The organism is Scandinavium sp., assembly GCF_051650185.1.
Classification (GTDB): domain Bacteria; phylum Pseudomonadota; class Gammaproteobacteria; order Enterobacterales; family Enterobacteriaceae; genus Scandinavium.
Genome location: NZ_JBOFIN010000047.1, coordinates 1 through 57,522, shown reverse-complemented (window position 1 = coordinate 57,522; position 57,522 = coordinate 1). Strand labels below are relative to the sequence as shown.

Annotated in this window: 52 protein-coding genes (1 of these 52 only partly in view); 28 read left to right on the top strand and 24 right to left on the bottom strand. The window is 54.3% G+C overall.

The features are described from left to right. The 7 genes from ACRCWW_RS05835 to ACRCWW_RS05805 all read right to left on the bottom strand — a co-directional run. Positions 1–600 carry the 5' portion of a microcin C ABC transporter permease YejB gene (locus ACRCWW_RS05835; RefSeq protein ID WP_438681563.1) on the bottom strand. It extends 495 nt beyond the left edge of the window, so 600 of the gene's 1,095 nt are visible here — the first part of the coding sequence; its start codon is at positions 598–600; its stop codon lies beyond the left edge, outside the window. 9 nt (positions 601–609) lie between these two features. After that, on the bottom strand, positions 610–2,418 hold the full coding sequence (locus ACRCWW_RS05830; RefSeq protein WP_438681581.1) for an extracellular solute-binding protein: 1,809 nt from the start codon (positions 2,416–2,418) through the stop codon (positions 610–612). A gap of 69 nt (positions 2,419–2,487) precedes the next feature. After that, positions 2,488–4,050 carry a cyclic di-GMP phosphodiesterase gene (locus tag ACRCWW_RS05825; RefSeq protein WP_438681562.1) on the bottom strand — a complete coding sequence of 521 codons (1,563 nt, stop codon included), beginning with the start codon at positions 4,048–4,050 and terminating at the stop codon, positions 2,488–2,490. Between the two features lie 191 nt (positions 4,051–4,241). After that, positions 4,242–4,811 carry a bifunctional murein DD-endopeptidase/murein LD-carboxypeptidase gene (gene mepS, locus ACRCWW_RS05820; RefSeq protein ID WP_438681561.1) on the bottom strand — a complete coding sequence of 190 codons (570 nt, stop codon included), beginning with the start codon at positions 4,809–4,811 and terminating at the stop codon, positions 4,242–4,244. 427 nt (positions 4,812–5,238) lie between these two features. After that, positions 5,239–5,946, bottom strand: a complete 708-nt coding sequence (locus ACRCWW_RS05815; RefSeq protein ID WP_438681560.1) for a phosphatase PAP2 family protein — start codon at positions 5,944–5,946, stop codon at positions 5,239–5,241. A gap of 44 nt (positions 5,947–5,990) precedes the next feature. Then, positions 5,991–6,968, bottom strand: a complete 978-nt coding sequence (locus ACRCWW_RS05810) for a CobW family GTP-binding protein (RefSeq protein WP_438681559.1) — start codon at positions 6,966–6,968, stop codon at positions 5,991–5,993. A 132-nt stretch (positions 6,969–7,100) separates the two neighbouring features. Further along, positions 7,101–8,567: a mannitol dehydrogenase family protein gene (locus tag ACRCWW_RS05805; protein WP_438681558.1), complete on the bottom strand. Its 1,467-nt coding sequence runs from the start codon at positions 8,565–8,567 to the stop codon at positions 7,101–7,103. A 206-nt stretch (positions 8,568–8,773) separates the two neighbouring features. Between ACRCWW_RS05805 and uxuA the strand changes: the two genes are divergently transcribed. Next, positions 8,774–9,964, top strand: a complete 1,191-nt coding sequence (gene uxuA, locus ACRCWW_RS05800) for a mannonate dehydratase (RefSeq protein WP_438681557.1) — start codon at positions 8,774–8,776, stop codon at positions 9,962–9,964. A 60-nt stretch (positions 9,965–10,024) separates the two neighbouring features. Here the strand turns inward: uxuA and yeiP are convergent, their stop codons facing one another. Continuing rightward, on the bottom strand, positions 10,025–10,597 hold the full coding sequence (gene yeiP, locus ACRCWW_RS05795) for an elongation factor P-like protein YeiP (RefSeq protein ID WP_330982487.1): 573 nt from the start codon (positions 10,595–10,597) through the stop codon (positions 10,025–10,027). Between the two features lie 134 nt (positions 10,598–10,731). Here yeiP and ACRCWW_RS05790 point away from each other — a divergent pair, with 134 nt between their 5' ends. Continuing rightward, positions 10,732–10,986 carry a YkgJ family cysteine cluster protein gene (locus ACRCWW_RS05790; RefSeq protein ID WP_438681580.1) on the top strand — a complete coding sequence of 85 codons (255 nt, stop codon included), beginning with the start codon at positions 10,732–10,734 and terminating at the stop codon, positions 10,984–10,986. Here ACRCWW_RS05790 and setB read toward each other — a convergent pair. Beyond that, positions 10,983–12,164: a sugar efflux transporter SetB gene (gene setB / locus ACRCWW_RS05785; RefSeq protein WP_438681556.1), complete on the bottom strand. Its 1,182-nt coding sequence runs from the start codon at positions 12,162–12,164 to the stop codon at positions 10,983–10,985. The two genes, ACRCWW_RS05790 and setB, sit on opposite strands and share 4 nt — an antisense overlap. 368 nt (positions 12,165–12,532) lie before the next feature. Here setB and fruB point away from each other — a divergent pair, with 368 nt between their 5' ends. Genes fruB through fruA form a run of 3 tightly spaced genes read left to right on the top strand, consistent with a single transcriptional unit; the run spans position 12,533 to position 16,306 of the window. Next, positions 12,533–13,663 (top strand): fused PTS fructose transporter subunit IIA/HPr protein, encoded by a 1,131-nt coding sequence (fruB, locus tag ACRCWW_RS05780; RefSeq protein WP_438681555.1) that lies wholly within the window; start codon positions 12,533–12,535, stop codon positions 13,661–13,663. Continuing rightward, positions 13,663–14,601: a 1-phosphofructokinase gene (gene fruK, locus ACRCWW_RS05775; protein ID WP_438681554.1), complete on the top strand. Its 939-nt coding sequence runs from the start codon at positions 13,663–13,665 to the stop codon at positions 14,599–14,601. Before fruB ends, fruK begins: the two co-directional genes overlap by 1 nt. 16 nt (positions 14,602–14,617) lie before the next feature. Continuing rightward, positions 14,618–16,306 carry a PTS fructose transporter subunit IIBC gene (fruA, locus tag ACRCWW_RS05770; RefSeq protein WP_438681553.1) on the top strand — a complete coding sequence of 563 codons (1,689 nt, stop codon included), beginning with the start codon at positions 14,618–14,620 and terminating at the stop codon, positions 16,304–16,306. A gap of 115 nt (positions 16,307–16,421) precedes the next feature. Here the strand turns inward: fruA and nfo are convergent, their stop codons facing one another. Both nfo and ACRCWW_RS05760 read right to left on the bottom strand, forming a co-directional pair. Then, on the bottom strand, positions 16,422–17,279 hold the full coding sequence (gene nfo / locus ACRCWW_RS05765) for a deoxyribonuclease IV (RefSeq protein ID WP_438681552.1): 858 nt from the start codon (positions 17,277–17,279) through the stop codon (positions 16,422–16,424). An 83-nt stretch (positions 17,280–17,362) separates the two neighbouring features. Next, positions 17,363–18,412, bottom strand: coding sequence for a YeiH family protein (locus ACRCWW_RS05760; protein ID WP_438681551.1), 1,050 nt, complete (start codon positions 18,410–18,412; stop codon positions 17,363–17,365). Between the two features lie 160 nt (positions 18,413–18,572). Here ACRCWW_RS05760 and yieE point away from each other — a divergent pair, with 160 nt between their 5' ends. From yieE to cirA, 3 genes are all read left to right on the top strand, one after another. After that, positions 18,573–19,439, top strand: coding sequence for a DNA-binding transcriptional regulator YeiE (gene yieE / locus ACRCWW_RS05755; protein ID WP_438681550.1), 867 nt, complete (start codon positions 18,573–18,575; stop codon positions 19,437–19,439). A gap of 146 nt (positions 19,440–19,585) precedes the next feature. After that, complete coding sequence (lysP, locus tag ACRCWW_RS05750; protein WP_438681549.1) at positions 19,586–21,055, top strand: lysine-specific permease; 1,470 nt, start codon at positions 19,586–19,588, stop codon at positions 21,053–21,055. A 291-nt stretch (positions 21,056–21,346) separates the two neighbouring features. Continuing rightward, complete coding sequence (gene cirA / locus ACRCWW_RS05745; RefSeq protein ID WP_438681548.1) at positions 21,347–23,311, top strand: catecholate siderophore receptor CirA; 1,965 nt, start codon at positions 21,347–21,349, stop codon at positions 23,309–23,311. Positions 23,312–23,383: 72 nt separating this feature from the next. On the opposite strand, the gene fghA is transcribed toward cirA, so the two are convergent. Then, complete coding sequence (gene fghA / locus ACRCWW_RS05740) at positions 23,384–24,220, bottom strand: S-formylglutathione hydrolase (RefSeq protein WP_438681547.1); 837 nt, start codon at positions 24,218–24,220, stop codon at positions 23,384–23,386. A gap of 138 nt (positions 24,221–24,358) precedes the next feature. Here fghA and ACRCWW_RS05735 point away from each other — a divergent pair, with 138 nt between their 5' ends. The 7 genes from ACRCWW_RS05735 (at position 24,359) to mglC (ending at position 32,565) form a co-directional block, all read left to right on the top strand. Continuing rightward, positions 24,359–25,507, top strand: coding sequence for a YbfB/YjiJ family MFS transporter (locus ACRCWW_RS05735; RefSeq protein ID WP_438681546.1), 1,149 nt, complete (start codon positions 24,359–24,361; stop codon positions 25,505–25,507). A 103-nt stretch (positions 25,508–25,610) separates the two neighbouring features. Next, positions 25,611–26,276, top strand: coding sequence for a GTP cyclohydrolase I FolE (gene folE / locus ACRCWW_RS05730; RefSeq protein ID WP_330982459.1), 666 nt, complete (start codon positions 25,611–25,613; stop codon positions 26,274–26,276). Between the two features lie 20 nt (positions 26,277–26,296). Further along, positions 26,297–27,454 (top strand): DUF418 domain-containing protein YeiB, encoded by a 1,158-nt coding sequence (gene yeiB, locus ACRCWW_RS05725; protein WP_438681545.1) that lies wholly within the window; start codon positions 26,297–26,299, stop codon positions 27,452–27,454. Between the two features lie 155 nt (positions 27,455–27,609). Further along, complete coding sequence (gene galS / locus ACRCWW_RS05720; protein ID WP_438681544.1) at positions 27,610–28,635, top strand: HTH-type transcriptional regulator GalS; 1,026 nt, start codon at positions 27,610–27,612, stop codon at positions 28,633–28,635. A 284-nt stretch (positions 28,636–28,919) separates the two neighbouring features. Beyond that, positions 28,920–29,918, top strand: a complete 999-nt coding sequence (mglB, locus tag ACRCWW_RS05715) for a galactose/glucose ABC transporter substrate-binding protein MglB (RefSeq protein WP_330982456.1) — start codon at positions 28,920–28,922, stop codon at positions 29,916–29,918. Between the two features lie 100 nt (positions 29,919–30,018). Beyond that, complete coding sequence (gene mglA / locus ACRCWW_RS05710; RefSeq protein ID WP_438681543.1) at positions 30,019–31,539, top strand: galactose/methyl galactoside ABC transporter ATP-binding protein MglA; 1,521 nt, start codon at positions 30,019–30,021, stop codon at positions 31,537–31,539. A 15-nt stretch (positions 31,540–31,554) separates the two neighbouring features. After that, positions 31,555–32,565: a galactose/methyl galactoside ABC transporter permease MglC gene (gene mglC, locus ACRCWW_RS05705; protein WP_404657407.1), complete on the top strand. Its 1,011-nt coding sequence runs from the start codon at positions 31,555–31,557 to the stop codon at positions 32,563–32,565. Positions 32,566–32,616: 51 nt separating this feature from the next. On the opposite strand, the gene ACRCWW_RS05700 is transcribed toward mglC, so the two are convergent. The 6 genes from ACRCWW_RS05700 to ACRCWW_RS05675 all read right to left on the bottom strand — a co-directional run bounded on the left by ACRCWW_RS05700 (position 32,617) and on the right by ACRCWW_RS05675 (position 37,484). Then, positions 32,617–33,075, bottom strand: a complete 459-nt coding sequence (locus tag ACRCWW_RS05700) for a helix-turn-helix transcriptional regulator (protein WP_438681542.1) — start codon at positions 33,073–33,075, stop codon at positions 32,617–32,619. Then, positions 33,072–34,421, bottom strand: coding sequence for a type II toxin-antitoxin system HipA family toxin (locus ACRCWW_RS05695; RefSeq protein ID WP_438681541.1), 1,350 nt, complete (start codon positions 34,419–34,421; stop codon positions 33,072–33,074). The genes ACRCWW_RS05700 and ACRCWW_RS05695 overlap by 4 nt, the downstream gene beginning before the upstream one ends. 132 nt (positions 34,422–34,553) lie before the next feature. Beyond that, positions 34,554–35,261, bottom strand: coding sequence for an outer membrane permeability protein SanA (sanA, locus tag ACRCWW_RS05690; protein WP_438681540.1), 708 nt, complete (start codon positions 35,259–35,261; stop codon positions 34,554–34,556). 122 nt (positions 35,262–35,383) lie between these two features. Continuing rightward, complete coding sequence (cdd, locus tag ACRCWW_RS05685; protein ID WP_438681539.1) at positions 35,384–36,268, bottom strand: cytidine deaminase; 885 nt, start codon at positions 36,266–36,268, stop codon at positions 35,384–35,386. 125 nt (positions 36,269–36,393) lie between these two features. After that, positions 36,394–37,089 (bottom strand): CidB/LrgB family autolysis modulator, encoded by a 696-nt coding sequence (locus ACRCWW_RS05680; RefSeq protein ID WP_438681538.1) that lies wholly within the window; start codon positions 37,087–37,089, stop codon positions 36,394–36,396. Then, on the bottom strand, positions 37,086–37,484 hold the full coding sequence (locus tag ACRCWW_RS05675; protein ID WP_438681537.1) for a CidA/LrgA family protein: 399 nt from the start codon (positions 37,482–37,484) through the stop codon (positions 37,086–37,088). Before ACRCWW_RS05675 ends, ACRCWW_RS05680 begins: the two co-directional genes overlap by 4 nt. A gap of 221 nt (positions 37,485–37,705) precedes the next feature. On the opposite strand from ACRCWW_RS05675, the gene dusC reads away from it, so the two are divergent. After that, positions 37,706–38,653, top strand: coding sequence for a tRNA dihydrouridine(16) synthase DusC (gene dusC, locus ACRCWW_RS05670; RefSeq protein ID WP_438681536.1), 948 nt, complete (start codon positions 37,706–37,708; stop codon positions 38,651–38,653). On the opposite strand, the gene ACRCWW_RS05665 is transcribed toward dusC, so the two are convergent. After that, entirely contained in the window at positions 38,650–39,384 is a 735-nt protein-coding gene (locus ACRCWW_RS05665) for a methyltransferase domain-containing protein (protein ID WP_438681535.1), read from the bottom strand. The genes dusC and ACRCWW_RS05665 overlap by 4 nt on opposite strands. A gap of 229 nt (positions 39,385–39,613) precedes the next feature. Between ACRCWW_RS05665 and mdtQ the strand changes: the two genes are divergently transcribed. After that, complete coding sequence (gene mdtQ / locus ACRCWW_RS05660; protein ID WP_438681534.1) at positions 39,614–41,053, top strand: multidrug resistance outer membrane protein MdtQ; 1,440 nt, start codon at positions 39,614–39,616, stop codon at positions 41,051–41,053. 55 nt (positions 41,054–41,108) lie between these two features. After that, positions 41,109–41,879 carry an SDR family oxidoreductase gene (locus ACRCWW_RS05655; RefSeq protein WP_438681533.1) on the top strand — a complete coding sequence of 257 codons (771 nt, stop codon included), beginning with the start codon at positions 41,109–41,111 and terminating at the stop codon, positions 41,877–41,879. A gap of 15 nt (positions 41,880–41,894) precedes the next feature. On the opposite strand, the gene ACRCWW_RS05650 is transcribed toward ACRCWW_RS05655, so the two are convergent. Next, positions 41,895–42,461: a DedA family protein gene (locus ACRCWW_RS05650; protein WP_438681532.1), complete on the bottom strand. Its 567-nt coding sequence runs from the start codon at positions 42,459–42,461 to the stop codon at positions 41,895–41,897. A 172-nt stretch (positions 42,462–42,633) separates the two neighbouring features. On the opposite strand from ACRCWW_RS05650, the gene ACRCWW_RS05645 reads away from it, so the two are divergent. Both ACRCWW_RS05645 and pbpG read left to right on the top strand, forming a co-directional pair. Continuing rightward, a complete protein-coding gene (locus tag ACRCWW_RS05645; protein WP_438681531.1) occupies positions 42,634–43,221 on the top strand; it encodes a Yip1 family protein in 588 nt (195 codons plus the stop codon). A 166-nt stretch (positions 43,222–43,387) separates the two neighbouring features. Further along, positions 43,388–44,332: a D-alanyl-D-alanine endopeptidase gene (gene pbpG, locus ACRCWW_RS05640; RefSeq protein ID WP_438681530.1), complete on the top strand. Its 945-nt coding sequence runs from the start codon at positions 43,388–43,390 to the stop codon at positions 44,330–44,332. Between the two features lie 150 nt (positions 44,333–44,482). Here the strand turns inward: pbpG and ACRCWW_RS05635 are convergent, their stop codons facing one another. Together ACRCWW_RS05635 and dld are read right to left on the bottom strand one after the other, a co-directional pair. Further along, positions 44,483–45,037, bottom strand: coding sequence for a GNAT family N-acetyltransferase (locus tag ACRCWW_RS05635; RefSeq protein WP_438681529.1), 555 nt, complete (start codon positions 45,035–45,037; stop codon positions 44,483–44,485). A 97-nt stretch (positions 45,038–45,134) separates the two neighbouring features. Continuing rightward, positions 45,135–46,898, bottom strand: a complete 1,764-nt coding sequence (gene dld / locus ACRCWW_RS05630; protein WP_438681528.1) for a D-lactate dehydrogenase — start codon at positions 46,896–46,898, stop codon at positions 45,135–45,137. A gap of 198 nt (positions 46,899–47,096) precedes the next feature. Here dld and bglX point away from each other — a divergent pair, with 198 nt between their 5' ends. From bglX to ACRCWW_RS05605, 5 genes are all read left to right on the top strand, one after another. After that, positions 47,097–49,394, top strand: coding sequence for a beta-glucosidase BglX (gene bglX / locus ACRCWW_RS05625; RefSeq protein ID WP_438681527.1), 2,298 nt, complete (start codon positions 47,097–47,099; stop codon positions 49,392–49,394). Positions 49,395–49,610: 216 nt separating this feature from the next. Next, the gene (gene osmF / locus ACRCWW_RS05620; RefSeq protein WP_438681526.1) at positions 49,611–50,519 is read left to right on the top strand and encodes a glycine betaine ABC transporter substrate-binding protein OsmF; all 909 of its coding nucleotides are present in this window, start codon (positions 49,611–49,613) and stop codon (positions 50,517–50,519) included. Between the two features lie 4 nt (positions 50,520–50,523). Beyond that, the gene (locus ACRCWW_RS05615) at positions 50,524–51,681 is read left to right on the top strand and encodes an ABC transporter permease (RefSeq protein WP_438681525.1); all 1,158 of its coding nucleotides are present in this window, start codon (positions 50,524–50,526) and stop codon (positions 51,679–51,681) included. Beyond that, positions 51,674–52,621 (top strand): ABC transporter ATP-binding protein, encoded by a 948-nt coding sequence (locus ACRCWW_RS05610; RefSeq protein WP_438681524.1) that lies wholly within the window; start codon positions 51,674–51,676, stop codon positions 52,619–52,621. The genes ACRCWW_RS05615 and ACRCWW_RS05610 overlap by 8 nt, the downstream gene beginning before the upstream one ends. Then, a complete protein-coding gene (locus tag ACRCWW_RS05605) occupies positions 52,605–53,342 on the top strand; it encodes an ABC transporter permease (protein WP_438681523.1) in 738 nt (245 codons plus the stop codon). Before ACRCWW_RS05610 ends, ACRCWW_RS05605 begins: the two co-directional genes overlap by 17 nt. On the opposite strand, the gene ACRCWW_RS05600 is transcribed toward ACRCWW_RS05605, so the two are convergent. Beyond that, complete coding sequence (locus ACRCWW_RS05600; RefSeq protein ID WP_330982435.1) at positions 53,317–53,430, bottom strand: protein YohO; 114 nt, start codon at positions 53,428–53,430, stop codon at positions 53,317–53,319. The two genes, ACRCWW_RS05605 and ACRCWW_RS05600, sit on opposite strands and share 26 nt — an antisense overlap. 59 nt (positions 53,431–53,489) lie before the next feature. After that, a complete protein-coding gene (mlrA, locus tag ACRCWW_RS05595; protein WP_330982434.1) occupies positions 53,490–54,221 on the bottom strand; it encodes an HTH-type transcriptional regulator MlrA in 732 nt (243 codons plus the stop codon). A 211-nt stretch (positions 54,222–54,432) separates the two neighbouring features. Here mlrA and ACRCWW_RS05590 point away from each other — a divergent pair, with 211 nt between their 5' ends. Genes ACRCWW_RS05590 through ACRCWW_RS05580 form a run of 3 tightly spaced genes read left to right on the top strand, consistent with a single transcriptional unit; the run spans position 54,433 to position 57,352 of the window. Then, positions 54,433–56,121: a LytS/YhcK type 5TM receptor domain-containing protein gene (locus tag ACRCWW_RS05590; RefSeq protein ID WP_438681522.1), complete on the top strand. Its 1,689-nt coding sequence runs from the start codon at positions 54,433–54,435 to the stop codon at positions 56,119–56,121. After that, complete coding sequence (gene btsR, locus ACRCWW_RS05585) at positions 56,115–56,834, top strand: two-component system response regulator BtsR (RefSeq protein ID WP_438681521.1); 720 nt, start codon at positions 56,115–56,117, stop codon at positions 56,832–56,834. The genes ACRCWW_RS05590 and btsR overlap by 7 nt, the downstream gene beginning before the upstream one ends. Before the next feature lie 47 nt (positions 56,835–56,881). Further along, positions 56,882–57,352 carry a DUF1456 family protein gene (locus tag ACRCWW_RS05580; RefSeq protein WP_438681520.1) on the top strand — a complete coding sequence of 157 codons (471 nt, stop codon included), beginning with the start codon at positions 56,882–56,884 and terminating at the stop codon, positions 57,350–57,352. The last annotated feature ends 170 nt before the right edge of the window (positions 57,353–57,522 follow it).

Below are 57,522 nucleotides of genomic sequence, written 5' to 3'. Positions count from 1 at the left end.
GTCGTAATACGTGCCGCCAGCGAACAGGACAATCAGCACAATGGCGAACAGAAAGGCCGGAATGGCATAGCCCACGATGATAAACGCGCTGCTCCAGGTATCGAAGCGACTGCCGTTCTGCACGGCTTTGCGTATCCCCAGTGGAATCGACACCAGGTAGATTATCAGCGTGCTCCATAATCCCAGCGTTATCGACACGGGGAGGCTTTGCTTAATCAGGTGTAACACCGATGCGCTGCGAAACAGGCTGTCGCCAAAGTCTAAACGCACATAGTCCCACAGCATCCTGAAATAGCGTTCATGCATGGGTTTATCGAAGCCGTAGCGGTGAGTTAATTCGGCGATCACTTCGGGATCAAGACCGCGGCCGCCACGATACTGACTCTCACTGATATTGCCCACGCCGGTCCGGGCGTGTGTTGCGCCCATGCCTGAGGAACCACTGCCCGGCATCGCGCCCGGTTGACCAAACTCGATCGCCGCAATCGCCTGATCGACCGGGCCGCCAGGCGCAATCTGCACGATGAAAAAGTTAATGGTGATAATGGCCCACAGCGTCGGAATAACCAGCAGCAGTCGGCGAATCAGATAGGCCCCCATCTTCGCTCCTTAACGCCGGGCTTCCGGCAGTTTTGCCGCTTTGTTGACGTCATACCACCAGGTGTCAAAGCCCAGAGAGTAAACAGGACGCGTGGTGGGATGGGAGAATTTATCCCAGTACGCCAGACGGTCGGAGGCCATATACCACATCGGGATCTGATAGAAATTCCAGGTCAGCACGCGATCGAAGGCCCGGCCCAGCGGCAGCAGTTTCTGCTTGTTGCCTTCCCAGCGAATCATTTGCTGAATCAGGTTATCAATCACCGGGCTGCTGACGCCGGGGCCGTTGTAAGACGAGTTGATGTAGGCGGAAGACCAGTAGATTTGCAGATCGCTGCCGCTGGGCCACGGCATCGCGCGCCACAAACGCGGCATCATGTCGTAGTCGCGGGAACGCATCCGGTTGGTGGCCTGTGAAATGTCCACCTGGCGGATGTCCATCTTCACGCCCAGCCTCTCCAGGTTATGCTGGAAAGGCATGACCCACTGATTATTGCCCGCAGACGGGAGCAGCAGTTCAAATTGCAGCGGTTTGCCGGTGGCAGTGTTCACACGCTGTTGGCCTTTCAGCACCCATCCGGCATCGTTCAACAGCTTGTCTGCTTTCAGCAGATTTTCGCGGTCAAAGCCGTTGCCGTTCGATTTCGGTGGCTGATAAATGGAAGTAAACACTTCTGGTGGCAGATCTTTTTTCATCGGTGCCAGCAATACCAGTTCATCAGCATCCGGATAGCCTCGCGCCGCATACTCGGTATTCAGGAAGTAGCTGTTTGCCCGGCTATACGCGCCGTAGAACAGGGCTTTGTTCATCCATTCAAAATCAAAGGCCAGACCGATGGCTTCACGGACTTTACGATCCGCAAATACCGGACGCTGAATATTAAACGTCAGCCAGCGAGCATCCTGGGCGGAGTCGTTTTTTTCTTCCTCTTTGACGATGTAATGGTTGCTGAAGTTTTTACCGATATAGCGGGTTGCCCAGTTTTTGGGGCTGGTCTCGGTGCGGTAATCGAAGGCGCCAGCCTTGAAGGCTTCAAAGGCAACATTGTCATCAAGATAGTAATCATAGCGAATCGTGTCGAAGTTCCAGCGCCCGCGGTTTACCGGCAGCTCAGCGGCCCAGTAATCTTTCACTCGCGAATAAACCACGTATTGCCCCATGCGCCAGGCGGTGATTTTGTAAGGCCCGCTGGCTAAGGGGGGCGTTGAAAGCGGATCGCTGAGCTTATGATTTCGCCAGAATTTTTCCGGCATGACGGGCAGTGTAAAGAGGCTCAGCATATCCTCTTTGCTCGGTTTGGCGAGTTCGATACGCACGGTTAAAGGGGCGATAGCTTTTACCGTTGTGCCTTTGTAGACAATGCGGAATTGTGGAACACCTTCGGTCATGAATTTATGGAAGGTAAACGCCACATCCTGAGCGGTGATTGGGCTACCATCGTGAAAACGAGCGTGTGGATTGAGGGTGACTTCTGCCCAGGAAAAATCGTCGGCATAGCGGGCCATGTCGGCAATCAGCGGATAGTAGCTGCCGGGCTCATCATCAGAAGTGGTAAACAGCGCGTCATACAGCGCGTCGGTGCGTTCGGCGGCATTACCCCGCAGGGCAAAGCGGTTAAAGTTGTCGTAAGCCCCTAACGCGGAGAGCGTCACCGCACCACCTTTCGGTGCGGCAGGGTTCACATAGTCATAGTGGGTGAAGTTAAAGGCATACTTCGGTTCGCCAATCACGGCAAACGCGTAGCTCTCTTTAATGGTTTGCGCGTGCCCTGTCAGGGAAAACAGCGCCAGCAGCAACAGACCCATGCGCACAACAATCACCGATATCTCTTCCTTCTGCGGTCATTAACAGGCAAGTGACTCATCCTGTTGAATCATAAGTGACGCTCAGGCCGTTGTGAAATAATTCTCAGGTTTCGCATGGGCTTCCACCAGTTTTTCCAGCGTCAGCGGGCGGCTAATCCAGTATCCCTGCAGGAAGTTGACGCCATGCTGTCGCAGCCAGTTGGCCTGCTCCTGGGTTTCTACGCCTTCTGCCACCGTCACCAGACTCATCTTCTTCGCAAGCGTGAGTACGGCATCCAGCACCGGAGAGGTGACGGTCTCCGTACCGATGGCGTTGACGAAGCCACGGTCGATTTTCAGGTAGTCAAACGAGTAGCGCTCCAGATAAATAAGCGCGCTGTGGCCAGTGCCGAAATCATCAATCGCAATTTCATACCCTTCGTGATGCAGCCACTCAAAGAGTTTCATCGCCTGGCGCTGATTAAGCATATCGCGCTCGGTAATCTCTAACACCAGCTGGAAATAGTTGGCCGGTAACATCGCACTGAGATCGCGTAAATCCTGCTGGAAGCTCTCCTCCAGCAAATGCGCTGGCGCGATGTTAATGCCAAGTTTGGCCCCTGGCGGCAGGAGTTGTTGTAAGACAGGGGCGTCTTTGGCGATAAGATCAAACAGATGACGCGTTAGCGGGACGATGAGCTGCTGCGCTTCGGCAAAGTTGATAAATGCATCAGGCGGAATTTCGCCCGCGCTGGGGTGTTTCCATCTCATCAGCACTTCCACGCCGCGAATTTGCATGGTTTCTGCTTCCACGACGGGCTGGTATACCACATAGAACTGATTGCGCTTGATGGCCGACGTAATCTCTTTACCCGGACGCAAACGCACAGTCAGCACGTAGTAACAGAGCAAGCCACTCAGCAACCCGCACATCGCCCCCATCAGCAGTGAGAATTGCATATTCTCCGTCGCCCACGTATCGCCGTAGATGTAGATGGTGAGCGGTAATCCTTTGATTTTGGCGACTCGTACAGGTTTACCTTTGAGTGTTCGCTCAGAGATGGGCTGAGGGCTAAACGTCGATATCGCCGTGCCATTGGCGACCAGCGCGACGCCTGTAAACTGGTTCTGCCTGGAGGAGTAGAGGAGCCACGGCATCAGGCTGGCGTTGATCGAAGCAAAGATCCCGCGGTTTTCCATCAACGGACTACGGATCCACAGTGCGAAAGCCGGTTTTTGCGGCATCATCGGTGTCCCCGGCAGGATCTCCATATCGATTTTTTTATGGGTATCGACCTGTGGCACTAACTGTTTCATCGGTACATGCATTTCACCGGTTGCAGAGGAACAGGTGGCATTGTCATTTTCGACTAACAGAAACGCCCGCACGTTAAGGCTAAACGCGGCCCGTGAAGTGAGCTCAGAAGCGACATCCGCACAGCGGCTCAGGGTCAATGGCTGCAGTTTATCCATTGTTGTGAGCAATTCACCAAAGTAATCGTTCAGGTAGGATTGCAGATCATGGGTGATCGTGTCGAACTGAGTGGCGCGTTTGTGGTGAAAGAGAGCTAACTGAATGCTTCCCGAAAGCAGGGCGACCACCACCCCCAGCAACAGGCTGGAGAAGAGGATTTTTCGACCGACCGAGAAGTAGCGGGTGAACATAGAGGTATTTTATCCGTGGTATTTGAAACGGTAATTCAACGCCTTGGGACGCCATGCACCGTCTTTCCAGCATAGTCTATTTCGCCATCCTGGCAGGCACGGACGAAAGAAGAAAAAAAAAGCACTGCTTAGCAGTGCTTTCATTTTGACTCTTGCTGTCAGCCAAGGGAAAACCGGCAGCAAGAGAGACATCAGGAACGACTCAGGACACGTCGCGCTTCGTTATAGCGCTTGTTCCAGTAGGGCTCATTCATGCTGGAAATCGTCACACCACTGCTGGTGGAAGCATGAACAAACTGGTCATTACCGATATAGATACCGACATGACGACCCGTAGAACCTGCACGGAACAGGACTAAATCACCGGTACGCAGTTTGCTGCGTGAAATTGATTTGCCCATTTCCTGCTGCTCGTAAGTCGAGCGAGGCAGGTCCATACCAAACTGTTCACGGAAGGTGCGCTGTACAAAAGCGGAACAATCGATCCCGCGTTTGGTGTCACCACCTAGGCGATAACGAACGCCTTTCCAGCTTGCATATTGTTCCATCAGGCGCGACTTAACGTCGAGATTACGCACCATGGATTCAAATTCATCCTGAGAGGCTTGCAGTGATGAAGGATCTTCGACCCCCACAGCATGCGTCTCAGAATGCATATTCTTTGCGGTGTTCGTTGTACTACATGCAGAAAGCAGAACCGCGACTGCTACAGCGGGGATTGCCCGCAGGATGTATCTCAAAATTGGTTGAGATGTGACCATATTGTTTATTTTCCCTTGAAGTCCTTAACGATAAAAACCGTTATAAAAATGCCAAACGTGACGAGACTAAATACCTGCCGACAATGAGACAATTCCCGATTCCCGGAATTGTGCAGTACCGCACAAATTTATTCACTTCCTGAATAATTTATCTCTGAAAGGCAAAACGAGATTGAGAGTACCCTATCACTCCCAGACTGACTAGGCCTTTTCTTGGTTTTTTTATAAGAAATTGTGATAGCGATTACGGGGTTTCAGCTAAGCGGAAAAATGGCGACAAAACTGCTCGTAAAATAAGCAAGCACCTCATTTTTAAGCAGATAATGATGACAGGAAGATGAACCCCTAAATTAAATTCCACTCAGAAAAAACTCAGGGATCCAAAACGATCCCTGATGAGTGTGATTATTTTTTGTTGGAAATTTGTTTAATTTTTGTTTGGGACTGTCGGGAGATGACAATCAAAGAGGGCAATCGTCTTATCGCTGAGCGGGGTCAAAAGTATCCACGGCATCCCAATCAGTACCGCGGTTAGCGATCCGACGGCAATATCAGTAAACCAGTGAGCGCCAATCATCACGCGCGGGAATGCAAAAACCACAAAAATAATCAGGGCAACCAGTGCCGCTTTTTGGCCAAAATATCGCCACATAAAGGTCGCGAATATCAGCAGCATCATTCCGTGATCGCCCGGGAAACTGTCCTTCGACGCATCCTTAGTGGAAATATGCAGTAAATCACTGACCCGCTGAACATCAGGGAAAAAGAGTGAGGGGCTGGCGCGTTTTACCGGCATGAGATGCTGTGCCAACTGATTCACGATGACAGCTGAGAGCAACATCACCAGGCCAATAATCATGATTCTCCGACGCCCTGCTGACTGTTCTTTCAGCCAGAAGCTCAGCATCAAACCGCCCATGGCCAGCAACGAAAAACCGTCAAAGGCGCGGTTATTGGTGATGGCCAAAAACCAGACATAGGCCCGATTTTCTTCTGCCACACCGTGGTTGAAGAAATGAAAAATCGCGGAATCGACAGGGAACCAGAAGCCATGGTTTGGCATCAGATACCAGCTCAGAAAGAGCGCAAAACCGGCGACATTAAGCAGTAAAATAAGAGGAATTCGAGTTTTCATAGCACAATCTTTAAAGCAAAAAACAACGTCGGACCATACCGACGTTAACTTAAACGAAGCTTCAACAGGGCGGACTGCAGGCTGTTCCAGTCCGTTTCTGAATCGTTAATCAGTTCGATGCGGCTGTCTGGTGGCGCAACGGACTGGGTTTCAATCCGCAAATCCGCACCCTGACGGTTGATTCTGACTAACCCTTCCTGGATCCGTAGCACGCCTTTCACTCTGGAAACAGGCGCCAGACGGGCCCACTCCAGAATGCCGATGGTATCGAAGACGGTATCAGCATCAAAAATCCAGCCGCAGGCCTGATGGCCCTGACCGCTGTTGATACTGCGTCGCCAGCGCTGATGCTCGGGCAAAGATAACGCAGCCAGCCCTTTGTTGGAGGCGTGGCTGTGCGAATGGGCAGCGCTTTCCGGGAGCTGAGCCAGATTACGGCGCGGTAAATCGAGCAGTGAAGTGTCGATCTCACCCTGGGTTGTTTCAACAAACTGACGTTCGCCGCCGAAGTTGTCCCACCAGGTGCTGAAGGCTACTTTGCTTTCAGGCGTTGCCCGGTCACCTTTGTTGGCCACAATGATGTCTGCCGCGGCGAGCTGATCGCGGAAGTTTTCATTGTTCACCACCTTCTCATCCAGCAACTGGCGAGGGTCGAGCACGCAAAGCGTGGCACGCAATTCAATCCACGGTTCGTACACTGGTGCCGTCAGAATATCGAGGATCTGCTTTGGATGACCGAGCCCCGTCGGTTCAATCAACAGGCGATCGGGTTTGGCCTGACGCAGCAAGGTATTGAGCCCAACTTGCATAGGTAAACCGTTGACACAACACATGCAGCCGCCAGGGATCTCTTTGAGCAGTGCGCCGCTGTAGGCCAGCAAAGCGCCGTCGATCCCGACTTCACCGAACTCATTCACCAGCACTGCCCATTTTTCATCGGCAGGTTTGGTGGCCAGTAAATGGAGGATCGAGGTCGTTTTACCGCTGCCAAGAAAACCGGTAATCAGGTTGGTAAGGGTCACGTGGGCTCCAGATTGACTGACGGTGTCAGTGTTATACTGTAACAAGAACCCGTTATCATGGCGAAAAATGACGAAAAAGAGAAGGGAATGTGCGGACAGAAGGGGAATCTGTCCGCTAAAAAGCAGGAACTGTTAAATCTTAAGGGTATTCTTCACGCTCTCGCGAGCACCTTGCTGAACAAGCCGCTGCCAGGCTTGCTGAATTTCGTTCACGAAGAGGGCGTTCTGTGGCAAGTCCTGACCAAAAATTTCGCTCAGCGTGAGCAGGGCAGTGACACGTTCATCTTCGCTGCTGGTCGCGACAAGGGCTTTGATTTTATCCGCAAGCGGGTCGCGAACATCAATAGCTTGTCCGTTTTCATCGATGCCGCTGACGTAACGCATCCAGCCTGCTACACCCAGGGCAAGCAACGGCCACTGGCTTTCGCGTTCCAGATGGACGCGGATCCCTTCCAGCATGCGCTGCGGCAGTTTTTGGCTGCCGTCCATCGCTATTTGCCAGGTGCGGTGTTTCAACGCTGGATTCGTGAAGCGCGTGATGAGACTGTTGGCATAGGCCTGTAAGTCAACGCCTGTAATGCGCAGGGTTGGCGCTTGTTCCTTCATCATTAACTGTAAGGCGGCGGCGCGGAAATCCTCGTCTTGCATGCAGTCGCTGATGTGGTCATAGCCCGCCAGATAGCCAAGATAAGCGAGGAACGAATGACTGCCATTCAGCATTCGAAGTTTCATCTGTTCCCAGGGAAGAACGTCGCTCACCATCTGTGCGCCAGCCAGTTCCCACTCAGGGCGGCCTGCGACGAAGTTATCTTCAACCACCCATTGGATGAAGGGTTCGCTGCTGATGGCGCAGGGATCTTCAACGCCCAGCGTCGCCGTGATTTCAGCCAGCGATTCTTCCGTTGCGGCCGGAACGATTCTGTCGACCATGGTGCCCGGGAAACTGACGTGTTCTGCAATCCACTCGGCGAGTTCAGGTGAACGCTTCTGTGCCATACCGAGCACGGCATTTTTCACCACATGGCCGTTATCAGGAATATTATCGCAAGACAGGACCGTAAACGGAGCCAGTCCGCGTTCGCGGCGGCGATGCAACGCTTCCACCAGAATGCCTGGGGCAGAGTGGGGTTCAGAAGGATTTTCCAGATCGTGGACGATCCGCGGTTGCGTCACATCCAGACGGCCCGTCGCCGGATCGATGCAGTAGCCTTTTTCGGTGATCGTCAGGGAAACAATCGCCACCTGGGGCTCGCAAAACTTTTCGATGATCGCCGCCAGAGAGTCGAGCTTCGCATTGAGGCACTCATGCACGGCGCCAATCACAATGGGCTGATTGCCGTCCGCCCCTTTTTCCAGCACGGTATAAAGATGATGCTGAGCGCGTAGCTGGCTCATCAGCACATCGCCGCTGAACAGGCTGATTTCGCACAATCCCCAGTCGCCACCTTTCGCGTTAAGCACCCGGTCAGTCAGTAACGCCTGATGCGCGCGATGGAAAGCCCCAAACCCGAAGTGCACAATTCGCGAGCGGAGCTGCTGACGGTCATACTGAGGCAACTGTACGTTGTCAGGGAGCGTCGCGGTGGCAATCGTCTTCATTATATAAACACCTGCTTAACCATTAATTAACAACGAGCAGTGTAAAGTTATATGACAGCAAATTGAATTGGTGTGCCGTATTTATCCGGGGAATGTGAGCTGGATCAATCAATGTCAGGGCTAAAATTGACCCTGCCAAATAAACATGTATGGTAGTCGTCATCGAAGCAGTCAATATTGGTATGACAACTTAAGAGGGTGACACAATGGAACAAACCTGGCGTTGGTATGGACCGAATGATCCGGTTTCTCTTGATGATGTGCGCCAGGCCGGCGCCACCGGTGTTGTGACGGCACTGCACCATATTCCGAACGGTCAGGTTTGGCCGGTCGACGAGATTCAAGCTCGCAAGGCATTGCTGGCCGAAAAAGGGCTGACCTGGTCGGTAGTAGAAAGCATTCCGGTACACGAAGACATCAAAACCCAGTCTGGTGAGTGCAAAACCTGGATTGCGAACTATCAGCAGAGCATCCGTAATCTGGCAGCCTGTGGCATTGATACCGTGTGCTACAACTTCATGCCGATTCTGGACTGGACGCGTACTGACCTCGAATACACCCTGCCAGATGGCTCAAAAGCGCTGCGTTTCGATCAGATTGCCTTTGCAGCCTTTGAAATCCATATCCTCAAGCGTCCGGGTGCCGAAGCGGATTACAGCGCTGAAGAGCAAAAGCAGGCGCAGGATTACTTCCACAAAATGAGCGCGGCAGAAATTGAAAAGCTGACCCGCAACATCATTGCTGGCCTGCCTGGCGCGGAAGAGGGGTACACCCTGGATCAGTTCCGCAAGCGTCTGGCTGAATACGACCACATCAGCAAGGACAACCTGCGTGAAAACATGGCTGTCTTCCTTCGCGCAATTGTGCCAGTGGCTGAAGAAGTAGGTGTGCGCCTCGCGGTGCATCCGGACGATCCACCGCGTCCAATCCTGGGTCTGCCGCGTATCGTTTCTACCATTGAAGATATGCAGTGGCTGAAAGAGACCGTCGACAGCATCAACAACGGCTTCACCATGTGTACCGGTTCCTATGGCGTACGTGCGGATAACGACCTGGTGAAAATGATCGAGACCTTCGGCGATCGCATTCACTTCACCCACCTGCGCGCCACTTGCCGTGAAGAGAACCCGAAGACCTTCCACGAAGGTTCTCACCTGAACGGCGACGTGAATATGGTGGCGGTAGTCGATGCTATCCTGTCTGAAGAGTCTCGCCGTAAGAAAGCAGGCGATCTGCGTCCGATTCCTTTCCGTCCGGACCACGGCCATCAGATGCTGGACGATCTGAAGAAGAAAACCAACCCGGGTTATTCGGCGATTGGCCGCCTGAAAGGCATGGCGGAAGTTCGCGGCGTTGAGCTGACGCTGAAGATGACCAAATACCCTGAACTGCTGTAACAAGATTCAGGCAATAAAAAAGGACGGTGAAAACCGTCCTTTTTGCATTTGAGGGCGGGATTAATCCGCGCGACCCATATAACGTTTTTCTTCGATATGGATACGGATTTTCTCGCCAGCGCTGAGATATTCCGGAACCTGAACAACCAGACCAGTAGTCAGTGTCGCAGGTTTGTTGCGGGCACTTGCTGAAGCGCCTTTAATGCCTGGTGCCGTTTCCACGATTTCCAGGTCAACGGTCTGTGGCAGTTCGAGCGCCAGCAGTTGACCATCCCACAGCAGAACCTGCATGTCCGGCATACCGCCTTCAGGAATAAAGAGCAGCTCTTCTTCAATCTGATCTTTGGTGAAGGTGTACGGCGTGTAATCTTCTTTATCCATGAAAACGTATTCGTTTCCATCGATGTAAGAAAAGTCCACGAAACGGCGGTTGAGGCTCACGGTGTCGACAATGTCGTCGCCTTTGAAGCGTTCTTCCACTTTCAGGCCAGTACGCACATCGGCGAAGCGCATTTTGTACAGGGTCGCTGCACCACGGGCGCTCGGGGACTGGATATCGATGTCTTTCACAATCAGCAATTTGCCGTTGTAATTCAGCACCATACCTTTTTTGATTTCATTCGCTCTTGGCATTGCTTTAATCCTGTTTCAAAAGAGTCAAAAATATCGCGTCAAAGTACTCGTGCCGGGGCTTTCAGGCAAGTGGTATTCGCGGGAATTGTGAAAAGGTGATAAGGTGCGGCTCCCGCTAAATGAGAGACTCAACGATGGATTGCCGACCGGACTGTGGCGCCTGCTGTACCGCGCCTTCGATTTCCAGCCCGATCCCGGGAATGCCTGAGGGCAAGCCTGCTAACATGCCCTGTGTGCAGCTTGACGCTCAACAGCGCTGTCAGATTTTTGGCTCACCGCTGCGCCCGAAAGTGTGCGCCGGGCTGAAGCCTTCCTTTGAGATGTGCTCCACCAGCCGCGAATTAGCGATGACTTATCTTATTCATCTGGAAACGCTTACGGCACCTTAAACGTCTTTAATTTTCATCAGGCCAGCGGCGCTCAGCACGCACATCACCAGAGCAATCCAGAACACGGCATGATAGCTCCAGATTTCTGCCACAACGCCTGCCATTGAACCGGCGATTATCCAGCCCACGCGCGTGGTGTTGCTGTAAAGCGTGGTAGCTGAACCAGCCTGACCGGGCATCAAATCCTGAAAATAAAGCATGCCAATTCCGGCGAGAATTCCTATATAGATAGCGTTCAGCAGTTGCATTGCCAGCAGCAGAGCCGGGGAGTGGACGGTAAGCATGCCGGCATAAAACAGCACGCCAGCGACCACGGCGATACGCATCAGAAAACGCTTACCAAAGCGCTTCGCGTAGTAACCGGCTATCAGCATGGCAGGAATTTCGAGCCCCGCAGCGGTGCCCATCATCACGCCGACCAGCTTCTCCGGCAGATGCAATTCACTGATGATAAACAGCGGCATATTGATGATATACAGGCTGTTGGTGCCCCACATCAGGGTGCAGATACCGAACAGCAGCAACGCATCGCGGCGGTTAGTGCGAGGTGCTTCAATGTGTGTTCCGGCAACAGGACGCTCTTTCAGCATGCTCTGCAGGAACATCCAGACGATGACCGCACACACAATGTAGGCCGCTGCTGCGGACAAATACATTGCTGTAAAACCAAATCCCATTGCCAGCGCATAGGAGATCGGCGGGCCAATCACCCAGGCCAGAGAAACCTGAGCACGCAGAATGGAGCTGAACATCACGGCTTCGCGGCCCGTTTTATCCGCATGCTCACGCGCCAGCGCGAACATTTGTGGGTTTGATGTCGAGCCGAAGCTGCTCAGAAAGACGCCGATAAACAGCAGGATGAAATAGTTACGGTTCCAGGCGAACAGCACGCAGGCCAGCATGCCTAAGAAGCAGCAGAAGACGATAAGCTTTTTTCTGTCGCCCTGCCTGTCGGAACGCCCCGCCAGAAACTGGCTGACCAAAATGCCGATCACCGCACTGCCGGTAAAGAAGAACCCCACCATTGCCGGGCGGACGTGAACCTCTTCGGTCAGAAATAAGCTCAGCGTTGGCGTCTGCAACGCGCCGGCAATTCCGGTGAGGAAAGCGACGAGCAGGAAAGCGGAGGACGTCAGATCGAATCCCTTACGAGGGGCGGCAGCGGTTGTGTTCAGCATGTTGGGTTATCAGAGGATCAGCAAGACGCAGGAGTTTACGCTGACTGCCAGAAAATAAACAGGGAGCGCGTCAAGTTCGACACGAAAAATCAAAATGGCATTTCACTACGGGAGAGAGCTGAGCTGACGTGAGCTGAACGAAGCGCTGAAGTGTATTTTTAGCTTCAGCAAATGTGGCGAGAATGATAACAAAATGTGGAGTAGCTCTAAATTCTTACATCAGAAAAGCAACTTTGCTTGCAGATTAATCAATGCTGACACAGACTCCTTGAAACGTTTCAGCGTCGTTCTGAAGTCATTACGCCTCAGGGTGGCGCATTTTTTCTCACAGTGGCTGAAACGATTCAATTCGGCGAGAGAGGAGACCCATGTTCCAGTTATCAGCTCAGGATATTCATCCTGGCCAACAGGCCGGGAATAAAGAAGAGGCCATTCGCCAGATAGCGTCAGCGCTGGTGAATGCCGGCAATGTCGCCGGAGGTTATGTTGACGGAATGCTGGCTCGCGAGCAGCAAACCTCCACGTTTCTTGGCAACGGCATTGCCATTCCCCATGGCACCACCGACACCCGCGACCAGGTGCTGAAAACCGGCGTTCAGGTTTATCAGTTCCCGCAGGGCGTGAGCTGGGGCGAAGGCCAGACGGCATACGTCGCAATTGGTATCGCCGCGAGTTCTGATGAACACCTTGGTTTGCTGCGTCAGCTGACTCATGTACTGAGCGATGACAGCGTGGCCGAACAGCTGAAAAGCGCGACCACAGCGGAAGAGCTGCGTGCGCTGCTGATGGGCGAAAAACAGAGCGAAGCGCTGAAACTCGATAACGAGACGCTGTCGCTGGATGTCGCCGCGACGGATCTGGTGACGTTGCAGGCGCTGAACGCAGCGCGCCTGAAAGAAGCCGGTGCTGCTGATGCTGCCTTTGTGGCTCACGTTATTAATGATAAACCGCTGAACCTGGGTCAGGGCATCTGGTTGAACGACAGTGCTGAAGGCAACCTGAAAAGTGCGGTTGCGGTCAGCCGTGCCGCGGCACCTTTCGCCGTTGACGGCCAGCCCGCTGCACTGCTGGTTACAGTTGCCATGGCCGATGAACAGCCGACTTCGGTCCTTCATCGCCTGAGTGCGCTGCTTCTGGATAACAAAGCTGAACGTCTGCTGAATGCGGATGCCGCAACGCTGCTTGCGTTGCTGACCAGCGATGAAGCGCCAGCGGAAGATGTACTGAGCGCCGAGTTTGTGGTGCGTAACGAACACGGCCTGCATGCACGTCCGGGCACGATGCTGGTGAACACTATCAAGCAATTCAACAGCGACATTACCGTGACCAACCTCGACGGCAGCGGTAAACCTGCCAATGGTCGTAGCCTGATGAAAGTCGTCGCGCTTGGCGTGAAGAAAGGCCATCGTCTGCGTTTCACCGCTCAGGGCGAAGATGCACAGGTGGCACTGGATGCCATCGGTGAAGCCATCGCCGCCGGTCTTGGGGAGGGCGCATAATGAGCAGACGTGTTGCTACCATTACCTTAAACCCGGCCTACGATCTGGTTGGTTTCACGCCTGAAGTTGAACGGGGTGAAGTGAACCTGGTGCGTACCACCGGCCTGCACGCCGCAGGCAAAGGCATTAACGTCGCCAAAGTGCTCAAAGATTTGGGCATTGATGTCACCGTGGGTGGCTTCCTGGGGAAAGACAACCAGGACGGTTTTCAGCAGCTCTTCAGCGAGCTTGGCATTGCCAACCGTTTTCAGGTTGTCCAGGGCCGTACCCGTATTAACGTCAAGCTGACGGAAAAAGACGGTGAAGTGACTGATTTTAACTTCTCCGGTTTTGAAGTGACGCCAAATGACTGGGAGCGTTTCGTCAACGATTCCCTCACCTGGTTAGGGCAGTTCGACATGGTCTGCGTGAGCGGCAGTTTGCCGGCAGGCGTGAGCCCGGAAGCGTTCACTGACTGGATGACGCGTCTGCGCAGCCAGTGTCCTTGCATCATTTTCGACAGCAGCCGTGAAGCGCTGGTTGCTGGTCTGAAAGCGGCGCCGTGGCTGGTGAAGCCAAATCGTCGCGAGCTGGAAATCTGGGCAGGCCGTAAGCTGCCAGAGATGAAAGACGTGATTGAGGCCGCGCACGCTCTGCGTGAGCAAGGCATCGCCCATGTGGTGATTTCACTGGGGGCTGAAGGCGCACTGTGGGTCAACGCTTCCGGTGAGTGGATTGCCAAACCGCCGTCAGTGGAGGTCGTCAGCACCGTCGGTGCCGGTGATTCCATGGTCGGCGGTCTGATTTACGGCCTGCTGATGCGTGAATCCAGTGAACACACTTTACGTCTGGCAACCGCGGTGGCTGCACTTGCCGTGAGTCAGAGTAACGTAGGTATTACCGATCGTACCCAGTTGGCCGCGATGATGGCGCGCGTTGACTTACAACCCTTCAATTAACAGCAGGAGAGGCATAATGAAAACGCTGCTGATTATCGACTCCGGACTCGGACAGGCGCGCGCCTATATGGCGAAAACCCTGCTGGGGGCGGCGGCCCAAAAGGCCCATTTAGAGATTATCGACAACCCGAACGATGCTGAACTGGCTATCGTGCTGGGCTCTGCGCTGCCTGCTGACAGCGCGCTGAACGGCAAACAGGTTTACCTCGGCGATGTGAACCGCGCCGTGGCACATCCAGAACTGTTCCTGAGCGAGGCTAAATCCCACGCCGAACCGTATGCGACTCCTGCGGCGCTGGTTCCGGTTGCCAAAAGCGGGGCGAAGCGCATTGTTGCCGTTACCGCTTGCCCAACGGGCGTGGCTCATACTTTTATGGCGGCGGAAGCCATCGAAACCGAAGCGAAAAAACGCGGCTGGTGGGTGAAAGTAGAGACGCGTGGTTCTGTTGGTGCGGGCAACGCAATTACGCCAGAAGAAGTGGCTGAAGCCGATCTGGTGATCGTGGCGGCGGATATCGAAGTGGACCTGGCGAAATTCGCGGGTAAACCGATGTATCGCACCTCCACCGGGCTGGCTCTGAAGAAAACAGCTCAGGAACTGGATAAGGCAGTTATTGAAGCTCAGCCTTATCAGCCTTCCGGCAACGTTCAGTCGGCGAGCAAGGAGACCGGTAAGAAGGGCGGCGCATACAGCCACCTGCTGACCGGCGTTTCTTATATGCTGCCGATGGTCGTCGCAGGCGGTCTGTGTATCGCACTGTCCTTCGCGTTCGGGATTACGGCCTTTAAAGAAGAGGGCACGCTGGCGGCGGCGCTGATGCAAATCGGCGGCGGTTCCGCGTTCGCTCTGATGGTGCCAGTGCTGGCCGGTTATATCGCGTTCTCTATCGCGGATCGCCCAGGTCTGACGCCAGGTCTTATCGGCGGTATGCTTGCGGTGAGCACCGGATCGGGCTTTATCGGCGGGATCATCGCTGGTTTCCTCGCGGGTTATGTCGCGAAAATGATCAGCACCAAAGTGAAGCTGCCGCCAAGCATGGAAGCGCTGAAACCGATCCTGATCATTCCGCTGCTTTCCAGCCTGATTACGGGTCTGGCGATGATCTACCTGATCGGCAAACCGGTTGCGGGCATTCTCACTGGTCTGACTCACTGGCTGCAAACCATGGGCACGGCGAACGCGGTTCTGCTGGGCGCGATCCTCGGTGGCATGATGTGTACCGACATGGGCGGGCCGGTGAACAAGGCGGCGTATGCCTTCGGCGTGGGTCTGCTGAGTACTCAGACCTATGCACCGATGGCGGCGATTATGGCAGCCGGAATGGTGCCACCGCTGGCGCTGGGGCTGGCAACGATTGTTGCACGCAATAAGTTTGATAAAGCGCAGCGTGAAGGCGGTAAAGCGGCTCTGGTACTGGGATTATGCTTCATCACTGAAGGGGCGATTCCTTTTGCGGCCCGTGACCCAATGCGTGTTCTGCCATGCTGCATCGTCGGTGGTGCTGTGACGGGTGCAATCTCCATGGCAATCGGCGCAAAACTGATGGCACCGCACGGTGGTCTGTTCGTGTTGCTGATCCCTGGCGCTATCACGCCGGTGCTTGGTTACCTGATGGCGATTATCGCCGGTACGCTGGTAGCAGGTCTCTCTTATGCGGTGTTGAAACGTCCGGAAGTGGAAACGGCTGTGGCGAAAGCGGCATAATTCAGACGCGATAAAAAAGGGCCGATTTCGGCCCTTTTTTTATGCCTGATGGCGGCATTACCTTATCAGGCCTACATGAGCCTGTCGGCCCGTGCAAACGCAGTGCCGCCGGGCCTCAGGCAATGGCGGGTTCTGTTTGTTGCGCCTTCAGCCAGGCAATTTCTTCCGCCCAGATATCCGGATTGATGGTTTCCAGAATCAAGGGGATACCGTCGAAGCGGTTGTCCTGCATGATCCAGCGGAAGCAGTCGTGGCCGATGTTGCCTTCGCCCAGGCTGTGGTGACGGTCGACATGGCTGCCAAAAGTACTTTTGGCATCGTTCAGGTGCATCCCGCGCAGATAGTCAAAGCCCACGATGCGTTCGAAATCGGCAAAGGTTTTTTCACAAGCTTCTGCGGTGCGTAAGTCGTAACCCGCCGCAAAAGCGTGGCAGGTATCGATGCAGACCCCGACGCGAGATTTGTCTTCCACGCCGTCGATAATGGCCGCCAGATGCTCAAATTCGAAGCCCAGATTGCTTCCCTGACCCGCCGTGTTTTCGATAACGGCAACCACGCCTTCTGTCTGCGAAAGGGCGATGTTGATCGACTCCGCAATGCGCGCCAGGCATTCATCGACAGGGATTTGCATCAGGTGGCTACCCGGGTGGAAGTTCAGCAGGGAAAGCCCAAGCTGTTCGCAACGCTGCATCTCATCCAGAAACGCCTCGCGGGATTTTTCCAGCGCGTCGGCGACGGGATGCCCCAGGTTAATCAGGTAACTGTCGTGGGGCAGAATTTGTGCTGAGCTGAAGTGGTGTTTTTCGCAAGCCGCTTTGAACTCGTCAATCACGTCGCTGGTGAGCGGGGCGGCGCGCCACTGGCGCTGGTTCTTGGTGAACAGGGCAAACGCGGTGGCACCGATTTCTGCTGCACGGATAGCAGCATTTGCCACGCCGCCGGAAGCGCTGACATGGGCTCCGATGTATTTCATAAAAAACTCCTGTTAACCCCGCCGGGGGGAAATGCATCACAAAGGCTAATCATAGCGAGGATAACAGGAGAGTGGTACTGCGCTTATGCCATCAGGGCATGAACGGCTACGTTAATGATGCCGCCACCGACAATCAGCCACACGAATAGTACCAGCGCCATCAGCAGAGGTTTCGCACCTGCCTTTTTTAGCGCGCTGACGTGTGTAGTCAGGCCCAGTGCGGCCATGGCCATTGCCAGCAGAACGGTATCCAGTGTGACCAGCATATCGACGACTGCTTTTGGTAACAGGTGGAACGAGTTGAAAATGGCGACCACGATGAACAGGATGGCAAACCACGGGATGGTGATTTTGCTTTTCTCACCGTTTCCGGCTGGAGCCAGTTGCTTAACGCGAGCTGCCAGAATCAGCAGGAACGGAGCCAGCATCATCACACGCAGCATTTTGGCGATCACCGCGGCATTCTCTGCATCCGGGCTAACGGCATGTCCTGCAGCCACAACCTGCGCCACTTCATGCATGGTTGAACCCATATAAATGCCGTACGTTTCAGGACTGAACCAGTGCGCCAACAGAGGGTACATGGCAGGGTAGAGGAAAATCGCAATGGTGCCGAAAATCACTACTGTGGCAACCGCCACCGTCACTTTGCTGGATTCCGCTTTCACCACGGGCTCAGTGGCTAATACTGCCGCGGCACCGCAGATACTGCTGCCCGCGCCAATCAGCCAACTGGTGTGTTTATCCAGGCCAAACACTTTTTGCCCCAGGAATGTTGCCAGCATAAAGGTGCTGGTGAGCGTCAGCACATCGATGGCGATGCCGCTAAACCCCACATCCGCAATTTGCGAAAACGTCAGACGAAAGCCATAAAGAATGATGCCCAGTCGCAGCAAATGCTGTTTGGCAAACAGCACGCCGCCGTCGCAGCGCTGCCAGATTTTGGGGTAAACCGTGTTGCCGATAACCATCCCCAGCAGGATTGCCAGCGTCAGGGCACTAAAGCCCGCGCCAGAAATCGCCGGAAAACTGCCAGCCCATAACGCGACGCCGGTGATCAACGCGCTCAGCGCCAGCCCGGGAATGAAGTGCCACAGCGGGTGGCGATGCGTATTGAGAGTGAGTGCTGCCATAACCTTCTCCTTTATCTGGGCTAAGGTTACGTCGGGCTGGTTTAAAGGTAAAATTGATTATATATTTATAATTAATCTGAATAAGTGGTATATCCGTGATACTTCGAGCCGCAGGGGTTGGCTTATCGCTCGATTTATCCAGGTATCAATGAGGAATCCCATGCATATCACCCTACGCCAACTGGAAGTGTTCGCCGAAGTCCTGAAGAGTGGCTCGACCACGCAGGCCTCGCAGATGCTGGCGCTTTCGCAGTCGGCGGTCAGCGCGGCGCTCACCGATCTTGAAGGGCAGCTTGGCGTTCAACTGTTTGATCGCGTCGGTAAACGGCTGGTGGTCAACGAGCATGGGCGACTGCTTTACCCGCGTGCCCTGGCGACGCTGGAGCAGGCCACGGAAATCGAGCAGTTGTTCCGCGAAGACAACGGCGCGATTCGTGTGTTTGCCAGCAGCACCATTGGCAACTACATCCTGCCGGAAGTGATCGCTCGCTACCGTCGGGATTTTCCTGCTTTGCCACTGGAGCTGAGTGTAGGCAATAGCCAGGACGTGACTAACGCCGTCAGCGATTTCCGGGTCGATATCGGGCTGATTGAAGGGCCATGTCATTCGGCGGACATTATCGCCGAACCGTGGCTGGAAGATGAGCTGGTGGTGTTTGCTGCACCAGGTTCCTCTTTATTAGAAGGGGAGGTGACACTCGCTCGTCTGGCGGCAGCGCAGTGGATCTTGCGAGAGAAAGGTTCCGGTACCCGCGAACTGGTCGATTATCTGCTGCTTTCACATCTCCCCGAATTTCGTCTCGGTATGGAATTAGGCAATTCTGAAGCCATTAAACATGCCGTTCGTCATGGGCTGGGTATTAGCTGTCTCTCACGCAGAGTGATTGCCGAGCAGCTCGACAGCGGCACGCTGGTTGAAGTGCAGGTCCCGCTTCCACGCCTGACGCGTATGCTCTGGCGCATTCATCATCGGCAAAAACACCTCTCAAATGCCCTCAGGCGCTTTCTGCGTTACTGCGAGATCTGACGGCCTGGCGAAGCGGCAATATAAGGTCTTTACTTATAATCCGCGAGCCATCATGAAGCTCTCTTATAACTGCGCATTTCCACCGGATGGAACGGCGATCGTCTGCTAGAATTGCGCCTCATTTTTTGGATGGACAGCATTTTTATATGGTTTCCGAAACTAAAACCACAGAAGCGCCCGCGCTCCGTCGCGAACTCAAGGCGCGTCACCTGACGATGATCGCCATTGGCGGCTCAATCGGTACAGGGTTATTTGTTGCCTCCGGGGCAACCATTTCACAGGCGGGCCCTGGCGGCGCTCTGCTTTCTTATATGCTTATCGGTCTGATGGTTTATTTCCTGATGACAAGCCTCGGCGAACTGGCGGCCTTTATGCCGGTTTCTGGTTCGTTTGCGACTTACGGCCAGAACTATGTCGAAGAAGGCTTTGGCTTCGCGCTGGGCTGGAACTACTGGTACAACTGGGCTGTAACCATCGCCGTTGACCTCGTTGCCGCACAGCTGGTGATGAACTACTGGTTCCCGGACACGCCAGGCTGGATCTGGAGTGCGCTGTTCCTCGGCATCATGTTCCTGCTGAACTGGATCTCCGTTAAAGGCTTCGGCGAAGCGGAATACTGGTTCTCGCTGATCAAAGTGACCACCGTGATTATCTTTATCATCGTCGGCGTGATGATGATTATGGGTATCTTCAAAGGTGCACAGCCAGTTGGCTGGAGCAACTGGACAACCGGCGATGCGCCGTTTGCGGGTGGCTTTGCGGCGATGATTGGCGTGGCGATGATTGTCGGCTTCTCTTTCCAGGGCACTGAACTTATCGGTATCGCTGCGGGTGAATCCGAAGATCCGGAGAAGAACATTCCTCGCGCGGTGCGTCAGGTGTTCTGGCGTATCCTGCTGTTCTATGTGTTCGCTATCCTGATTATCAGCCTGATCATTCCTTACACCGATCCGAGCCTGCTGCGTAATGACGTGAAGGATATCTCCGTCAGCCCGTTCACGCTGGTCTTCCAGCACGCAGGTCTGCTGTCAGCGGCAGCGGTGATGAACGCCGTTATCCTGACTGCGGTGATCTCTGCGGGTAACTCCGGAATGTATGCGTCCACGCGTATGCTGTACACCCTGGCCTGCGACGGCAAAGCACCGCGTATTTTCGCTAAATTGTCTAAGGGCGGCGTGCCACGCAACGCGCTGTATGCCACCACGGTTATCGCCGCGCTGTGCTTCCTGACGTCCATGTTTGGTAACCAGACCGTTTACCTGTGGCTGCTTAACACGTCCGGTATGACAGGCTTCATCGCCTGGCTGGGGATTGCCATCAGCCACTATCGTTTCCGTCGCGGCTATGTGATGCAGGGCCACGATATTAACGATCTGCCGTATCGTTCTGGTTTCTTCCCTCTGGGGCCCATCTTCGCGTTCGTGCTATGTCTTATCATCACGCTCGGTCAGAACTATGAAGCTTTCCTGAAAGACACCATTGACTGGGGCGGCGTAGCGGCAACCTATATCGGTATTCCGCTGTTCCTCGCCATCTGGTTTGGCTACAAAATTGCGAAGGGCACTCATTTCGTGCGTTACAGCGAAATGCATTTCCCGGAACGCTTTAAGAAGTAGTTTTCAGAAGCTCTCTGCTCAAACCCTCCCATCGTGGAGGGTTTTTTCTTTGTGTTATCCGCTGTTTCGCCTGACACACATGGTCACAATTAAATTGATAATTGTTATCATTCTCTTTATCATCTATGCGCTTTCAGGATGAAGCCACTCCCCCGCATCTTGTCCAAGGACGCCTCCGGACCAGGGTGACCAGCCACATCTCTTTTGACTCAGGCACGTTGACGCACGTCGCATCAGGCGGGCGAAAGCCGGTGAGCTTTTTTTGTTGTTTTTACCTCATGGAGATAGGAAATGTTCAGGTTGAATCCCATCGTTCGGGGCGGGTTGTGCGCGTCCGTATTCACACTGGCAATGCCAGTCCTTGCCGCTAATGACGGCGAAACGCTGGTCGTGACCGCGGCGGCCACGGAGCAAAGCGTGAAAGATGCGCCTGCCAGCATCAGCGTGATTACGCAGCAGGATTTGCAGCGTCGCCCGGTACAGAATCTGAAAGATGTGCTCCAGGATGTCCCTGGCGTGCAGCTCACCAACGAAGGCGATAACCGCAAAGGCGTCAGTCTGCGTGGCCTCGACAGCAGCTATACTCTGATTCTGGTCGACGGCAAACGCGTCAACTCCCGCAATGCCGTTTTCCGGCATAACGACTTTGACCTGAACTGGATCCCGGTGGATGCCATCGAGCGAATCGAAGTGGTGCGCGGCCCGATGTCCTCGCTTTACGGCTCTGATGCGCTTGGCGGCGTGGTGAATATCATCACCAAAAAAATTGGCCAGAAATGGCATGGTTCCGTCACGGCGGATACCACCCTTCAGGAACACCGCGACCGTGGCGACACCTATAACGGCCAGTTCTTTACCAGTGGCCCACTGGTTGACGGCGTGCTGGGCATGAAAGCTTACGGCAATTTGTCGAAGCGCGAAAAAGACGAACAGCAAGCCTCCTCCACCTCTGCCACCGGCGAATCTCCGCGTATCGAAGGGTTTACCAGCCGCGATGCGAACGTCGAGTTTGCGTGGACGCCAAACGACAATCACGACTTCACTGCGGGTTACGGCTTCGACAGGCAGGACAGGGATTCTGACTCGCTCGACAAAAACCGTCTTGAGCGCCAGAACTACTCACTCAGCCACAATGGTCGCTGGGATGTCGGCAACAGCGAGCTGAAGTTCTACGGCGAAAAAGTGGATAACAAAAACCCGGAGCAGGCCGGGGTCATCACTTCTGAAAGCAACTCCATCGATGGCAAGTATGTCCTGCCGTTGAGCCCCATTAATCAGCTGCTGACGCTGGGCGGTGAATGGCGTCACGATAAGCTCGAAGATCCGGTGAATTTAAAAGGCAGCGGTAACACATCAGCCAGCCAGTACGCGCTGTTTATTGAAGACGAATGGCGAATTTTCGAGCCGCTGGCGCTGACCACCGGCGTGCGTATGGATGACCATGAAACCTACGGCGACCACTGGAGCCCGCGTGCCTATCTGGTCTATAACGCGACCGATACCGTCACGGTCAAAGGTGGCTGGGCAAACGCTTTTAAAGCCCCGTCTTTATTACAGCTTAGCCCGGACTGGACAACAGGCTCCTGTCGTGGCGCTTGTGAAATCGTCGGTAGCCCGGATCTGAAACCGGAAACCAGCGAAAGCTACGAGCTTGGCCTTTATTACGCAGGCGAAGAAGGCTGGCTGGAAGGCGTACAGGGGAGTATCACTACTTTCCAGAATAACCTTGATGATCGAATCAGCATCAGCCGTACCGCTAACGTCAATCAGGCGCAGGACTACCCGAACTACGTGGGCCTCAACGCGGATGGTGAGCCGATTTTCCGTTATTACAACGTCAATAAAGCACGCATTCGCGGGATTGAAACCGAGCTGAAAGTGCCGCTGGCGGAAGACTGGAAAGTGACGCTGAACTACACCTACAACGACGGGCGTGATCTGAGCAACGGCGGCAATAAGCCGCTGTCCGAACTGCCGTTCCATACCGCGAATGGCGTTGTGGACTGGCAGGCGACGCAGGACTGGTCGTTCTATGTGCAGGCCAACTATTCTGGTGAAAAACGCGCAATCGCCACCGGCGGCGCAACACCGGGCGGCTATGTTATCTGGAACGCGGGCGGTGGCTGGCAGGCGACGAAAAACGTCAAACTGCGCGCCGGGGTGATGAACCTGACGGATAAAGACCTGAGCCGCGACGACTACAGCTATAACGAAGACGGGCGTCGTTACTTTATGGCACTGGATTACCGTTTCTGAAACCTATGGTTTTACTCCCCTCGCCCCGTGGGAGAGGGGCTGGGGGAGAGGGCATCAGGCCGCACGAAAGTGTTACTTCATCAAATGCTGCGCATGGAAGCGCAGATGATCTTCGATAAAGGACGCAATAAACCAATAGCTGTGATCAAACCCGGACTGAATGCGCAGCGTCAGCGGCCAGTTTTTCTGTCGGGCGGCTTCGGCCAGCACCGCTGGCTGTAACTGATCCGCCAGGAACTGATCGCTATCCCCCTGATCAATCAGCGTAGGGATCGCATCATTCACGTCGCTGTTCAGCATCAGAGCGCAGCTGTCCCAGGCTTGCCAGGTTTTTTGATCTTCCCCCAGATAAGCCGTAAACGCTTTCTGCCCCCACGGCACGCGGCAGGGGTTCACAATCGGTGCAAATGCAGACACGCTCGCATAGCGGCCCGGATTTTTCAGCGCCAGCACCAGTGCCCCATGTCCACCCATCGAGTGGCCTGAAATCGCACAGCGGTCGGCAACGCTGAACTGTTGCAGAATCAGCTTTGGTAGTTCGTCGGTGAGGTAATCATACATGCGGTAATGTGCGGCCCACGGCGCTTGCGTTGCGTTCAGGTAGAAACCTGCGCCTTTGCCCAAATCATAGGCTTCATCATCAGCCACATCGTCGCCACGCGGGCTGGTATCTGGCATCACCAGCACAATACCGAGCTCGGCGGCAACGCGCTGTGCTCCGGCTTTCGTGGCGAAATTTTCATCGGTGCAGGTTAACCCTGACAGCCAGTACAGCACCGGTGGCGGGGTGTTTTCCCGTGGCGGTGGCAGAAAGATGCTGAACGTCATGGCGCAGTTCAGCGTGGTGGAGTCGTGCCGCCAGCGTTGCTGCCAGCCTTCAAAACAACGGTGCTCTTCGAGCAGTTCCATGCATGGCTCCCTGATAAATGATTGAAAATGACCTGTTTCATCATACAGATCATCGGCGGCGATGAGTAACTTTCACTTCCGCATTATGTTTACATGTTGCATCATAAACACAACTTTACATTAACACTTGAGGCGAACATGGCGCTACGCACCGCGCTGAGTGGTTTTGTCATGCTGGTGGTGGCGATGGGGATAGGGCGCTTTGCCTTTACGCCTCAGGTACCGCTGATGATTGCTGAAGGCCAGCTGACGCTGACAACCGCCGGGCTGGTGGCGGCCATGAACTATCTGGGCTATCTGGTGGGTGCCTGGGATGCCATGCGTGCCAGCCGTCGGGTGGAAGGGCGTTTGTACGCCGGCATTGCCGGAGCCGTCATCTTGACGCTGCTTTCTGCCTGGGCCGATAACGCCTGGCTCCACGGCTTGTTGCGATTCGTGATTGGCTGCATGAGCGGCTGGGCGATGGTGCTGACGGCCGCCTGGACCAATGAAAAACTGGCTCATGCCGGACGTCCTGGCCTGAGTGCCGCTGTTTTTGCGGGGCCGGGAGCGGGTATTGCGATAAGCGGTTTACTGGCTGTTTACATTCATTCGGGCAATCTTAGTGCTGCGGCTGGCTGGTTGCTCTACGGTTTACTGGCGCTGGTGTTGATCGCCTTTATTTCTCACTGGTTGCCGCGCCCTGGTGAGTTACACCGCCCCGGCGTGAAACCTGAGCCGCTGGTCTTAACGCCGGATTTGCGCCGTTTAGTCTGGAGCTACAGCCTGGCTGGATTTGGCTATATTCTGCCTGCGACTTTTTTGTCACAGATGGCGGCAGCCCGTTTTCCGGGCAGCGTTTTTGCGCAATTTTTGTGGCCCGTGTTTGGCGTTTCGGCGGTGATCGGCATTGGATTGAGCATTCTGCTGCGCGGCGTGGGGCACAGCCATCAACGGCTCGCTGTCGTTTTATGGCTTCAGGCGCTTGGCGTGTTAGCGGCATGGCTGCTGCCGGGCATGAGTGGCCTGGTGATTGGCGCATTGCTGGTGGGCGGCGGTTTTCTGTGTGCGGTACAGCTTTCGCTGCTGTATGGGCGCGAACTGGCCCCGCAGCACACTCGTTACATGGCGGGCTTATTGACCACCGGATACGCCATCGGTCAGCTTGCCGGGCCGATGACCTCCGCGCTTTCCACCTGGCTAACGCAGCGTCTGGAACCGGCGCTGGGCGTGGCGGCTATCGCGCTCTTCATTGGCGGCGCGCTGGTCTGGCGCTCGCAGCATGAAAGGTTAAGCCAATTTCAATAATTATCGCCGTGAATACTGGATTCTGTGCACGGCCTCACGCACAATGAGTGCTCACTTTGCCCTCAGAGAGCGAAGGTCGCCACACCTGCAGGAGAAACCCTAAATGCCATCATTGAGTAAAGAAGCCGCCCTGGTTCATGAAGCGCTGTTGGCGCGTGGTCTGGAAACGCCGCTGCGTCCTCCAGTTGATATGGACAAAGAAACTCGTAAGCACCTGATTGCCGGTCATATGACCGAAATTATGCAGCTCCTGAATCTTGATCTCAGCGATGACAGCCTGACTGAAACGCCACATCGCATCGCAAAAATGTATGTGGATGAAATCTTCTCCGGTCTGGATTACGCCAACTTCCCGAAAATCACCGTCATTGAAAACAAAATGAAGGTGGATGAGATGGTGACCGTGCGTGATATTTCGATGACCAGCACCTGCGAGCACCATTTCGTGACTATCGATGGTAAAGCGACCGTCGCGTATATCCCGAAAGACACCGTTATTGGCTTGTCGAAAATCAACCGCATTGTGCAGTTCTTCGCTCAGCGCCCACAGGTACAAGAGCGTTTGACTCAGCAAATCCTCGTGGCGCTGCAAACCCTGCTGGACACCAATAATGTGGCCGTTTCCATCGATGCGGTGCATTACTGCGTTAAAGCGCGCGGCATTCGTGATGCAACCAGTGCGACCACGACCACTTCGCTCGGTGGCCTGTTCAAATCAAGCCAGAACACCCGCCAGGAGTTTCTGCGCGCGGTGCGTCATCACAACTAATTAGCTAAAGCAGGAACTTGATGGAACGAAACGTCACGCTGGATTTTGTTCGCGGCGTTGCCATTCTGGGGATCCTGCTTCTCAATATCTCCGCCTTTGGTTTGCCGAAGGCGGCCTATCTTAACCCGGCCTGGTATGGCGCGATCACCGAACGCGATGCCTGGACATGGGCAATCCTCGACCTGTTCGCGCAGGTAAAATTTCTCACTCTTTTCTCGCTGTTATTTGGTGCCGGTTTACAACTGTTACTGCCGCGCGGTAAGCGCTGGATCCAGTCCCGGTTGTCTCTTCTGGCGCTGCTCGGCTTTTGCCATGGCTTGCTGTTCTGGGATGGCGACATCCTGCTGGCGTACTCGCTCGTCGGGCTGGTGTGCTGGCGAATGGTGCGTGAAGCACACAGTGCGAAATCGATGTTTAACACTGGCGTTGTGCTGTACCTGATTGGCATCGCGGTGCTGGTTTTCCTCGGGTTTATCTCTGGAGATGCGCCAAACCGTTCGTGGGTGCCGGATGCTGCGAATCTGCAATATGAGCAATACTGGAAGCTGAAGGGCGGTTTTGAAGCCATCAGCAATCGGGCGGACATGCTGTCAGATAATCTGTTGGCATTAGGCGCGCAATACGGCTGGCAGCTGGCGGGCATGATGCTGATGGGGGCCGCGCTGATGCGCAGCGGCTGGCTGAAAGGGCAGTTCAGCCTGTTACATTATCGCCGCACCAGTGTGCTGCTGATTGCGCTTGGCCTGATGATTAACGTGCCAGCGATAGTGGCACAATGGCATCTGGACTGGTCTTATCGCTGGTGTGCGTTCTTGTTACAGGCCCCAAGAGAGTTGGGCGCACCGTTACAGACCATCGGTTATGCTGCACTGGCCTGGGGTTTCTGGCCGCAGATTTGCGCATCGCGGCTGGTTGGCGCGGTGGCGTGTGTCGGCCGCATGGCACTTTCCAACTACCTGCTGCAAACCCTCATTTGTACCACGCTGTTTTATCACCTTGATCTGTTTATGAAATTTGACCGCTTCCAGCTGCTAGCCTTCGTCCCGGCTATCTGGCTGGTGAATGTATTGTTCTCCGTCTTCTGGTTGCGTCATTTCCGTCAGGGGCCGGTGGAATGGCTGTGGCGGCAGTTAACCGCAAGGGCTGCAGGGGTATCCATTTCTAAAACATCCAGATAACGATCTGGATCACAATCATTAACAAAACGGATGTAACCGTTTCCATCCTTGTGAGCTTCTTCACGTAGTCCTTCCCGACTCGCTGCCAGAATAGCCTCCTTGCTCAACACAGGGGGTGACTGTGAGTTGCTGCCATTTTCAACAGGACGGTGGTTATGATCACCATTCGTGATGTGGCCCGCCATGCGGGTGTTTCCGCCGCGACCATTTCCCGCGTGCTAAATAACAGCCCGCTTGTCAGTCCTGAAACTCGTGAACTGGTGATGAAAGCCGTTTCGGAGCTGGGTTATCGGCCCAACGCCAACGCCCAGGCACTGGCCACGCAGGTCAGCGACACCATCGGCGTGGTGGTGATGGATGTATCGGACGCCTTTTTCGGCGCGCTGGTCAAGGCGGTCGATACCGTTGCTCAGCAGTTTCAAAAAAACGTGCTGATTGGCAACAGCTACCACGAAGCAGAGAAGGAGCGAAACGCGATTGAGGTGCTAATTCGCCAGCGCTGCAATGCGCTTATCGTGCATTCCAAAGCATTAAGCGATGCCGAGCTTGCAGAATTTCTCGATCAGATCCCGGGTATGGTGTTAATCAACCGCATTGTGCCGGGCTATGAGTACCGCTGTGTCGGGCTGGATAACGTCAGCGGCGCGATGATGGCGACGCGCATGTTGCTTAATCAGGGGCATACGCGTGTCGGCTATCTTGGCTCCAGTCACGGAATCGAGGACAACCAGATGCGTCAAGAAGGATGGCTGCGTGCATTGAGCGAGCAGGGCATTGCTGCGCCCGAAGCATGGGTGGGCACTGGCTCGCCAGATTTACAAGGCGGGGAAGCTGCGATGGTGGAGCTGCTTGGGCGAAATCAGGGGCTTACGGCGGTGTTTGCCTACAACGACAACATGGCGGCTGGGGCATTGACGGCCCTGAAAGACAACGGCATTGCGGTGCCACAGCATCTTTCATTGATTGGTTTTGATGATATTCCCATTGCGCGTTACACCGATCCGCAGCTCACGACAGTGCGTTATCCGATCGTTTCAATGGCCAAACTGGCCACGGAGCTGGCGCTGATGGGGTCGGCCGGGAAGCTTGATAGCAGCGCAACTCACTGTTTTATGCCGACGCTGGTGCGCCGTCATTCGGTGGCGCTGAAGCAATCTGTGGGGTCGATCACTAACTTATAAAGTGCCGTGATGTAACCGCTTTCAATTTGTGAGTAAATTCACAGTATCTTAACATTCGCCTGACTATGATGTCAGCGTTTGTAAGGCTGAAACGCTATGTAACGGTGATTAATCAGTTTTTATATAGCAATAAAGCGCTAAGCAATCAATTTTACGCTCGTCTGGATTGTTACCGAACACGGAAGATGGTTTTTGTAGAATTTTAACTTCGGCGGTCAGTAACTTTTCTTTAACGTTTTGCCCGCCACGATAAGCTACCCTGCATAAAAATAACCGGAGATACCATGAATAAGAAGGTGTTAACCCTGTCCGCTGTGATGTCTTGCATGTTGTTTGGCGCGGCTGCTCATGCAGCAGATACTCGTATCGGCGTAACCATCTATAAATACGACGACAACTTCATGTCTGTGGTGCGTAAAGCGATCGAGAAAGACGGCAAAGCATCACCAGACGTTCAGCTGCTGATGAATGACTCGCAGAACGACCAGTCCAAACAGAACGACCAGATCGACGTCCTGCTGGCGAAGGGCGTAAAAGCTCTGGCTATCAACCTCGTTGACCCGGCGGCGGCAGGCACCGTCATCGAAAAAGCACGTGGTCAGAACGTGCCGGTGGTGTTCTTCAACAAAGAGCCATCCCGCAAAGCGCTGGACAGCTATGACAAAGCCTTCTACGTGGGTACTGACTCCAAAGAGTCCGGCATCATCCAGGGCGACCTGATTGCAAAACACTGGAAAGCGAACCCAAATTGGGATCTGAACAAAGACGGCCAGATTCAGTTCGTGCTGCTGAAAGGCGAGCCAGGCCATCCGGATGCTGAAGCTCGTACCACTTACGTTATCAAAGAGCTGAACGATAAAGGCTTCAAAACTCAGCAGCTGCAGCTGGATACCGCAATGTGGGATACCGCTCAGGCTAAAGACAAAATGGACGCATGGCTCTCTGGCCCGAACGCTAACAAAATCGAAGTGGTTATCGCCAACAACGATGCGATGGCAATGGGTGCAGTAGAAGCGCTGAAAGCCCACAACAAAACCAGCATTCCTGTGTTTGGCGTGGATGCGCTGCCAGAAGCTCTGGCTCTGGTGAAATCTGGCGCAATGGCGGGCACCGTGCTGAACGATGCGAACAACCAGGCGAAAGCCACCTTCGATCTGGCGAAAAACCTGGCTGATGGCAAAGAAGCCGCAGCGGGCACCAACTGGAAAATCGAGAACAAAATCGTTCGCGTGCCTTACGTAGGTGTTGATCAGGACAACCTGTCTCAGTTCATCGGTAAGTAATAAGAATGGCACGCTTGCCGTGCCTTTTTACGTAGTCAAAGAGATATCTCCCGTGCTGGACGGTCAGCACGGGAAAACATTCGCGCAGCCAGGGTTAACTATGGTCAGCAATAAAACAGAATCGTCAGGCGAATTCTTGTTGGAAATGAGCAGTATCAACAAGTCATTTCCCGGCGTTAAAGCGCTCGATAATGTTAATTTGAAAGTTCGTCCTCACTCTATTCATGCCTTAATGGGAGAGAACGGAGCGGGCAAATCGACATTATTAAAATGTTTGTTTGGGATCTACCAAAAAGATTCCGGTAGCATTATTTTTCAGGGAAAAGAGATCGACTTCCATTCGGCTAAAGAAGCCCTTGAGAATGGTATTTCTATGGTGCACCAGGAACTTAACCTGGTTCTCCAGCGCTCGGTCATGGACAATATGTGGTTGGGGCGTTATCCGACTAAAGGCATGTTTGTCGACCAGGATAAAATGTATAACGACACCAAGGCGATATTCGATGAATTAGATATCGATATCGACCCGCGTGCGCGCGTAGGCACATTATCTGTATCACAAATGCAGATGATCGAAATTGCCAAAGCATTTTCCTATGACGCCAAAATTGTGATTATGGATGAGCCCACTTCTTCCTTAACGGAAAAAGAAGTGAACCATCTGTTCAAAATTATTCGTAAGCTGAAAGAACGCGGCTGCGGTATTGTTTATATTTCCCACAAAATGGAAGAGATCTTCCAGCTGTGTGATGAAATCACCATCCTGCGTGACGGTCAGTGGATTGCCACTCAGCCGCTGGAAGGTCTGGACATGGACAAGATCATCGCCATGATGGTCGGCCGTTCATTGACCCAGCGCTTCCCGGAAAAACACAACACGCCGGGTGAAACCATTCTTGAAGTGCGTAACCTGACTTCTCTGCGCCAGCCGTCCATTCGCGATGTCTCCTTTGACCTGCGTAAAGGCGAGATCCTGGGGATTGCCGGGCTGGTCGGGGCGAAGCGTACAGACATCGTTGAAACGCTGTTTGGCATCCGTGAAAAATCCAGCGGTACCATAACGCTGCACGGTAAAAAAATTAATAACCACAGCGCCAACGAAGCGATTAACCATGGTTTTGCCCTGGTCACGGAAGAGCGTCGCTCCACCGGGATTTACGCTTATCTGGATATCGGTTTTAACTCGCTTATTTCCAATATTAAGAAATACAAAGGTAAAACCGGGCTGCTGGATAATTCCCGCATGAAGAGTGATACCCAATGGGTGATTGACTCAATGCGTGTAAAAACGCCAGGCCATCGTACTCAGATTGGATCGCTTTCTGGCGGTAACCAGCAAAAGGTGATTATCGGCCGCTGGTTGTTAACCCAACCTGAAATACTGATGCTGGATGAACCGACGCGTGGGATTGACGTAGGTGCCAAGTTTGAAATTTATCAGTTAATTGCAGAACTGGCGAAAAGAGAAAAAGGGATCATCATCATCTCTTCCGAGATGCCTGAACTGCTGGGTATTACTGACCGTATTCTGGTTATGAGTAATGGTCAGGTTGCTGGCATTGTTGATACTAAAACGACCACGCAGAACGAAATTTTACGTCTTGCGTCTTTGCACCTTTAAGATCAGGGGCTCCTCATGAGTGCGTTAAATAAGAAAAGTTTTCTCACTTATCTGAAAGAAGGCGGTATTTACGTCGTTCTTTTAGTGTTACTGGCCATTATTATTTTCCAGGACCCCACGTTCTTAAGTCTGTTGAACTTGAGTAACATCCTGACTCAGTCTTCTGTCCGTATCATCATTGCCCTCGGTGTTGCAGGGCTTATCGTGACGCAAGGGACAGACCTGTCCGCCGGGCGTCAGGTTGGCCTGGCGGCGGTAATTGCCGCAACGTTGCTGCAATCCGTGGATAACGCCAACAAGGTGTTCCCGGACCTGGCAACCATGCCTATCCCACTGGTACTGCTGATTGTCTGCGCTATCGGTGCGGTCATTGGCCTGGTGAACGGCATCATCATCGCCTACCTGAACGTGACGCCGTTTATCACCACGTTGGGTACGATGATCATCGTTTACGGGATCAACTCCCTGTATTACGACTTCGTGGGCGCGTCGCCGGTGTCGGGTTTTGATTCCCATTTCTCGACGTTCACGCAAGGGTTTATCGCGCTGGGCAGTTTCCGCTTGTCCTACATCACCTTCTACGCCCTGATTGCGACGGTGTTTGTCTGGATCCTGTGGAACAAAACGCGCTTTGGTAAAAATATCTTCGCTATCGGCGGTAACCCGGAAGCAGCGCGTGTTTCAGGCGTTAACGTTGCCCTGAACCTGCTGATGATTTATGCGCTGTCAGGTGTGTTCTATGCCTTTGGCGGGATGCTGGAAGCGGGGCGTATCGGCTCGGCGACCAACAACCTCGGCTTTATGTACGAACTGGATGCGATTGCGGCCTGCGTGGTGGGTGGCGTTTCGTTCAGCGGTGGTGTCGGGACCGTTATCGGCGTCGTGACCGGTGTTATCATCTTCACCGTCATCAACTATGGTCTGACCTACATCGGCGTGAACCCGTACTGGCAGTATATTATCAAGGGCGCGATCATCATCTTCGCTGTCGCACTTGATTCCCTGAAGTATGCCCGTAAGAAGTAATCTACCGCGTAGCAGCGACAAAACCCGCCTGAGAACGGCGGGTTTTTTTATTTAGTCTTTGGTGTTTTTTGTCAGGAATGTTTCCAGGAGCGATGCAGAAACAGGAATAAGCCCCATTTTCAGACCAAAAGGTTTGAAGACTCGATTCATTACTTCAATGGAGTAGTTACCCTTATTATTTTCGATATCGGAAAGGGTCTTTCGTGAAACGGAAACCAATCCAGCGTACTTTTCCTGTTTCAGACCAAGGATATCGATTCTCAGTTTCCGTAAAGCTTCCCCCTGGCTGACTTTTCCCGTGATAACCTGAAAAGTGACAGATCGAATTAACTCCGTTCTCTCAACTGCGTTAATGTGGGCAACTTCGGAGGTCGCACGCTGGCGGTTCTCGCTTTTCTTTGGTTCTACGCCTTCTGGCGTAAGTTGTTCTGACTGGTCGCTGGAGATATTCTGTTGGCGTAACAGCTCAACCGTTTTGCGTATCTCTTGTTGTTTATCAGGACGGCTCATAATAATCCCCAACGAGACAATTTTTCAGGAATGTACTTAAATCCAATCGCTGGCATATCCATAATTTGTTGAGGAACACCTCTGGCGCGCAGGCGATCGGGGAGCGTGAGAAGGTGTTCCGCGGTTAATTTCAGCGCATTGAGTAACGTCTGACCGGGAACCAGACCGTCAAGCCGTTCGGCAATCGCCGGGAAATGATATTCACCGCCAAACTCCAGGGGTTGTGACCACTTCATACTACGTGGAATGCCCTCAGGGTCTGCTTTCATGGGGGCAAAATCGTAGATGGGGGCGAGTTCAATGGTGTTGATACCGCGAATAAAAGCCGTATTACGCCCATGGTTATCACTGTTGCCGAAAATAATATTGAGCAGGTCGCGACGAACCCATTCAACGACAAAACCAGGAATATCAAAAACAAATCCAGACTCTGCCACAGCGTAGCTGTGCGTGATTTTCTCTATCAACGTTCGAAGGGTTGTTTCATGATCGAGCGCTACGCCCGGGCCTTTTGACAACATTGAATACACTGACTCCATCGCATAACGCTTAATGCCACCCTGAGCGTCGACAGAAATATCAAATCGAGGAAGCCATAAAGAAGGGTAAAACATCCCCTCTTCAAGGCGCATTTTGTCGACAGGAATAGTACTAAAGCCCATTGCCGTGAGTTCCTGATAATAGTGAAACTCAGCTCGCAGGATATTACAGTCGACCTCACTACGTGAGCCACGAGGATATTTCACCAGATACCAGTCATCTTTGCAGTCACGATTATTCTGCCAGCTATCAATCCAGATCCGCTGATCTTCACGGCAGCGAAGCAATAACTTCGGTGCTTCGCCTCCGGCTCCTGTAGCGCCTCCTGCAGAAGCTCCTTTTTGTTGGGCGTAATCTAAAAAATCAGCCGCGCGATTTTTTACGTCATCAAAGGAAAAGGTGATTGCTTCTGCAAATGGGGTCGCTTCAGGCAAAGATTCTTTAATGCGCAAATTTCCAACAGGGGCGATAGTGCCGTATTTCAGTAAAACAAAGTTTTGCTGAGCCGGGCTTAATCCTTCCAGATCGAGGTAGTTGATCCAATAACGTCGGCTGGAACCACTTGGAATAATATCGTCCAGCCATTTCATCCAGCCGGGTTTGCCGTCATTGTCGAAAAAAAGCGAGACGGGATGATTAAGAGAAACGGCCCTGCAATCATCCATCTCAAGATATTCCAGAGCATAATCAGTGAGATAATGAATTTCAGTTGTTTGCCAGTCCTGCCTGTCCGAGCCAGGAAAAGTCAGGGTGGCGATATCTTCCCATTGCTCATTCAGATAAGCCTGTACGGTAAGTTGCTCCATGGTGCCTCCTGATGTAATGAGTAAAATATTACACCTTAAATGAAGGATCTTCCACTAATGACACCTTTACCGGACATTAATCACATTTCAGCTATTTTATGTGACTTATAGGTTACATGGATTGAGTCAAAATTATTTCTGTAATTCAAGAAGTTGGTCAGGTGTCACCGCGGGATAACCCTGTGCGTCTTCAGGGACTTCTTGCTGGGCCGGAATCGGAACTAGCGGGCCCAGGAAGCGAGGTTCGCGTTTGAAGAGATAGAGATCGGCCAGCGCGCCAAAGCGGGCGCCGAATTCACGGACGCGAACATTCCACATATTCTTAGGCGATGGCACGGCGTAGCACTGCGCCTGAATGCCCATATGCAGGGCGATAAACAGCGCGCGTTCGCAATGGAAGCGTTGGGTGATGATGATGAAATCGTTGGTGTCGAAGACTTTACGCGTGCGAACGATGGAATCGAGCGTACGGAAGCCTGCGTAATCCAGCACGATATCCGCCGGGTCGACGCCTGCGGCAATCAAATCCTTACGCATAGTCATCGGCTCGTTGTAGCTTTGCAGAGCGTTATCGCCGCTCAGGAGCAGGTAGTTTACCTTTCCGCTGTTATAGGCATTGAGCGCGCCCTGAATGCGGTAACGGTAATACTGATTGATAACGCCGGTGCGGTAATACTTCGCGGTACCGAGAACAACGCCGACCTGACGGTAGGGCAAGTCCTGCAATTCGTCGTAGATATAGGGGGCGGTTTTCCAGCTGATCCAGCGGTCAAGACCAAGCGCAGTCAACAGCAGCAGGCCGAAGAGGACTAACAGGCTGTATAAAACGCGCTTTAACATGGACTTGACTCAGTGGTGGAAGAATATTCACTCAGGCTACTTTACCCGCCGGGCAAGAGCAAGAAACAGCAGTTTAATTGGGGGGATTTTCATCAACGCGGGCCAAACGACCCGCATTGATATTACGCCAGCAGCGTGCGGTCGATGTTCTGACAGCCCAGTGCTTTCAGCGTTGCAGCCGTCGCATCCCACTGGATAAGCGGTGCATCAGCACGTTCGGCAAGCATGCCTCGCTGGATATCAGAATAGTCATAGCCATTCAGACTCAGCAGGTTCAGCGCTCCCTGAAGGGGTGGCAGCGTTGGGTTGAAGGCCGCGTTTTCGGCATAGCTGCCGCTGAAAATAGTGCCGTCTTTGAGTTCAATCGCCACCCCGGACGGGGAGTTGCTGTAAGGCGCATGGCATTGATTCGCCGCTTTGATGGCGGCCTGAGTCAGCTCATCACCTTCAAGCGGATAGCCGTGGTCCTGGGCATCCATCAGCAGCGTTTTGATGTCCAGGTCTTTCGGGCCGAATGCGTCTGGCAGATAGTCTTTCAGTGAATGGGGCTCGCGTCCCGGCAGGTTGATTTGCAGCTCAAGACCGCTGTTCAGCTCATTCATAAACTGACGGCAGTGGCCGCACGGCGTGTAATTCACGGTGATAGCTTTCAGCGCTTTTTCACCGCGAAGCCAGGCGTGGCTGATGGCGCTTTGTTCGGCATGCACGGTTTGCTGCATGGTGGCACCAATAAATTCCATGTTGCCGCCGAAATACCAGTTACCGCTGACACCACGGGCGATAGCGCCCACGTTGAAATGCGATAAATCAGCACGGGCACAGGCGGCCGCCAGCGGCAGCAGCGCAAAAGCCAGCGCGTCTTCATCCAGTCCCGTGGCTGATTTCAGCGTTGAGACCTGCCCGGCGCTAAACATGGCAGGGAAGTGCGTATCAGCCAGCATCGGGGCCAGGGCTGACTGCAATTCTGCGCTGAGCTGCGGGAAAGCAGAGTGAAAACGTGGGTGCATGGCGTTGCCTCATTACAGGTTTAAGGGATCGTAGTGTACGGACCTGTTACCGGATAATGTGTGACTTATATCTCACTATCTATGCAACTTATGAAATTTGAATGAAATTTGTGTGATGTGTCGCGTTATGCCACCACGGCCAGGATCAGTGGAAACAGGAACGGCGCCAGCAGCGAAGTGATTATCCCGCAGATAACTAACGCCAGAGAGCTGAATGCCCCTTCCTGGTAATCCAGTTCCGCACAACGTGCAGTGCCGAGTGCGTGAGAAGCCGTCCCCATCGCCAGGCCGCGCGCCGCTTTGGTGTGAATACGCATCAGATTCAATAATGTGTGGCCAAACACCGCGCCAAGAATACCGACGAAAATCACGCACACTGCGCTGATAGCCGGGATGCCACCGATGCTGCCGCCTACCGCCATCGCAATGGGGGTTGTCACGGATTTCGGCAGAACAGATGCGGCAATTTCAGGGGTTGCTCCCATCAGCAGCGCGACTGTGGTGCCCGTCACCATCGCTACCACGCTACCGACAAAACAGATAGTAATAATCGATTTCCAGCGAGCGCGAATCTGATGCAGTTGCTCATACAGCGGAAAGGCCAGCGCGACGACAGCCGGTTGCAGCAGATCGTTGAGGATTTTACTGCCCTGGAAATAATGATCGTAAGGGATCCCTGTCAGCAGCAGGAAAGGAATAATCACCACCATGGCGACCAGCAAAGGGTTCAGCAGCGGCATTTTGAAGCGGGCAGCGAGTTTACGTGCCGCGAAGAAAACCGCTAGCGTAAGCGGAAGAGACCACCAGATGTAGTGCATCATTTGTCGGCTCCTTTTTGGCCTACCACTTTGCGTTCACCGTGCACGATGTGCGAGCTCCAGCTCACTACCAAAAACACCACCAGCGTGCTCACTGCGCAAGACACCACCACCGGGCCAAACTGGGCACGCAGCACATCGTAATATTGCATGACGCCCACGCCAATCGGCACAAACAGCAGCGCCATATAGCGGATAAGGACGTAGCAGCCGGGGTTAACCCATTTCGCGGGAAGGATTTGCAAAGCCAGCAGCACGAACAGGATTAGCATCCCGATAATGCTGCCGGGAATGGTGATAGGTAACAGCGAAGCGATAAAGATGCCAGCGTACAGACAGGCGTAAATCAGCAGAAACGCACGCAGGTATTGCCAGATGATGTTCAATGATTTGCTCATGGTCGTCGCCCTTGATGGAACGCATTCATCATACAATTAAAGCCGGTTATGTGCTACCGATCACATCATGAATTCTGAGCATACTCACTATTCCTTTTCGTCACCGTCGCAAATCGCCTGAATAAAGGAGAAATCAATGGCTTTCAGTGTAGTACACAAGGGGCTTCAAACCTTGTGGCAACAACGCTACCATAGCCGCTCTTTTTTCTCCGGATACTGATATGCGTGTTCTGCTGGCGCCGATGGAAGGCGTGCTCGATTCACTGGTTCGCGGCCTGCTGACTGAAGTTAATGATTACGATGTGTGCATCACCGAATTCCTGCGTGTGGTGGACCAACTGCTGCCGGTCAAATCCTTCCATCGTTTGTGCCCGGAGCTGCTCAATCAAAGCCGTACGGCTTCCGGCACGCTGGTTCGCGTTCAGCTTCTGGGGCAATACCCTGAATGGCTGGCAGAAAACGCAGCGCGTGCGGTTGAGCTGGGTTCCTGGGGCGTCGATCTCAACTGCGGCTGTCCATCGAAAGTGGTCAATGGCAGTGGCGGCGGGGCGACGTTGCTTAAAGATCCTGATTTGATCTATCGCGGGGCTAAAGCCATGCGCGAAGCCGTTCCGGCACATTTACCGGTCACGGTGAAAGTCCGTCTCGGCTGGGACAGCAGCGATCGTCAGTTTGAGATTGCTGACGCGGTGCAACAGGCTGGAGCCACGGAACTGGTGGTTCACGGCCGTACTAAAGACGATGGTTACAAAGCAGAGCGTATTAACTGGCAGGCGATCGGTGAGATCCGCCGCCGACTGACTATTCCGGTGGTGGCTAATGGCGAAATCTGGGACTGGCAAAGCGCACAGGACTGCATGGCGGCAACGGGCTGCGATTCAGTCATGATTGGTCGCGGTGCGCTGAATATTCCCAACCTCAGCCGGGTGGTGAAGTACAACGAGCCGCGTATGCCGTGGAACGGAGTGATGCAGCTGCTGCGAAAATACAGCCGCCTGGAAAAGCAGGGCGACACGGGCCTGTATCATGTCGCGCGTATCAAGCAGTGGCTGGGCTATCTGCGTAAAGAGTATGCCGAAGCGACTGAACTTTTCACCACTATCCGCACTTTGCAGGATTCCGCATCCATTGCCGTGGCGATAGAACGCGAATCTGTTCGCTGGCCTTAACCAGGCTTACGCGCACTCAACAGGAAAATCATCGGGCGCTCTTTCTCTTCTTCGAGCGCTGGATTCGCGGCAATTTGTGCGGCGTCCGGGCCCCATTCATCCAGGTGCTCAATGACAAAACCAGCGGCAGTTAACGCATTAATCCACGTGGAAAGTTTACGATGCTGCTTTTTCACGCCTTCTGCGAACCAGTTGCTGATGCGTACCCCTTCCTGCTGATAGTGATTCACCGGCCAGGATTTTTGCCCCTCATCATCGACAAACCAGCCTTGCTTCAACGCCGCTGTGTAGATGGGATGCTCGGCAGAAAACACAATTTTCCCGCCAGGTTTAAGCGCCTGAAACAGTGTGGCAAACAGGCCATCGATGTTTTCGAGGTAGTGCAACGCCAACGAACTGTAAGCGAGATCAAGGCCAGCAGCAGGCAGTTGCAGAGCTTCCAGGTCTTCGCGCTGATAGGTTATTTGCGAGCCTGCTGTCATCTCACGTGCACGTTCCAGCATCTTCTCTGAGACGTCGAGCCCCAGAATGTTTGCCGCGCCTTGTTCCTGCGCCCAGCGGCAAAACCAGCCGTAGCCGCAGCCTAAGTCGATAAGGGATTTGCCCTGAACCTCGGGCAGCATTTTTTGCAGTGCTGGCCATTCTGGCGCACCGTCAAGCCCCTTCACCGAGCGGTCAAGTGTGGCGTAACCGGCAAAAAACTGCGGGTCGTCATAAATATTTTGAGCCATAGGGCCTCCTTAACGTTTTGCCTTCACTGGCCGGGGAAGTATACGGACTTTAGCTCGCAATGATGTGAATGATGAATACATTCGCCTCATTAATGGTTTATGCAAATACTGAGGAGAAGCATGTCGGGATATGTCAGGCTATTGCTTTTTGTGCCGTGCCACGCTTTCCTAAACGCTCATTTGCATTTTTAGAATAAGATGCGCGTCCTTTCCGAAGAATGAAAACGATATGAAACGTACTGCTCTCTATGCTGCAATGATTGGCTTGCCGCTGGCTGTTGCTTTGTCCGGCTGCGCGCCATCTCATGACACTGGTGCACCTTTACAACAGCAATTACCGGCAACTCATGTGGATAACTCACTGCCTGCGGCGCTGCAAAATGGCTGGCCGCAAAGCAGCTGGTGGCAGGATTATCACGATCCTCAGTTGAATCGTCTTATCAGCAGCGCTTTGAGCAATGCCCCTGATATGCAGGTGGCAAAACAACGTATCAAACTGGCGGAAGCGCAGGCGCAGATGGCCCAGTCTCAGCTTGGCCCGGAAGTGGATTTTGGCGCGGATGTTGAACGCCAGAAAATGTCCGCTGAAGGCCTGATGGGGCCGTTTGCCACCGATGAAGGCGACAATACCGGCCCGTGGTATACCAACGGGACTTTTGGTTTAACCGCCAACTGGGATCTCGATCTGTGGGGTAAAAACCGCGCGCTGGTGCAGTCCCGTATCGGTGAAGTCAAAGCCCGTGCCGCCGAACTGGCGCAAACCCAGCAGGTGCTGGCAAGCAGCGTCGCGCGTCTGTACTGGCAATGGCAGACGGAAGCGGCGGTAAAACAGGTGCTTGAGCAGGTTAAAAACGAGCAAAGCAACATTATTTCCGTCGACAAAGCGTTGTATCAGCGTGGCATTACCTCGTCCGTTGAAGGGGCAGAAAACGACATCAACGTCAGCAAAACCGATCAGCAGTTGACGGAAGTCACTGGCAACATGAAAGAGATTGAAGCCCGTCTGATGGCGCTCACCAACAGCCAGAGCAGCAAACTGTCGCTGCATCCGGTTACGCTGCCTACGGTGAAAAACCAGATGCCAGCCACGTTAGGGTATGAACTGCTGGCTCGTCGCCCTGATTTGCAGGAAGCACACTGGTACATTCAGGCCTCGATGAGCGAAGTCGATGCCGCTAAAGCCGCGTTCTATCCGGATATCAACCTGATGGCTTTCCTGCAGCAGGACGCGCTGCACTTAAGTGATTTGTTCCGCCATTCCGCAAACCAGATGGGCGTGACGGCAGGCTTAACGTTGCCGATTTTCGACAGCGGCCGCCTGAACGCCAATCTTGATATCGCCGATGCGCAGCGTGACCTCTCGGTGGCAAGTTACAACAAAGCTGTGGTAGACGCGGTGAATCAGGTGGCGAAAACGGCAAGCCAGGTTGAAACGCTGATGGAGAAAAACCAGCAACAGCAGCAGGTCATCAAAGACGCGGATCGGGTCGTGCAGCAGGCTCAGGCGCGCCTTGCAGCCGGGATCGTATCTGGCTCTCAGGTCAGTCTCGCGAAGCTGTCGCCTTTGCAAGAGCAAATTGGCGCGCTGCGTCTGCAGGGCCAATGGGTGGATGCCAGTATTCAGCTAACTTCCGCACTCGGCGGCGGGTACCACTACACCGGCAAATAACACCTCTCACTGACTTTCCTATACTTACCTCCTGGGTCAACGCCAGGAGGTTCCCATGACGACAAAAGTCGCGGTCGTGACCGCATCCGATTCCGGTATTGGTAAACAGTGTGCCTTGCAGCTTGCGCAGAAAGGGTTCTCGGTCGGTGTGACCTGGCACTCTGATGAACAAGGTGCAAGGCAAACTGTGCAGGAAATTACTGCACTGGGCCAACAGGCTCAGGCTATTCAGCTTGATTTAAGCCATCTTCCGCAGGGCGCGCAGGCGCTTGAAACGCTCATTCAGCGGTTAGGACGTATTGACGTGCTGGTCAACAACGCCGGGCGAATGACCAAAGCTTCGGTGCTGGATGTCACGCTTGACGACTGGCGCGCCACCTTTTGTGTGGATGTGGAAGGGGCGTTGCTCTGCTCCCAGATTGCAGCCCGGCAGATGATTGCGCAGGGCGACGGAGGGCGAATCATCAATATTACGTCGGTACATGAACATACGCCGCTGCCTCAGGCCAGCGCCTACACTGCCGCAAAACATGCATTAGGCGGGCTAACGAAGTCCCTGGCGCTGGAGCTTGTCGACCACAATATTCTGGTCAACGCGGTCGCGCCCGGCGCTATCGCCACGGCGATGAACAATCTCAGTGATGACGATGTGAAGGCCGGTTCGATGCCGACTATCCCGATTGCCCGCCCTGGCAAAACCGAGGAGATTGCGGGCATGGTGGCATGGCTGTGTTCGGATGATGCTTCGTATGTCACCGGGCAGTCGATGATCGTCGACGGCGGTTTTATGCTGGTCAATCCGCAGTTTTTGAACGAAAAAGGCTAACGGATAAGGCGCAGATTACTGCGCCTTTTTGTCTTTGTGCCAGAACCACACGCGCACCGCGATAACGGCCGCGACCACAATAATCAGCCACGCCCAGTGTTTTATGTGCTGGTCGAGATTGTGAAGCCATGGCCCAATCACTTCCCCGCCCAGATAACCAAGAGTGGTGAAAAGGAGTGCCCACACTATCGCGCCGAAGATATTCAGCGGTAAGAAGATTTTCGGTGGCAGGCGACTGGCGCCAATCAGAACCGGGCCAATCACCCGGAACCCGTACATAAAACGGGTGCCGATCACAAACAGGTAAGGGTGATTCTGAATGAGCTTTTGCGCCTTCTGAATTTTCTTCTGATGGCGGGAAAAGCGCTTTAGCAAGCGGCCACCAAAATGACGGCCAAGCAGGTAAAGTACCTGGTCGCCAATCATGCCGCCGAGGGCGACCGAAACGACCACCAGCCAGAATTTTAGCAGCCCCTGGTGGGCCGCCACACCGCCAAGAAGAGTGACGGTTTCTCCTTCCGCAATCGACCCAACCACCAGCGCGGCATAGCCGTAATGGCTAATCAGACTATTGATATCCATACAGGTTTACAGGCTCCCTGAAACTTCGGTTCCCTTAAGCATACACCTCTGAATCACAATCACCAGGCAACGGACGGGATCCTTACTGGCTCTTTTTTGAGCTGAGTAAACTATAATCGCCAGCCTGCATTATACTTACGGTGTGCTGTACGAAGCCGTGAAAGGGGGCTTTATGAACCATGTCTGGGGACTTTTCTCCCATCCTGATCGTGAAATGCATGTTATCCAGAGCGAAAACGAAACTGTTTCGCACCACTACACTCATCATGTTCTGGCGATGGCGGCGGTACCGGTGGTCTGCGCCTTTATCGGCACCACGCAAATTGGCTGGAACTTCGGCGATGGCACGGTAGTCAAACTCTCACTGTTTACGGGTTTCGCGCTGGCCGTGCTGTTTTACGCGCTGATGCTGGCCGGGGTGGCCGTGATGGGCCGTGTCATCTGGTGGATGGCGCGTAACTATCCTCAGCGCCCGTCGCTGAAACGCTGCATGGTGTTCGCCGGATATATCGCGACGCCCATTTTCCTGAGCGGGATTGTGGCGCTTTATCCGCTGGTCTGGCTTTGTGCGCTGGTGGGCACCATTGCGCTTTGCTACACCGGTTATCTGCTTTACATCGGTATTCCGACCTTCCTCGGTATCAATCGTGAAGAGGGCCTGAGCTTTGCCAGTTCGACGCTTGCCATCGGGGTGCTCGTATTGGAAGTGCTGCTGGCGCTGACGGTGATCCTCTGGGGCTATGGCTACCGCCTGTTCTGATCTCAATCATAATTGGCGCTGATTATTTCAGCGTCAGTTATGCATCATTTATTCACGATTAACCTCTGGCGTGAGAAAGCTCTGACACGGTATGATGCGGGCTTGCGTTTGTCTTGCGGACAACGGCCTGACTTCCCTAACTTGCCTAAAAACCAGACTTCTCATCATGCTAAAATTTCGTGTTTCCTTGCTCAGCCTGGCGCTGATGCTGGCTGTGCCTTTTGCGCCTCAGGCGCTTGCTAAACCTGCCGCTACGGCGAGTGCATCTCAACCGGAGATTGCTTCTGGCAGCGCGATGATCGTCGACCTCAACACCAACAAAGTGATTTACGCCAGCGAGCCTGACCTGGTGCGCCCGATTGCGTCGATAACCAAGCTGATGACCGCCATGGTCGTGCTGGATGCGCATCTGCCACTGGATGAAATGCTGAGCGTCGACATCAGCCAGACGCCTGAAATGAAAGGGATTTATTCACGCGTACGCCTGAACAGCCACATCAGCCGCAAAAACATGCTGCTGCTGGCGCTGATGTCTTCAGAAAACCGCGCAGCGGCAAGTCTGGCGCATCATTATCCTGGCGGCTATGACGCATTCATTCGAGCAATGAATGCAAAAGCCAAATCGCTGGGCATGACGCACACCCGATACGTCGAGCCAACCGGGCTGTCTATCCATAACGTATCGACCGCGCGTGACCTCACCAAACTGCTGATCGCCACCAAACAGTACCCGCTGATTGGCCAACTGAGCACCACCAAAGAGGACATGGCGACCTTCAGCAACCCGAACTACACGCTGCCATTCCGTAACACCAACCATCTGGTATATCGCGAAAACTGGAATATCCAGTTGACCAAAACGGGCTTCACCAACGCCGCCGGCCATTGTCTGGTGATGCGCACCGTGATGAACAATCGCCCGGTGGCGATGGTGGTAATGGATGCCTTCGGGAAGTACACGCATTTTGCCGATGCCAGCCGTCTGCGCACCTGGATTGAAACCGGGAAAGTCATGCCGGTGCCGCCAGCGGCGCTGAGCTACAAGAAGCAGAAGGAAGCACAGATGGCGAACGCCATTCAGAATGAACAGCCAGCCACGCAGGCGGATTAAGGTCTGTTGGCGGAAGTGCCGGGTGGCGGCTTAAGCCTTACCCGGCCTACAAAAAACTGCACGCCTGACCCGGCTTACAAAAATAACGCCGTCTGTAGGCCGGGCAAACAACGTGCCGCCCGGCGATGCCGATACCATCGGGGCAAAACGTTATTCAGGCAGCGTCCAGTCGCCATCATTTAAGGGGCGCTGAACTATCAACGTATCTCTCCAGTCACCCAGTTTATAGCCCACGCTTCTCAATTGACCTGCCACTTCAAAGCCGTGTTTTTTATGCAATCGCAATGAACCGGCATTGTTATTGCCGTCGCCGATAACGGCAACCATCTGTCGCCATTGGCCTTTTTCACAAAGTTCAATCAGCTTTGTCAGCAGAGAACTGCCGATACCGCGGCCAGTCATGCTGGCATCGACGTAAATAGATTCTTCAAGGGTGTAGCGGTAGGCAGGGCGAGGGCGATACTGGGTGGCGTAGCAGTAACCGACAATAATGCCGCGATACAGCGCGACCAGCCACGGCAAACCTTGCTGGCTGACGAGGGCCATGCGCTCGCGCATTTCGTCAACGGAAGGGGGCACTTCTTCAAAGGAGGCGCGGCCGTTTAACACATGCCAGGCGTAAAGTGAGGCGATCGCATGGGCATCGTCAGGCTTTGCTTCACGGATCTCCACTTCAGCGCCGTACAAAACATCTACTGCTGACATGATGTTTAACTCCTCAGTCTGACTGGTCAGAGAAACGTTTCTCTGACCGTACAGACCTACTGTAATACGGAGTTAAGCCGCATTAAACTCCTCCCCCTTAATTCAGGGGGGGATTTGCTTCAGTTACATTATCGGCTTGTTCCGATGCGCGAGCTTCTCCCCAGAATTTCTGCTTACTGGTCTTACCAATGCCGGGGTTCATGCTGTTGGTCGGGTCATTTTCACGATAAAACTGTTTTAACGAGTCGGTGGCTTCATAAAGATGGCCGACGTTATGTTCCGCAGGGTATTGTGCGCCGCGCTCGCGGAGCAGGGCGAGCATTTGCTCTTTCAGCGCGTGAGCATCCACGCCTTTCTTCACAATGTAATCCTGATGGAATACGTGACACATAAAGTGGCCGTAATAGAGCTTCCAGGCAATCTGGCTCTCGATCTCCGGCGGCAGGTGTTCAAACCACTCGGTGTCATTGCGACGCAGGGCGATATCCAGCGCCAGGATGTCTTCCACTTCATCGGCATGCACGGCCTGATAGCGAATGGCTGCGCCTGCGGCCGCGAAGCGGTGGAGGAACGCTTTGCTGCCTTCTTCTGGCGTACAGGCGAAAAACGCGCCTTCGGCTGATTTGAAATACTCCGTTAACCACGTCTGCGCCTCGTCGATACCGTCGCCTGCCATCTTCAGCATTAAATGATGCTCGTACTGGTTACGGTAACTTTTCATTCGTTCGGGTAAATGTGCCGGGAAAGCGTGGCCCAGTTTCTGCATAAAGCGGTCGGTGAAGTGCGGTTTGAACAGCGGCACTTTTTCCAGCATCGCGTCGGTTCGGCCCTTCAGGGTGAAGAAGAACGGCATTTTGTCGGTGCCGAGCTTGTCGATCATCAGGAAGGTGTCTTTGCCGTACTGTTCAGCGATGTCATAGATATCGCGGTGCATGTACTCGCCCGCTACCGGCAGATTGGCGAAATTCGCCAGCATATGACGACGGATTTCCGTCAGCACTTCCGGCTTGTTGGTGCCGATGTAAAACACCTGCTGGCGTTTTTCGGCTTCAAAGGTATCCAGACGCGCAGCGAAAACAGCCAGTTTTCCGGCACAGCCAGAGGATTCAAACAGGCGTTCCGGATCGGCGTTGTAACGCGCAGGGGTGTCGGCATCAACGTCGCGCACGCGGGTCACGTAGTCATGATCGTGCGCATGGCGGCCATCGTGCCTGATGTCGCTGTCTTTAATGCGGTCATCGTCAAGCTTGCTGAGGATCTGCTCTGGCGTTTCCCCTAAATCGATACCCAGATGGTTCACCAGCTGCAATTTGCCGTCTTCGTTGATGCGCGCGAAGAGCGACATTTCCGTGTAGGCCGGGCCGCGCTGAACCAGCGAACCGCCGGAGTTATTGCAGATCCCGCCGATCACCGAAGCGCCGATACAGGAAGACCCGATCACCGAGTGAGGCTCACGGCCCAGCGGTTTGAGTGCTTTTTCAAGTGAATACAGCGTGGTGCCCGGGTAAGCCAGAACCTGCTCGCCTTTATCCAGCAGGTGCAGCTTGTCAAGGCGCAGGGTGCTGATAATGACAATCTGCCTGTCGTAATCGTTGCCGTTCGGGGTTGACCCTTCGGTCAGGCCAGTGTTGGCAGCCTGCATCAGAATGATTTTGTCGGCGTCGACGCAGGCGCTCAGGACGCGCCACAGTTCAAGTAGCGTGCCAGGAAAGACAACGGCGAGCGCGTCGCCCTGTCCGGAACGAAAGCCCTTGCGATAGCGGGCGGTTTTGGCCGGGTCGGTCAGCAGGTGTGAATGGCCGACCAGACGGGTCAGTTCTGCGATGAAAGCGGTGTTATCAGGTGTTGTTGTGGAGGACATCATCCCACTCCTTGTGGTGTAGCAATTAGTGCGTGCCTCAAGGATAGCGCTTTGTATGACAATTTGGAGCAAGAATGCAGCGAAAAATCGGAGAGTTACCACTCCTTTGTGTTCGCTACCTCTTCTGGCTTATGGCAAACTGCTGTTTTTGGCACGCTTTTGCCGAGATACCCGGCCCGTTGAGAGAGTGAATAGAAGATGAAATGGCTATGTTCTGTAGGGGTTGCCGTTAGCCTTGCGCTGCACCCGGCGATGGCAGACGAGATGTTCGGTAATCACCCATTAACCCCGCAAGCGCGGGATGCGTTTGTCACCGATCTGCTGAAAAAAATGACCGTAGATGAAAAAATCGGTCAGCTTCGTCTGATTAGCGTCGGGCCGGATAACCCGAAAGAAGCCATCCGCGAGATGATCAAAGACGGGCAGGTCGGCGCCATTTTCAACACTGTGACGCGCCAGGATATCCGCGCGATGCAGGATCAGGTGATGCAGCTCAGCCGCCTGAAAATTCCTCTGTTCTTCGCTTACGACGTGGTTCACGGTCAGCGTACCGTCTTCCCGATTAGCCTCGGTCTTGCCTCTTCCTTTAACCTCGACGCGGTGCGTACCGTGGGGCGCGTTTCTGCCTATGAAGCCGCAGACGACGGGCTGAACATGACCTGGGCGCCGATGGTTGATGTCTCGCGCGATCCGCGCTGGGGCCGCGCTTCCGAAGGTTTTGGGGAAGATACTTACTTAACGTCGATGATGGGTAAAACCTTGGTCGAAGCGATGCAGGGCAAAAGCCCGGCAGAGCGCTACTCCGTGATGACCAGCGTCAAGCACTACGCTGCTTACGGCGCGGTAGAAGGCGGCAAAGAGTACAACACCGTCGACATGAGCCCGCAGCGTCTGTTTAACGACTACATGCCTCCGTACAAAGCCGGGCTGGATGCGGGCAGCGGCGGGGTCATGGTGGGGCTGAACTCACTCAATGGCACGCCTGCCACCTCGGACTCCTGGCTGCTCAAAGACGTGCTGCGCGACCAGTGGGGCTTCAAAGGCATCACTATTTCTGACCACGGTGCCATCAAAGAACTCATTAAACACGGCACCGCCGCCGATCCGGCTGACGCTGTTCGTGTGGCCATCAATGCTGGCATCGACATGAGCATGAGCGATGAGTACTACAGCAAATACCTGCCGGACCTGATCAAGAGCGGCAAGGTGACGATGGCGCAGGTGGATGACGCGGCACGCCATGTGCTGAACGTCAAATATGACATGGGTCTGTTCAACGACCCGTACAGCCATCTGGGGCCAAAAGACTCCGATCCACAGGACACCAACGCCGAAAGCCGTCTGCATCGTCAGGACGCACGTGAAGTTGCGCGTGAAAGCCTGGTGCTGCTGAAAAACCGCCTTGAAACGCTGCCATTGAAAAAATCCGGCACCATTGCCGTGGTTGGCCCACTTGCCGACAGCAAGCGCGACGTGATGGGAAGCTGGTCTGCGGCAGGTGTTGCCGATCAATCTGTCCCGGTGCTGGACGGCATTAAAAATGCGGTCGGTGACAACGCGAAAGTGATTTACGCCAAGGGTGCGAACATCACCAATGACAAAGATATCGTTAACTTCCTCAATCTGTATGAAGAGGCAGTGAAGGTCGACCCACGCACGCCGAAAGCGATGATCGATGAAGCGGTGGCCGCGGCCAAACAGTCTGATGTGGTTGTGGCTGTGGTCGGCGAAGCGCAGGGCATGGCGCACGAAGCTTCCAGCCGTACTGATATCAGCATTCCACAAAGCCAGAAAGAGTTGATCGCCGCGCTGAAAGCGACCGGAAAACCGCTGGTGCTGGTCCTGATGAACGGCCGTCCGCTGACGCTGGTGCAGGAAGACCAGCAGGCCGATGCGATTCTGGAAACCTGGTTCGCGGGTACGGAAGGCGGCAATGCCATCGCCGACGTGCTGTTCGGGGATTACAACCCATCGGGCAAACTGCCGATGTCCTTCCCGCGCTCTGTAGGTCAGATCCCAACCTATTACAGCCACCTGAATACCGGCCGCCCGTATAACGCCGATAAGCCGAACAAATACACCTCCCGCTACTTTGATGAAGCAAACGGGCCACTTTATCCGTTCGGTTACGGCCTGAGCTACACCACCTTTAGCGTGTCTGATGTGAAGCTTTCTTCGCCAACCCTGAAGCGTGATGGCAGCGTGACAGCCAGCGTTGAAGTGACGAACACCGGCAAGCGCGAAGGCGCAACCGTCATGCAGATGTACGTGCAGGACGTGACGGCCTCGATGAGCCGTCCGGTGAAACAGCTGCGCGGCTTTGAGAAAGTGAACCTCAAGCCGGGGGAAACCAAAACCGTCAGCTTCCCGATTGATGAAAGTGCGCTGAAGTTCTGGAACCAGCAGATGAAGTACGCCGCAGAACCTGGCAAATTTAACGTCTTTATCGGCGTGGATTCTGCCCGCGTGAAACAGGGCGCGTTCGAACTGCAATAACCCTCATGCCGGGCGGCAACTTCGCTTGCCCGGCCTGCAACACCCGCATTTTCTGTAGGCCGGGCAAACAACGTGCCGCCCGGCAATTCAGCCCTGATTTTGCCGCTTCGCTTAATTCCTGCTTTCTATTTCAACATTTGAGATTTCGTAACGGCCAATCCTGGGCTATCTTTTTAATCTAACGCCCTGAAAATACACAGCAGAAGAGGAATAAGCATGACAGTAAAAACATGGGGTATTGCCGGGGCGCTGCTGCTTGCGGCTTCCGCGCAGGCGGCGGAACCAGTAAAAGTGGGGTCAAAAATTGATACCGAAGGGGCTCTGCTGGGCAACATCATTTTGCAGGTGCTGGACAGCCACGGCGTGAAAACCGTCAACAAAGTGCAGCTTGGCACCACGCCAGTGGTACGCGGCGCGATAACGTCAGGTGAACTGGATATTTATCCGGAATATACCGGCAACGGCGCTTTCTTCTTCAAAGATGAAAACGATCCGGCCTGGAAAAACGCGGCCCAGGGCTACGAAAAAGTGAAGAAGCTTGATGCCGAACAGAACAAGCTTGTCTGGCTGACGCCAGCTCCGGCGAATAACACCTGGACCATTGCGCTGCGTAAGGATCTGGCGGAGAAAAACAAACTCACCTCGCTTGAAGATTTAAGCGCTTACCTGAAAAAGGGCGGCACCTTCAAGCTGGCAGCTTCGGCGGAGTTTATTGAACGCCCGGATGCGTTACCGGCCTTTGAAAAGGCCTACAACTTCAAACTCGACCAAAGCCAGTTGCTTTCACTGGCCGGTGGCGATACGGCGGTGACAATCAAAGCGGCGGCTCAGCAAACGTCTGGCGTGAATGCGGCGATGGCCTATGGTACCGATGGCCCGGTTGCTGCGCTGGGGCTGCAAACGCTGACCGATCCGAAAGGCGTGCAGCCGATTTATGCGCCAACGCCTGTGGTGCGTGAAGCCGTACAAAAAGAGTATCCGCAGATTGGCGACTGGCTGAAACCCGTCTTCGAAAAACTGGATGAAAAAACGCTGCAAAAGCTGAACGCCAGCATTGCCGTTGAAGGGCTGGAAGCGAAGAAAGTGGCTGCTGACTGGCTGAAACAACAAGGACTAGTGAAGTAACTTCGTGCGAATATCCTGTCATAACCGTGTGGTGCTGCTGTTAGTGCTGATTGCACTGGCAGCAGCCGTTCTGCCGTTCGTTAACTACGCGCCAAACCGGCTGGTGTCAGGCGAAAGCCGCCAGCTCTGGGAAATCTGGCACTTTCCTCCTGCACTTTTACTGATTGCTCCGCTGCTGCTGGCTGGGCTGAGCCTGATCCCCGGCCGTCTTGCGCTGGCGTTCACCTTGCTCGTAGCCCAGCTGCTGTTTATTGCGCTCTTCTGGAGCGGCGGCAAGGCCGCGACCTGGCTTGCGCAAAGTGGAAGTCCGCTGGCAAGAACCTCGCCCGGCAGCGGGCTATGGCTGTGGCTGGCGGTGACGCTGCTGATGTGCAGCGATGCGATCCGTCGGCTGACTACGGGCTCTCTCTGGCGCTGGCTGTTGAATGCGCAAATCTGGATCTTACCTGTGGCGCTGCTGTGGTCTGGCGAACTGGATTCCCTTTCGCTGATGAAAGAGTATTTCAACCGCCAGGACGTCTTCAACAGCGCACTTCAGCAGCATCTGATTTTACTGTTTGGCACGTTGCTGCCGGGTTTGCTGATTGGCGTGCCGCTGGGCCTGTGGTGCTGGCGCTATCAGGGCAGGCAAACGCGAGTGTTCACCGTGCTGAATGTGATTCAAACCATTCCTTCCGTGGCGCTATTTGGCTTGTTGATTGCGCCGCTTGCCGGACTGGTTAAACACTTTCCGTTACTTTCCAGTTGGGGAATTGGCGGAACGGGGCTGACGCCTGCTTTGATCGCCCTGGTGCTGTATGCGTTATTGCCGCTGGTACGCGGCGTGGTCGCGGGCATGCAGCAGGTCGCTGCGGATGTGATGGAAAGTGCCGCGGCAATGGGCATGAGCCGTACGCAGCGCTTCTGGCAAGTACAATTGCCGCTGGCGTTGCCTGTGCTTTTACGCAGCTTACGCGTGGTCACAGTGCAGACCGTCGGGATGGCGGTTGTTGCAGCGCTGATTGGCGCAGGCGGCTTTGGTTCGCTGGTCTTCCAGGGCCTGCTTAGCAGCGCGCTGGATCTGGTGTTGCTGGGGGTGATCCCGGTAATCGCCCTGGCGGTAGTGGTGGATGCGCTGTTCAGTCTGTGGATAGCCTTACTGGAGGGCGACGCCCATGATTGAATTTCAGCAGGTCACGAAGTTATTCGACGGCAAACCGGCGGTCAAGGAGCTGGATCTTGAGCTCAAAGAAGGGGCGTTTTCCGTGCTGATTGGCACGTCCGGCTCCGGAAAATCGACCACGCTGAAGATGATTAACCGTCTTGAAGAGCACGACAGCGGCACCATTCGCTTTGCCGGAGAAGACATACGCCAGCAGCCGGTGTTAGCGCTGCGTCGGCGTATGGGCTATGCCATTCAGTCGATTGGCCTGTTTCCGCACTGGACGGTGGCGCAGAACATTGCCACGGTGCCACAGCTGCAGAAATGGAGTAAAGCACGAATCAACGAACGTGTGGATGAGCTGATGGCGCTGTTGGGCCTTGAGTCGTCCATGCGCGATCGCCTGCCACATCAGCTTTCCGGCGGACAGCAGCAGCGCGTCGGCGTGGCTCGTGCGCTGGCGGCAAATCCTGCAGTGTTGCTGATGGACGAGCCTTTTGGCGCACTCGATCCCGTAACCCGCAACTCGCTGCAACAAGAGATGCGCCGCATTCACCAGCTGCTTGGGCGCACGATTGTGCTGGTGACGCATGATATCGACGAAGCACTGCGTCTTGCCGATCACCTGGTGCTGATGGACAACGGCGAAGTGGTGCAACAGGGCACGCCGCTGTCGATGCTGACGTCACCGGAAAATGATTTTGTGCGTGAGTTTTTCGGTCGCAGCGAACTCGGGGTACGGCTGCTTTCCCTGCGCGGCGTCGCCGACTTTGTGCGTCCGAACGAGCAGGTCGCAGGTGAACCGCTGCAGGCGTCCATGTCGTTGCGCGAAGCGTTATCGCTGTTTGTCGCCAGACGCAGTGAAGTCTTGCCGGTTATCGGTGATGACGGTAAGCCCTACGGGACTTTGCACTTTGCCGACTTGCTGAAAGGAGAGGCGAAAAGTGAAAGCCCTGCGTGATCCGCTGCTCTGGCTGCTGGTGGTGTTTGTGGTATTGCTGACGGTGATGCCCTACAGCGCGCCGTTTTTTAGCGCGCTTTTTCCGGAATTGCCGCGCCCGCTTTATCAGCAGCAAAGCTTCTGGTCTTTGACTCTGGCGCATTTTTCACTGGTCGGTATTTCCAGCCTGATCGCCACGCTGATTGGCGTGGGCGCAGGCATTGCTGTGACGCGCCCGGCAGGAAGGGAATTTCGGTCGCTGGTGGAAACTATCGCCGCAATGGGCCAGACATTTCCACCCGTGGCGGTACTGGCCATCGCCGTGCCGGTGATGGGGTTTGGCCGTGAGCCGGCGATTATCGCGCTAATTTTGTATGGCGTATTGCCGGTATTGCAGGGCACGCTCGCCGGGCTGGCTTCGGTACCTGCGGGCGTGTTGAGCGTGGCACAAGGCATGGGAATGAATGGCTGGCAGCGTCTGTTGAAAGTTGAACTGCCGCTGGCGGCCCCGGTGATGATTGCCGGTATTCGCACCTCAGCTATCGTCAACATTGGGACGGCGACCATTGCTTCAACGGTTGGCGCGAATACGTTGGGCACGCCGATCATTATCGGCCTGAGCGGCTTTAATACGGCGTATGTGATTCAGGGGGCGATACTGGTGGCGATGGCGGCCATTATTGTTGACCGCGCCTTCGAGCGTCTGGCTCAGATGCTCAGCCGACACCACCGCGCACGATAAACGAGTAGCCTGCGAGCATAACGCCGCTGACTCCACCGATGGCCATCAGAACGAAGAGGGTGATCACAGCCAGTTTGGCAGGTTTCATGATGTGCTCCTTTTGTTAATCTGACGATTATACGGTGAAGCACGCTTGTTAATGAACCCTTAATTTCCCAGGCGCAGCACGTTTAGCCCCTGGTCGCGCCAGAGCTGAAGTTGTTCAATCTGGCCGGAAGGCGAGGCATCGCCACACCACACCAGCAGGGTTTGTCCATCGAACAGTTCCGGACGCAGATGATGCAGTGAGTGCGCCAGAACGTCCACACGCCAGCCTTGCTCGCAGGCTATCCAGCCTTCCAGCCACAATCGGGTGGTATCGGTGATGTTCCAGCCAACGACCAGCGCATCGCGTCCCTGACGTTTACGGGCAGAGGCCATACACAAGGAAATATAGTTGATGAGCACGCCATCCAGCACGCTAAGCAGCGCCTGAAGCGTGGGTTGAGAGCTTTGCAAACGAAGACGTAAAGGGATAAAAAGATGGCTCACCAGCGTCTGAGCGGGGTAATCGCGACCCCGTTCTTTGATCCACAGCCTCAGCCGATTGAGATTGCCGTCCTGCAAAAAACGCAGCAGGGTTTCCTGATGTTCACGCCAGCCGCTCTGCTGCTCCGCTGACGCTTCGGTCAGCAGCGTTTTCACCTTACTGACCTGAACGCCGGTCTCAATCCAGCGCTTAATTTCGCGGATCCTGTCGATATCGCCGTCGTTAAATAACCGATGTCCGCCATCGGTTCGCTGGGGCTTTAACAGTCCATAACGCCGCTGCCAGGCACGCAGGGTTACCGGATTTACATCACAAAGCAGAGCCACTTCACCAATTGTGTAAAGCGCCATGTATCACCTCAGCTCGCGCATCCCCATCATAACTGTAGACGGCTTTCGTCGAACCAGGAAGAAGTGGTCGATTTTTGTTCACTTCTGCGCGCAGAGATCGCGAAAAAGTGTGATCCTCTGCCGGAAATTCAGCTTTTGCCCAGGCGGTCAAAGAAACGTTTCGCTCGTTGGTGTAGGGTACGCGCTTTCATCTGGCGTGTGGTCTGTGGGTATGTACGAGTTTAATCTGGTGTTGCTGCTGCTTCAGCAGATGTGTGTCTTTTTGGTCATCGCGTGGCTGATGAGCAAAACGCGCCTGTTCATCCCGCTGATGCAGGTCACCGTGCGTCTCCCCCATAAGTTGCTGTGCTACGTCACCTTCTCCATTTTTTGCATTATGGGCACTTATTTCGGCTTGCACATTGAGGACTCTATCGCCAACACGCGTGCGATAGGCGCGGTAATGGGGGGCTTGCTGGGTGGGCCGGTAGTGGGCGGCTTGGTTGGCTTAACAGGCGGGTTGCATCGTTATTCGATGGGCGGCATGACGGCGCTAAGCTGTATGGTGTCGACCATTGTCGAAGGCTTACTTGGCGGCCTGGTGCACAGCATTCTTATCCGTCGCGGGCGAAGCGATAAAGTGTTTAATCCCCTCACGGCCGGGGCGGTTACCTTTGTGGCCGAGATGGTGCAGATGGCGATCATCTTGCTCATCGCACGGCCGTTCAGTGACGCGCTGCATCTGGTGCAAAGCATCGCCGCCCCGATGATGGTCACCAATACAGTCGGTGCCGCGCTGTTCATGCGCATCCTGCTCGATAAGCGGGCGATGTTTGAAAAGTACACCTCTGCGTTTTCCGCAACTGCCCTCAAAGTGGCAGCATCCACAGAAGGGATTTTGCGCCAGGGATTCAACGAAGAGAACAGCATGCGCGTGGCACAGGTGCTGATTCAGGAGCTGGATATCGGCGCGGTGGCGATCACCGACAGAGATAAGCTGCTGGCCTTCACCGGCATTGGCGACGATCACCATCTGCCCGGCAAACCTATTTCTTCGCGCTACACGCAAAAAGCCATCGACTCCGGCGAAGTGGTGTATGCCGATGGCAACGAAGTGCCGTATCGCTGCTCTATTCACCCTCATTGCAAACTGGGGTCGACGCTGGTTATTCCGCTGCGGGGGGAAAACCAAAGGGTGATCGGCACCATCAAACTGTATGAGGCGAAAAACCGACTGTTCAGCTCGATCAACCGTACGCTGGGGGAAGGTATCGCGCAGCTGCTCTCGGCGCAGATTTTAGCCGGGCAGTATGAACGGCAAAAGGCGCTGCTCACACAGTCAGAAATCAAACTGCTCCACGCGCAGGTCAATCCTCATTTCCTGTTTAACGCCCTGAATACGTTGATGGCGGTGATCAGACGCGACAGCGAACAGGCCGGGCAACTGGTGCAGTATCTGTCGACCTTTTTCCGTAAAAATCTCAAGCGCCCGTCAGAGATTGTGACCCTGGCGGATGAAATTGAGCACGTAAACGCCTATCTGCAAATCGAAAAAGCCCGCTTCCAGGCGCGGTTACAGGTTCAGATTAGCGTTCCGCCTTCGCTGGCACATCATCAGCTTCCGGCCTTCACCTTACAGCCGATAGTGGAGAATGCCATTAAACACGGTACGTCTCAGCTGCTGGGCGTGGGGGAAATTATGATACGAGCCAGCCTGGATGAACGCTGGCTACGGCTGGACATTGAAGATAACGCCGGACTGTATCAGCCAAATCCGCAGGCCAGTGGGCTCGGCATGAACCTGGTCGACAGGCGATTAAGGGCGCGTTTTGGTGACGAGTGTGGGATCGCCGTCGCCTGCGAGCCGGAAAAATTCACCCGTATTACTCTGCGACTGCCTCTGGAGGACAACGCATGCTGAAAGTGTTAATTGTGGATGATGAGCCTCTGGCACGCGAAAATCTGCGTATCCTGCTTGAAGCGCAGGCAGATCTTGAGATAGTCGGCGAGTGTGATAATGCCGTTGAAGCCATTGGGGCAGTGCACCGTTTGCGCCCGGATGTGCTGTTTCTGGATATCCAGATGCCGCGGATCAGCGGGCTGGAAATGGTCGGCATGCTCGACCCGGAACATCGTCCGTGGGTGGTCTTTTTAACCGCCTTTGATGAATACGCGGTCAAGGCGTTTGAAGAGCATGCGTTTGATTATCTGCTGAAACCCATTGAAAAACCGCGGCTGGATAAGACCTTAGCCCGGTTGCGGCAGACTCGCACCCAGCAGGATATGTCGCTGCTGGGCGAAAGCCAGCAGGCGCTGAAGTTTATTCCTTGCACCGGGCACAGCCGTATCTGGCTGTTGCAGATGGAGGACGTGGCGTTCGTCAGCAGCCGAATGAGCGGCGTCTATGTCACCGACCGTGAAGGGAAGGAAGGGGTTACCGAACTGACGCTGCGCACCCTGGAAAGCCGCACGCCGCTGCTGCGCTGCCATCGCCAACATCTGGTGAACATGTCGCACCTGAAGGAAATCCGTCTTGAAGAGAACGGCCAGGCGGAGCTGTTGCTCAAGGCCGGGCAAACGGTGCCGGTCAGTCGTCGCTATCTTAAGAGCCTGAAAGAGGCGATAGGGCTGTAAAACTGGTACACTTCGCGCTAATCGCATCACCGATAGCTGAAGGCTCTATGGTAAGTAATGATATTTTGCGCAGCTTGCGCTACACACTGAAATGCAACAACAACGATCTGGTGCGCATTCTGGCGCTGGCCGGAATGGAGTCCACGTCGGCAGGTTTTGACACCTGGATGACCAAAGAAGATGAAGAGGGCTTTGTTCGCTGCCCGGACATTATCCTGTCTGGCTTTTTGAACGGCCTCATCTACGATAAGCGCGGGAAAGATGACTCTGCGCCAGAGCTGGCGCTGGAGCGTCGGATTAACAATAACGTAGTGCTGAAAAAACTGCGTATCGCGTTTTCCCTGAAAACTGACGACATTCTGGCGATCATGACCGAGCAGAAATTCCGTATTTCAATGCCGGAAATCACCGCGATGATGCGTGCGCCAGACCATAAAAACTACCGTGAATGTGGCGACCAGTTTATGCGTTATTTCCTGCGCGGGTTGACCAACCGGGTACATGCGGCGAAGCCTTGATGCTGTCTTTTGTCGGGCGGCGGCGGCGCCTTACCCGACCTTGTATTATCCCCCACGTGCAGAAAGAGCCGGCCAGTTCTTTCTGCCTGCAGTCCGGACGCCGTACCTGACCTTAGATTCTCAAATCTGTGGCGTAGATAATTCGCGCCGGACTGCACTTCTCCACATGT

Excerpts from the sequence above, each read along its gene's own strand:
- ACRCWW_RS05825 (WP_438681562.1), bottom strand. The coding sequence starts at position 4,050 with ATGTTCACCCGCTACTTCTCGGTCGGTCGAAAAATCCTCTTCTCCAGC.
- mepS (WP_438681561.1), bottom strand. The coding sequence starts at position 4,811 with ATGGTCACATCTCAACCAATTTTGAGATACATCCTGCGGGCAATCCCC.
- ACRCWW_RS05815 (WP_438681560.1), bottom strand. The coding sequence starts at position 5,946 with ATGAAAACTCGAATTCCTCTTATTTTACTGCTTAATGTCGCCGGTTTT.
- ACRCWW_RS05805 (WP_438681558.1), bottom strand. The coding sequence starts at position 8,567 with ATGAAGACGATTGCCACCGCGACGCTCCCTGACAACGTACAGTTGCCT.
- uxuA (WP_438681557.1), top strand. The coding sequence starts at position 8,774 with ATGGAACAAACCTGGCGTTGGTATGGACCGAATGATCCGGTTTCTCTT.
- yeiP (WP_330982487.1), bottom strand. The coding sequence starts at position 10,597 with ATGCCAAGAGCGAATGAAATCAAAAAAGGTATGGTGCTGAATTACAAC.
- ACRCWW_RS05790 (WP_438681580.1), top strand. The coding sequence starts at position 10,732 with ATGGATTGCCGACCGGACTGTGGCGCCTGCTGTACCGCGCCTTCGATT.
- setB (WP_438681556.1), bottom strand. The coding sequence starts at position 12,164 with ATGCTGAACACAACCGCTGCCGCCCCTCGTAAGGGATTCGATCTGACG.
- fruB (WP_438681555.1), top strand. The coding sequence starts at position 12,533 with ATGTTCCAGTTATCAGCTCAGGATATTCATCCTGGCCAACAGGCCGGG.
- fruK (WP_438681554.1), top strand. The coding sequence starts at position 13,663 with ATGAGCAGACGTGTTGCTACCATTACCTTAAACCCGGCCTACGATCTG.
- fruA (WP_438681553.1), top strand. The coding sequence starts at position 14,618 with ATGAAAACGCTGCTGATTATCGACTCCGGACTCGGACAGGCGCGCGCC.
- nfo (WP_438681552.1), bottom strand. The coding sequence starts at position 17,279 with ATGAAATACATCGGAGCCCATGTCAGCGCTTCCGGCGGCGTGGCAAAT.
- ACRCWW_RS05760 (WP_438681551.1), bottom strand. The coding sequence starts at position 18,412 with ATGGCAGCACTCACTCTCAATACGCATCGCCACCCGCTGTGGCACTTC.
- yieE (WP_438681550.1), top strand. The coding sequence starts at position 18,573 with ATGCATATCACCCTACGCCAACTGGAAGTGTTCGCCGAAGTCCTGAAG.
- lysP (WP_438681549.1), top strand. The coding sequence starts at position 19,586 with ATGGTTTCCGAAACTAAAACCACAGAAGCGCCCGCGCTCCGTCGCGAA.
- cirA (WP_438681548.1), top strand. The coding sequence starts at position 21,347 with ATGTTCAGGTTGAATCCCATCGTTCGGGGCGGGTTGTGCGCGTCCGTA.
- fghA (WP_438681547.1), bottom strand. The coding sequence starts at position 24,220 with ATGGAACTGCTCGAAGAGCACCGTTGTTTTGAAGGCTGGCAGCAACGC.
- ACRCWW_RS05735 (WP_438681546.1), top strand. The coding sequence starts at position 24,359 with ATGGCGCTACGCACCGCGCTGAGTGGTTTTGTCATGCTGGTGGTGGCG.
- folE (WP_330982459.1), top strand. The coding sequence starts at position 25,611 with ATGCCATCATTGAGTAAAGAAGCCGCCCTGGTTCATGAAGCGCTGTTG.
- yeiB (WP_438681545.1), top strand. The coding sequence starts at position 26,297 with ATGGAACGAAACGTCACGCTGGATTTTGTTCGCGGCGTTGCCATTCTG.
- galS (WP_438681544.1), top strand. The coding sequence starts at position 27,610 with ATGATCACCATTCGTGATGTGGCCCGCCATGCGGGTGTTTCCGCCGCG.
- mglB (WP_330982456.1), top strand. The coding sequence starts at position 28,920 with ATGAATAAGAAGGTGTTAACCCTGTCCGCTGTGATGTCTTGCATGTTG.
- mglA (WP_438681543.1), top strand. The coding sequence starts at position 30,019 with ATGGTCAGCAATAAAACAGAATCGTCAGGCGAATTCTTGTTGGAAATG.
- mglC (WP_404657407.1), top strand. The coding sequence starts at position 31,555 with ATGAGTGCGTTAAATAAGAAAAGTTTTCTCACTTATCTGAAAGAAGGC.
- ACRCWW_RS05700 (WP_438681542.1), bottom strand. The coding sequence starts at position 33,075 with ATGAGCCGTCCTGATAAACAACAAGAGATACGCAAAACGGTTGAGCTG.
- ACRCWW_RS05695 (WP_438681541.1), bottom strand. The coding sequence starts at position 34,421 with ATGGAGCAACTTACCGTACAGGCTTATCTGAATGAGCAATGGGAAGAT.
- sanA (WP_438681540.1), bottom strand. The coding sequence starts at position 35,261 with ATGTTAAAGCGCGTTTTATACAGCCTGTTAGTCCTCTTCGGCCTGCTG.
- cdd (WP_438681539.1), bottom strand. The coding sequence starts at position 36,268 with ATGCACCCACGTTTTCACTCTGCTTTCCCGCAGCTCAGCGCAGAATTG.
- ACRCWW_RS05680 (WP_438681538.1), bottom strand. The coding sequence starts at position 37,089 with ATGATGCACTACATCTGGTGGTCTCTTCCGCTTACGCTAGCGGTTTTC.
- ACRCWW_RS05675 (WP_438681537.1), bottom strand. The coding sequence starts at position 37,484 with ATGAGCAAATCATTGAACATCATCTGGCAATACCTGCGTGCGTTTCTG.
- dusC (WP_438681536.1), top strand. The coding sequence starts at position 37,706 with ATGCGTGTTCTGCTGGCGCCGATGGAAGGCGTGCTCGATTCACTGGTT.
- ACRCWW_RS05665 (WP_438681535.1), bottom strand. The coding sequence starts at position 39,384 with ATGGCTCAAAATATTTATGACGACCCGCAGTTTTTTGCCGGTTACGCC.
- mdtQ (WP_438681534.1), top strand. The coding sequence starts at position 39,614 with ATGAAACGTACTGCTCTCTATGCTGCAATGATTGGCTTGCCGCTGGCT.
- ACRCWW_RS05655 (WP_438681533.1), top strand. The coding sequence starts at position 41,109 with ATGACGACAAAAGTCGCGGTCGTGACCGCATCCGATTCCGGTATTGGT.
- ACRCWW_RS05650 (WP_438681532.1), bottom strand. The coding sequence starts at position 42,461 with ATGGATATCAATAGTCTGATTAGCCATTACGGCTATGCCGCGCTGGTG.
- ACRCWW_RS05645 (WP_438681531.1), top strand. The coding sequence starts at position 42,634 with ATGAACCATGTCTGGGGACTTTTCTCCCATCCTGATCGTGAAATGCAT.
- pbpG (WP_438681530.1), top strand. The coding sequence starts at position 43,388 with ATGCTAAAATTTCGTGTTTCCTTGCTCAGCCTGGCGCTGATGCTGGCT.
- ACRCWW_RS05635 (WP_438681529.1), bottom strand. The coding sequence starts at position 45,037 with ATGTCAGCAGTAGATGTTTTGTACGGCGCTGAAGTGGAGATCCGTGAA.
- dld (WP_438681528.1), bottom strand. The coding sequence starts at position 46,898 with ATGTCCTCCACAACAACACCTGATAACACCGCTTTCATCGCAGAACTG.
- bglX (WP_438681527.1), top strand. The coding sequence starts at position 47,097 with ATGAAATGGCTATGTTCTGTAGGGGTTGCCGTTAGCCTTGCGCTGCAC.
- osmF (WP_438681526.1), top strand. The coding sequence starts at position 49,611 with ATGACAGTAAAAACATGGGGTATTGCCGGGGCGCTGCTGCTTGCGGCT.
- ACRCWW_RS05610 (WP_438681524.1), top strand. The coding sequence starts at position 51,674 with ATGATTGAATTTCAGCAGGTCACGAAGTTATTCGACGGCAAACCGGCG.
- ACRCWW_RS05600 (WP_330982435.1), bottom strand. The coding sequence starts at position 53,430 with ATGAAACCTGCCAAACTGGCTGTGATCACCCTCTTCGTTCTGATGGCC.
- mlrA (WP_330982434.1), bottom strand. The coding sequence starts at position 54,221 with ATGGCGCTTTACACAATTGGTGAAGTGGCTCTGCTTTGTGATGTAAAT.
- ACRCWW_RS05590 (WP_438681522.1), top strand. The coding sequence starts at position 54,433 with ATGTACGAGTTTAATCTGGTGTTGCTGCTGCTTCAGCAGATGTGTGTC.
- btsR (WP_438681521.1), top strand. The coding sequence starts at position 56,115 with ATGCTGAAAGTGTTAATTGTGGATGATGAGCCTCTGGCACGCGAAAAT.
- ACRCWW_RS05580 (WP_438681520.1), top strand. The coding sequence starts at position 56,882 with ATGGTAAGTAATGATATTTTGCGCAGCTTGCGCTACACACTGAAATGC.